The 47,293-nt window shown below is 69.1% G+C and carries 37 protein-coding genes, 2 tRNA genes and 1 pseudogene (1 of these 40 running past the window's edge); 23 read left to right on the top strand and 17 right to left on the bottom strand.

Annotated features, from left to right (window positions below; genetic code table 11):
* The 6 genes and pseudogenes from VFZ09_RS29785 to VFZ09_RS29760 all read right to left on the bottom strand — a co-directional run.
* Positions 1–396: pseudogene (locus tag VFZ09_RS29785) on the bottom strand (ATP-dependent RNA helicase HrpA); the annotation flags it as partial.
* Between the two features lie 776 nt (positions 397–1,172).
* Positions 1,173–2,072, bottom strand: coding sequence for a hypothetical protein (locus VFZ09_RS29780; RefSeq protein WP_329731081.1), 900 nt, complete (start codon positions 2,070–2,072; stop codon positions 1,173–1,175).
* Positions 2,069–3,646: a DUF262 domain-containing protein gene (locus VFZ09_RS29775; RefSeq protein ID WP_329731080.1), complete on the bottom strand. Its 1,578-nt coding sequence runs from the start codon at positions 3,644–3,646 to the stop codon at positions 2,069–2,071. Before VFZ09_RS29775 ends, VFZ09_RS29780 begins: the two co-directional genes overlap by 4 nt.
* A 737-nt stretch (positions 3,647–4,383) precedes the next feature.
* Positions 4,384–5,274 (bottom strand): NAD(P)-dependent alcohol dehydrogenase, encoded by an 891-nt coding sequence (locus VFZ09_RS29770; RefSeq protein WP_329731079.1) that lies wholly within the window; start codon positions 5,272–5,274, stop codon positions 4,384–4,386.
* Between the two features lie 78 nt (positions 5,275–5,352).
* Positions 5,353–5,425, bottom strand: a tRNA-Glu gene (locus tag VFZ09_RS29765).
* 5 nt (positions 5,426–5,430) lie between these two features.
* Positions 5,431–5,503: transfer RNA gene (locus tag VFZ09_RS29760), tRNA-Lys, on the bottom strand.
* A 182-nt stretch (positions 5,504–5,685) separates the two neighbouring features.
* On the opposite strand from VFZ09_RS29760, the gene greB reads away from it, so the two are divergent.
* The 4 genes from greB to VFZ09_RS29740 all read left to right on the top strand — a co-directional run bounded on the left by greB (position 5,686) and on the right by VFZ09_RS29740 (position 9,000).
* Positions 5,686–6,228 (top strand): transcription elongation factor GreB, encoded by a 543-nt coding sequence (gene greB / locus VFZ09_RS29755; RefSeq protein WP_329731078.1) that lies wholly within the window; start codon positions 5,686–5,688, stop codon positions 6,226–6,228.
* A gap of 270 nt (positions 6,229–6,498) precedes the next feature.
* A complete protein-coding gene (locus VFZ09_RS29750; protein WP_043398497.1) occupies positions 6,499–7,821 on the top strand; it encodes a PhoH family protein in 1,323 nt (440 codons plus the stop codon).
* Between the two features lie 27 nt (positions 7,822–7,848).
* Positions 7,849–8,172 carry an HP0495 family protein gene (locus VFZ09_RS29745; RefSeq protein WP_329731077.1) on the top strand — a complete coding sequence of 108 codons (324 nt, stop codon included), beginning with the start codon at positions 7,849–7,851 and terminating at the stop codon, positions 8,170–8,172.
* A gap of 69 nt (positions 8,173–8,241) precedes the next feature.
* Complete coding sequence (locus tag VFZ09_RS29740) at positions 8,242–9,000, top strand: SAM-dependent methyltransferase (protein ID WP_329731076.1); 759 nt, start codon at positions 8,242–8,244, stop codon at positions 8,998–9,000.
* A gap of 97 nt (positions 9,001–9,097) precedes the next feature.
* Here VFZ09_RS29740 and VFZ09_RS29735 read toward each other — a convergent pair whose 3' ends face one another.
* The gene (locus VFZ09_RS29735; RefSeq protein WP_329731075.1) at positions 9,098–10,192 is read right to left on the bottom strand and encodes a diacylglycerol/lipid kinase family protein; all 1,095 of its coding nucleotides are present in this window, start codon (positions 10,190–10,192) and stop codon (positions 9,098–9,100) included.
* Positions 10,193–10,518: 326 nt separating this feature from the next.
* On the opposite strand from VFZ09_RS29735, the gene dnaK reads away from it, so the two are divergent.
* The 7 genes from dnaK (at position 10,519) to VFZ09_RS29700 (ending at position 20,228) form a co-directional block, all read left to right on the top strand.
* Positions 10,519–12,438: a molecular chaperone DnaK gene (gene dnaK / locus VFZ09_RS29730; protein WP_329731074.1), complete on the top strand. Its 1,920-nt coding sequence runs from the start codon at positions 10,519–10,521 to the stop codon at positions 12,436–12,438.
* A 120-nt stretch (positions 12,439–12,558) separates the two neighbouring features.
* Positions 12,559–12,966, top strand: coding sequence for a DUF393 domain-containing protein (locus tag VFZ09_RS29725; RefSeq protein ID WP_329731073.1), 408 nt, complete (start codon positions 12,559–12,561; stop codon positions 12,964–12,966).
* A gap of 56 nt (positions 12,967–13,022) precedes the next feature.
* On the top strand, positions 13,023–15,548 hold the full coding sequence (locus VFZ09_RS29720) for an AAA family ATPase (protein ID WP_414640761.1): 2,526 nt from the start codon (positions 13,023–13,025) through the stop codon (positions 15,546–15,548).
* A gap of 14 nt (positions 15,549–15,562) precedes the next feature.
* Complete coding sequence (locus VFZ09_RS29715; protein WP_329731071.1) at positions 15,563–17,866, top strand: vWA domain-containing protein; 2,304 nt, start codon at positions 15,563–15,565, stop codon at positions 17,864–17,866.
* A gap of 13 nt (positions 17,867–17,879) precedes the next feature.
* On the top strand, positions 17,880–18,452 hold the full coding sequence (locus tag VFZ09_RS29710) for a hypothetical protein (protein ID WP_329731070.1): 573 nt from the start codon (positions 17,880–17,882) through the stop codon (positions 18,450–18,452).
* A 16-nt stretch (positions 18,453–18,468) separates the two neighbouring features.
* Entirely contained in the window at positions 18,469–19,776 is a 1,308-nt protein-coding gene (locus tag VFZ09_RS29705) for a hydroxyacid-oxoacid transhydrogenase (RefSeq protein WP_329731069.1), read from the top strand.
* A 20-nt stretch (positions 19,777–19,796) separates the two neighbouring features.
* Positions 19,797–20,228 (top strand): thioesterase family protein, encoded by a 432-nt coding sequence (locus VFZ09_RS29700; protein ID WP_329731068.1) that lies wholly within the window; start codon positions 19,797–19,799, stop codon positions 20,226–20,228.
* 150 nt (positions 20,229–20,378) lie between these two features.
* Here VFZ09_RS29700 and VFZ09_RS29695 read toward each other — a convergent pair whose 3' ends face one another.
* Positions 20,379–21,260 carry a DNA integrity scanning protein DisA nucleotide-binding domain protein gene (locus VFZ09_RS29695; protein WP_329731067.1) on the bottom strand — a complete coding sequence of 294 codons (882 nt, stop codon included), beginning with the start codon at positions 21,258–21,260 and terminating at the stop codon, positions 20,379–20,381.
* 135 nt (positions 21,261–21,395) lie between these two features.
* Between VFZ09_RS29695 and VFZ09_RS29690 the strand changes: the two genes are divergently transcribed.
* Entirely contained in the window at positions 21,396–21,758 is a 363-nt protein-coding gene (locus VFZ09_RS29690) for a TraR/DksA family transcriptional regulator (protein WP_047858457.1), read from the top strand.
* Positions 21,759–21,822: 64 nt separating this feature from the next.
* Here the strand turns inward: VFZ09_RS29690 and VFZ09_RS29685 are convergent, their stop codons facing one another.
* Positions 21,823–22,581, bottom strand: coding sequence for an FHA domain-containing protein (locus VFZ09_RS29685; protein WP_329731066.1), 759 nt, complete (start codon positions 22,579–22,581; stop codon positions 21,823–21,825).
* 140 nt (positions 22,582–22,721) lie between these two features.
* Here VFZ09_RS29685 and VFZ09_RS29680 point away from each other — a divergent pair, with 140 nt between their 5' ends.
* Positions 22,722–24,614, top strand: coding sequence for a serine/threonine-protein kinase (locus VFZ09_RS29680; protein WP_414640760.1), 1,893 nt, complete (start codon positions 22,722–22,724; stop codon positions 24,612–24,614).
* A gap of 66 nt (positions 24,615–24,680) precedes the next feature.
* Here the strand turns inward: VFZ09_RS29680 and VFZ09_RS29675 are convergent, their stop codons facing one another.
* Positions 24,681–25,766, bottom strand: coding sequence for an FHA domain-containing protein (locus VFZ09_RS29675; protein ID WP_329731065.1), 1,086 nt, complete (start codon positions 25,764–25,766; stop codon positions 24,681–24,683).
* Between the two features lie 119 nt (positions 25,767–25,885).
* Between VFZ09_RS29675 and VFZ09_RS29670 the strand changes: the two genes are divergently transcribed.
* On the top strand, positions 25,886–28,114 hold the full coding sequence (locus VFZ09_RS29670; protein ID WP_329731064.1) for a bifunctional (p)ppGpp synthetase/guanosine-3',5'-bis(diphosphate) 3'-pyrophosphohydrolase: 2,229 nt from the start codon (positions 25,886–25,888) through the stop codon (positions 28,112–28,114).
* 186 nt (positions 28,115–28,300) lie between these two features.
* Entirely contained in the window at positions 28,301–28,687 is a 387-nt protein-coding gene (locus VFZ09_RS29665; protein ID WP_329731063.1) for a RidA family protein, read from the top strand.
* An 80-nt stretch (positions 28,688–28,767) separates the two neighbouring features.
* Here VFZ09_RS29665 and VFZ09_RS29660 read toward each other — a convergent pair whose 3' ends face one another.
* Complete coding sequence (locus VFZ09_RS29660; RefSeq protein ID WP_329731062.1) at positions 28,768–30,747, bottom strand: DsbA family protein; 1,980 nt, start codon at positions 30,745–30,747, stop codon at positions 28,768–28,770.
* 219 nt (positions 30,748–30,966) lie between these two features.
* Here VFZ09_RS29660 and VFZ09_RS29655 point away from each other — a divergent pair, with 219 nt between their 5' ends.
* The gene (locus tag VFZ09_RS29655) at positions 30,967–31,206 is read left to right on the top strand and encodes a sulfurtransferase TusA family protein (RefSeq protein ID WP_329731061.1); all 240 of its coding nucleotides are present in this window, start codon (positions 30,967–30,969) and stop codon (positions 31,204–31,206) included.
* 101 nt (positions 31,207–31,307) lie between these two features.
* Here the strand turns inward: VFZ09_RS29655 and VFZ09_RS29650 are convergent, their stop codons facing one another.
* A complete protein-coding gene (locus VFZ09_RS29650) occupies positions 31,308–32,222 on the bottom strand; it encodes an ABC transporter ATP-binding protein (protein WP_329731060.1) in 915 nt (304 codons plus the stop codon).
* On the bottom strand, positions 32,219–33,082 hold the full coding sequence (locus tag VFZ09_RS29645; protein ID WP_329731059.1) for an ABC transporter permease: 864 nt from the start codon (positions 33,080–33,082) through the stop codon (positions 32,219–32,221). Before VFZ09_RS29645 ends, VFZ09_RS29650 begins: the two co-directional genes overlap by 4 nt.
* A 163-nt stretch (positions 33,083–33,245) precedes the next feature.
* Between VFZ09_RS29645 and VFZ09_RS29640 the strand changes: the two genes are divergently transcribed.
* From VFZ09_RS29640 to VFZ09_RS29630, 3 genes are all read left to right on the top strand, one after another.
* Complete coding sequence (locus tag VFZ09_RS29640) at positions 33,246–34,685, top strand: penicillin-binding transpeptidase domain-containing protein (RefSeq protein WP_329731058.1); 1,440 nt, start codon at positions 33,246–33,248, stop codon at positions 34,683–34,685.
* A 99-nt stretch (positions 34,686–34,784) separates the two neighbouring features.
* Positions 34,785–35,447 carry a hypothetical protein gene (locus VFZ09_RS29635; RefSeq protein WP_329731057.1) on the top strand — a complete coding sequence of 221 codons (663 nt, stop codon included), beginning with the start codon at positions 34,785–34,787 and terminating at the stop codon, positions 35,445–35,447.
* Positions 35,448–35,470: 23 nt separating this feature from the next.
* Positions 35,471–37,150 (top strand): RluA family pseudouridine synthase, encoded by a 1,680-nt coding sequence (locus tag VFZ09_RS29630; protein ID WP_329731056.1) that lies wholly within the window; start codon positions 35,471–35,473, stop codon positions 37,148–37,150.
* Positions 37,151–37,163: 13 nt separating this feature from the next.
* Here the strand turns inward: VFZ09_RS29630 and VFZ09_RS29625 are convergent, their stop codons facing one another.
* Positions 37,164–38,336: a DUF4388 domain-containing protein gene (locus tag VFZ09_RS29625; RefSeq protein ID WP_329731055.1), complete on the bottom strand. Its 1,173-nt coding sequence runs from the start codon at positions 38,334–38,336 to the stop codon at positions 37,164–37,166.
* A 21-nt stretch (positions 38,337–38,357) separates the two neighbouring features.
* Here VFZ09_RS29625 and VFZ09_RS29620 point away from each other — a divergent pair, with 21 nt between their 5' ends.
* The 3 genes from VFZ09_RS29620 (at position 38,358) to VFZ09_RS29610 (ending at position 41,423) form a co-directional block, all read left to right on the top strand.
* Positions 38,358–38,636 (top strand): glutaredoxin family protein, encoded by a 279-nt coding sequence (locus VFZ09_RS29620; RefSeq protein WP_329731054.1) that lies wholly within the window; start codon positions 38,358–38,360, stop codon positions 38,634–38,636.
* Between the two features lie 129 nt (positions 38,637–38,765).
* A complete protein-coding gene (locus VFZ09_RS29615) occupies positions 38,766–39,704 on the top strand; it encodes a diguanylate cyclase (RefSeq protein ID WP_329731053.1) in 939 nt (312 codons plus the stop codon).
* A 72-nt stretch (positions 39,705–39,776) separates the two neighbouring features.
* Positions 39,777–41,423, top strand: a complete 1,647-nt coding sequence (locus VFZ09_RS29610; protein WP_329731052.1) for a sigma-54 dependent transcriptional regulator — start codon at positions 39,777–39,779, stop codon at positions 41,421–41,423.
* Between the two features lie 108 nt (positions 41,424–41,531).
* Here the strand turns inward: VFZ09_RS29610 and VFZ09_RS29605 are convergent, their stop codons facing one another.
* Positions 41,532–43,268, bottom strand: a complete 1,737-nt coding sequence (locus VFZ09_RS29605; RefSeq protein WP_329731051.1) for a DEAD/DEAH box helicase — start codon at positions 43,266–43,268, stop codon at positions 41,532–41,534.
* Between the two features lie 174 nt (positions 43,269–43,442).
* Here VFZ09_RS29605 and VFZ09_RS29600 point away from each other — a divergent pair, with 174 nt between their 5' ends.
* Positions 43,443–43,928 (top strand): Imm26 family immunity protein, encoded by a 486-nt coding sequence (locus tag VFZ09_RS29600; protein ID WP_329731050.1) that lies wholly within the window; start codon positions 43,443–43,445, stop codon positions 43,926–43,928.
* Between the two features lie 15 nt (positions 43,929–43,943).
* Here the strand turns inward: VFZ09_RS29600 and VFZ09_RS29595 are convergent, their stop codons facing one another.
* Both VFZ09_RS29595 and VFZ09_RS29590 read right to left on the bottom strand, forming a co-directional pair.
* Positions 43,944–45,287, bottom strand: coding sequence for a sensor histidine kinase (locus VFZ09_RS29595; RefSeq protein WP_329731049.1), 1,344 nt, complete (start codon positions 45,285–45,287; stop codon positions 43,944–43,946).
* Between the two features lie 79 nt (positions 45,288–45,366).
* Positions 45,367–47,293 carry the 3' portion of an ATP-binding protein gene (locus tag VFZ09_RS29590; protein ID WP_329731048.1) on the bottom strand. 119 nt of this gene lie beyond the right edge of the window, so only the last 1,927 of its 2,046 coding nucleotides appear in the window; its start codon lies off the right edge, out of view; it ends in the stop codon at positions 45,367–45,369.

The following is a 47,293-nucleotide window of genomic DNA, read 5'->3' as shown; positions in this document are numbered from 1 at the left end:
GAGCGGGTCGCTGTGAATCTGCGCGAGCAGGACGCCGTCGGTCATGAACTTCACGGCCGTCTGCCGGGACGAGCGGTCCTCGAAGCGAATCTGGTAGCCGACGTCCGTGCCCAGCTCCGTGCCGAGCTCGCGAGCCACGCGAGCCGCCACGCTCGTCGCGGCGATACGCCGGGGCTGGGTGACACCAATCTGGCGCGGGCGGCCACGCCCCATGGCGAGCAGGACTTTGGGCAGCTGCGTCGTCTTCCCCGAGCCGGTGGCGCCCGCGACAATGACCACCTGATGGGCGGAGATGGCCGCGGTGATGTCCTCCACCCGGCTCGAGATGGGGAGCTCGGGGGGGAAGCGCAGGGTGGGCAAGCCGCCGGGGGCGGGGACGGGTGAGTCGCCGGACATGGCGGCATGGCCTATCACTGAAGCGCCCGCTCCGCCTCTGACGAATCGTGTGGGCGCCTGCACGCCCGGCGTTCCTGGAGGAATTCTCCCTGCGCGCAATACGCACCTGCCAGGGGGCCAGCGCAGCAGGCGCTGTGGGAGTGACGCACGGCCGAGGGATGCACTCTCTCGCACAGCCCAAGGCGACCGGTCGCCTGTGCAGGGGAGGGGTGTGCCTGCCCTCCTGCACCGTCCAATGCGTGTCGCGCGGCCCTCCTGGACGACCACCTACCCCGGCCCTCGCCCGCAACAGGGCTCCCATGCCGCCTATGCTCAAGGGCTTGGGGTTCTTCTTATCGCAGCCCATCCACCCACGGACTGATGAGGACGGGTTCGGCGAGCCCCTGCTTGCGGATTTCCACGGCCCAGCCGTCGTCCTCCTCGTTCTTTGATGACCCTGGCCGTCCAGCCGTTCTTCCTCCAGAACGTGAGCTCCATGACTTCGGGCTCAGCAGGCGTGCGCTCGTCGCTCATGGGCGTTCCTCATACCCTCCAATTGCCATTTGCCAGAGAAGTATCTGCCCCCTGCGCTACAGCCAACAGGCTCCCCCTGTCCCCTGTGTCAGGGTAGTTGGCGCACGATGTTTTCATGGTGGCGAACCAGCGCTCCACCTCACCTTGCGTGGGCGGCGACAACGTCTCGAAGCACACGCCGCCTTCCCATGGCACGAAGACGCCGTCCGGCACCAAGGCATGGTAGTGAAGTGTTACTTGCAACGCCGAGCGAAAGGAATAGGTCACGAGGCTTCGACCTCCCCGAAGCTCCAGGATCCCTGCACGGGGGTGAGCACAAGAGCAATCTTGGTCGTGCCTGTCCATGCTCCGGTCGCAGGCGATTCCGATTCAGGTTGGCTATCATCGATTGCAGCCTGCAGGAGAGTTCCATCTCTCTCTCTCGCGTGCTCGTCCAGGCTTAATCGATACTGGACCACTGTACGCCAGCGTACTGCTTCCAAGTTACCGTAGGTGACCTCGACTTCCAGGGTCAGGATAGCCCCGGTCCTGAGCTTCTCCACGAGCGTGTTCGCATCAGTACCAGCAATTTTCCCCGCCAATTTCAGGTTGGAAGTCCCCTTCGGGCCGATGGGCAACGGGAGTGCTTCTCCTTTCTTGAAGCTGGTCTCGGCAATTCCAGCTTGGACATGGACGTTTAGAGCCGCAGCAGGGCTTGAGTTGGTAAGCGAGAATCCGAATACGACTGGAAGTCCGATGACGGCGCTGGCTTTGCCGGGCTTCGAGATGACGACTCCTCCCGTCCCATCCTCCTGTTCGTCAAGTGACGGGATCAGAAAGGGCTTGTTGTCACGACGGCGTTCTCGTGCCTGCCAGTAGAGGGTCAGAACTACCCCGGCGAGGGCAAGGCCAGAGAACAGCGCGTTAACGGCCCCGAACATGTCGCCCATGGTCCCGTAGGCTGCCAATGCATCCACGGGCTTAAGGCATTCCTGTCCCGGAGTCGTTTCCCCATGAACTGCCGACGATATCACCTCCATCCGATTCTCACACCGCTCGATCCCCAGCAACGCAGCCGTCGTGGGAACCACCCACAACGTCGCAAGCCAGAATCCGAAGAAGCCCAGGGCCAGTAGGACGATCGGCCAGTACGGACTCCAGGCGCGGTTTCTTGGCTTGCTCACGGCGCGTCTCCTGTGCCAGTCGCAGCGTCTACGAGCCAGCGCGCCACGATCCCTGCCCGCCGATCGAGCTGGTCAGCGTCTGGAGACACTGTTTGTTGCGCGAACCCCTGCTGGGCAAGTGCGTTCTGGTCGAGGACTGAGCTGAAACTCCGCCCCTTCCGCATCGCAACCCTCACTCGCTTGGCCGAAGTGGCATCCATGAAGATCTGGTCGACGATGGGCGTATCGGCGTTGGCATTTGCGAGCTGGTTGTGGAGGGCCGTCCTGCTAATGAACTGAAGTTCTTTCACGCCTTTAAGGGGTTGCTTCGTTAATGGGTCAAGGGCGCCGCGCGATGCGAGGAGACATCCAACACCTCGGGTCAACAAGCGATTGCGGCGCACCGGCTCCATGAGCGCGAGCTTCAGAGTTTCCTCCTGCTCAGGAGCCCCGTGGTACCGAGACCAAGAGCCGGACGCTACACGATCCACGTCGCTCACAACTCGGGTATTGGCACCTTGAGCGTAGGACTGCGATGCGATCGACGACCAATACCAGTTGTCGACGGCCGAAATCGCGAACTTCCCGTCCAGCATGAATGCGAGTGTTAGGATCATTGCGCTGGACGGCACACTTTTGGCGTCCACCAGCCCGAATTTCCTGCGGCCGTACTCAAGCGCAGCGTCGTATGCATCGACTGCCCGTGGCCATAGAGCCCGGACGCGGCTGGCTTCGACCGCTAGCACGTCACCTTGCCTTACACCCTTGACGGTGAGCCGCTTGCCAGAATTCTGCTGTTCCCTGCGCTCCCAAAGCGCGATTAGCTTCAGGATCTCGATTCCGTCGACCTCGAAATTTCCGAGGAGTTCGTGCTCAGCGCGCGCGTTCTCCCATTCTTCCCAAAGGTTGAATTTCTGTGGATAGAGAACGGCAATCATGAGATCAAAGGCGTTAAGACGAACGCCGGTACGGTTGGTTGTCTCGAAGATTCGAGCGAGCGCTTCAAGCGCGATGTCCTGTTCGAGGGCGACGCCGATGAATTTGTACACATTGGCCCGTAGGCCCGGCAGGTTTCGATCGCGCAAGGAGACCATGAGCGAACCTACATCGTGGGGCAGGTGTCGCTGCCACTCGTGAAAAGATGGCTCATCGAAGACCACCGACACCTTTGCGATGCGACGCGCAGCTTGGTCGGTGACCGTCGGGTAAGCTGCTTCAAACGATGCTCTTTCCTGCCACTTCACGTATTCGTCGCCGTGCTCAAGCGCATTGAAGTCGATATAGTAGACGACGTCTGACACGTCGGCGACCGCGTGGAACAAAGCAGTCACCCTTTGTTGGCCATCTAGGACGAATACCTCAACGTTTCCCCGCAGAGGCGGAGCATTCTCGATCGGCCTGGGTTTAAAGGGCTGCGGTCCATCCAGCAGCAGAAGCGATCCGATCGGCCAACCGCGGGACACGCTGTCGATGAGGTCTGCCACTTTGCTCGGCGTCCAGACAAAACGCCGCTGGAAATCGGGTAGGGCGAGTCGCCCTGTGTTGATCCAGCTGACGATCTTATCGACCGTGTAGGTTTGAGGCTGGAAACTCATGAGTTATCCGTTCGCCCGCCGTCGATGTCGTGGGTGCGCAACACGAAAATCAGGCCGCATCGTACGTCTCCGCGAACACAAGGTCATCTAGGAGTTGATGGGGCACGCGACCACCGAGATGACCATGAGGTACTGCGCACCTGTCGCCCGAGGCACGGGAGAGCGCGGTCATGGGAGTTCCCCCAAGCAGGTGAGAAGGCGAGCGTGGCGCTTGAGGCAGCGACCAGGAAGGAACCGAGGAGGGAGAGGACACCGCGAGTGGACTAGGCCTCCTGCACCTGTCCGAGTTGCCCTCACCCCAGGCACCTGCCAGGATGGCCAGCGCAGCATGCGCTGTGGGAGTGACGCACGGCTGAGGGATGCACTCTCTCTCATAACCCAAGGCGACTGGTCGCCTGCGCAGGGGAGGGGGTGTGCCTGGAGCGCGTCGGGCGGTCCTCCTCAGGGCCCTCCTGCACCGTCCAATGCGTGTCGCGCTACCCCTGGACGACCACCTACCCCGGCCCTCGCCCGCAACAGGGCTCCCATTCCGCCTATGCTCCCCGGTCTTCTTCTTCTGGCGGCACCGCACGTCCGGGGAGAAGAGCGCGCCGTGGGTGAGCGTACAGGCCGGCGGCGAAGGCTGAGGCGCGCGAACTGGCGGCCCGGTACGTGAGCCTCACAGGTGCCTCGGACCCGTTCGTGGTACCGCACCTCCATCCCAGTGCACAGAAGGGGGGACGCCTGCTCGCCGTCGCCTACATGGCGCTGATCACGATCTGTCCGCGCGCGCGCCTGCTCACCATGTGCGCCACGGCCTGGCCGGCGTGCGCAAGCGGATAGGTCCTGTCTATCACGACCTTCACGGCGCCCGATTGAATCAGCGCGCCGATGTCCTCGAGATTCTTGCGTGACGGGACGAATTGAATCGTGCGCCACTGCCTGGACTTGAAGAGCGCCCCGAACGCCATGCCAGGCAGCGTTCCCAGCCACTTGTGGGTGCCGATGCTGTTGGGCAGCAACATCCCATTCGCGGTGAGGACGCGCGCCGAGACCGACGGAGGGTGGTTCATCACGTTGTCCATCACCACGTCGTAGCGCGCGTCCTGCTCCGGGTAGCTCGTCCGCGTGTAGTCGATGACGTGGGAGGCACCGAGTGAACGCACCAGCTCGACGTTGCTCGTGCTGCACACGCCCGTGACCCTGGCACCCAAGGCCCTGGCGATCTGCACGGCGAACGTCCCCAGGCCACCGGAGGCACCGTTGACGAGCACCTGCTGGCCTGCGCGGACGCGAGCGACATCGCGCATGGCCACCAGCGCCGTCACGCCTGACATCACCGCCCCGGCGGCTTCCTCGAAGCTGAGCTGCGCCGGCTTGTGCGCCAGTTGTGTCGCCGGGACCACGGTGTATTCGCAGAAGGTCCCGGGAGCGCCGCGCTTGTAACCTCCCGTCCACACCGAGCCGAACACGGTGTCGCCGGGTGCGAAGCCGGTAACGTGGGCGCCCACCGCTTCCACGACGCCGGCGACGTCCGAGCCGCGGACCGGCGACCTGGGCGCACGCAGGCCGGACACCAGGCGCAGCGCGTAGGGAACTCCGAGGGTGGCGATGCAGTCCGGCGGGATACGTCTCCAATCTGGAGACATTCTGGAGACGCGCCGGAGCCTGAAAACACCGAGGCCGGAAACCCCTGATTGCTCAGCGGCTTCCGGCCTCGGCTTGTGTGTCCCCGACGGGATTCGAACCCGTGTTACCGGCTTGAAAGGCCAGCGTCCTGGGCCTCTAGACGACGGGGACCTCTGTGAGTCGCGGGGGGCTCGAACCCCCGACCCTCGGCTTAAAAGGCCGGTGCTCTACCAGCTGAGCTAGCGACTCGCACTATTCTTTTTTGGTCAGACGCCGGATTCCTTGGTCTCCGGCGTCTGCGAGGCGCTCTCTACCAGCACTCGCCTCGGACTTCTACTGGCGATCGTTCCCCCCGTCACCTGACAGCCACCCTTCAACGGCCCGCCCCCGCGCTTCCTTCCGCCGCTCTCGGGAGGCGCTATACAGAGGCCATGTCCCGAGACGTCCGGAATTCCGAGGAAGCCCCCGAGGAGAACGACGCGCTGCAACTGGAGGGTGGGGTCCACCGGCGCTACCTCACCCGCTCTGGGGCCGAGCGCATGCACAAGGAGCTGCTGCGTCTGCTCAACGAGGAGCGGCCCAAGGTCACCGCCGAGGTGTCCGCCGCCGCCGCCCAGGGCGACCGCTCCGAGAACGCCGAGTACATCTACGGCAAGAAGCGCCTGCGGGAGATCGACCGGCGCATCCGCTTCCTCCAGAAGCGCCTGGACACCGCCACCATCGTCACCCCGTCCGAGCAGCCGGACACCCGCCGCGTCTACTTCGGCGCCACCGTGACGCTCGAGGACGAGGACGAGGCCCGGGTGACCTATCAGATCGTCGGCTCGGACGAGATCGACACCGCCGGGGGCCGCATCAGCGTGGAGTCCCCCATCGCCAGGGCCCTGCTGCGCAAGAAGGTCGGCGACACCGTCGAGGTGATCCGCCCGCGTGGGGAAATCGAATACACCATCGTGCAGATCCGCTACCTGTAGGGGTGTTGGCCCGAGGACATCTGGACCCGTGGAACAGCAGGAGGGGCGGGCGTCCAGTGATCCGGGGATCCATGAGCGTGGTGGGAACCACCTTGTTAGCGTGTGCGTTACACCCGAGGTAGGCCCCAAACGGTGCTGGGCCGCTTCCCGCGTGGGAGGCCCGGCCTAATATTCGGTTGGCAGTCAGGCGCAGAAGCGGTCCGTCAGTCGGAGTCCCGTCGCACGGTCGGTTCCAGCGGTCGCACCCACTACGAGGTCGCGCTCCACACGATGCGAAAGAACTTCATCCTCGACACCAACGTCCTTCTCCACGACCCCCGCTCCATCTACAGCTTCAAGGAACACAACGTCATCATCCCCATCTACGTGATCGAGGAGATCGATCAGTTCAAGCGCGATCTCTCCGAGCTGGGGCGCAATGCGCGTCTGGTGGCGCGCTACCTGGACTCCTTCCGGGAGGAGGGCTCGCTCAAGGACGGGGTGCGCCTGCCGCACGGGGGCGTGCTGCGCGTGTGCTTCACCGACAGGGATCTGCCGCTCTCCATGGCGGACAGCAACCTGATGGACAACCGCATCCTCTCGGTGGCCATCGACTTGATGGAGCGCGAGCCGCAGTCGCCGGCCGTCTTCATCACCAAGGACACCAACCTGCGCATCCGCGCGGACGCGCTGGGCCTCATCGCCGAGGACTACGACGCCGAGCGGGTGGAGATCACCGAGCTCTACACGGGCTTCACCGAGCGCCTGGTCCCCCGCGAGATGGTGGATCAGATGTACAAGCCCGGCGCCGAGGTGGAGATCTCCGGGCAGGAGTCGCTCTCGCCGCACCAGTTCATCCTGCTCAAGGACGAGACGAACCCGTCGCACACGGCCATGGGCCGCTTCAACGCGTCCCGGGGGCGGGTGGTGCCGCTGCTGCGCGGCATGAAGTCCGAGGGCGTCTGGGGCATCCGCCCGCGCAACATGGAGCAGAGCTTCGCGCTGGATCTCGTGATGAACGACGAGATCAAGCTCGTCACCATCGTGGGCAAGGCGGGCACGGGCAAGACGCTGCTGGCGATCGCCGCGGGGCTCCACAAGGTGACGGAGGAGGGCGTGTACCAGAAGCTGCTGGTCAGCCGGCCCGTGTTCCCGCTCGGCCGGGACATCGGCTACCTGCCGGGCAGCCTGGAAGAGAAGATGAACCCCTGGATGCAGCCCATCTTCGACAACGTGGAGTTCCTGATGAACCTGAGCCGCGCCGACAAGAAGGCGGGCCGGGGCTACCACGAGCTGATCGATCTGGGGCTGATGGAGATCGAGGCGCTCACCTACATCCGCGGGCGCTCCATCCCCAACCAGTACATCATCATCGACGAGGCGCAGAACCTCACCCCCCACGAGGTGAAGACGATCATCACCCGCGTGGGCGACAACACGAAAATCATTCTCACCGGGGACCCGTTCCAGATAGACAACCCCTACGTGGACGCGACCAACAACGGACTCGTTCACGTGGTCAACCGGTTCAAGAATGAGAAGATCGCGGGCCACATCACCATGGCCAAGGGCGAGCGCAGCGCCCTGGCCGAGCTCGCGGCCAACCTCCTCTAGCCCCCTGCGCCGCACGAGGAAGCAGTCATGAAGGCAGAAGGTACGGGAGATGGTGCCACCCAGGGCACGGCGGGTGACGGCGAGGAGAAGAAGCCGCTCATCGAGTACCCCACCGTCTATACCTTCAAGGTCATGGGGCGGCAGGAGCCGGGCGGGTTCGCCGGGTATGTGCGCGAGCTGTTCCGCACGCTCATGGGCACGGAGATCTCCCCGGACTCCATCCGGGAGCAGCCCAGCAGCAAGGGCACCTACGTGTCGGTGAGCGTGTCGGTGTACCTGCTGTCCGAGGAGCACCGCCGCTCCATCTATGCCCGGCTGCGGCAGGAGCAGCGGGTCGTCTACTACCTGTGAGGGCGGCCCCCGCCCGGGTGCGCGGGGGGAATTGGCGATTGCGGGCCACCGGTGTAGAAGAGGCTCCTCATGAGCCCGGCTGAGCCCTTCCCGCTCTACTTCCCTGGTGACGCTCGGCGCCCCTTCAGCTCCGAGATCGCGACCCGTCGCTTCGCGAAGGTGGCGCAATTGGAAGAGGGCGGCCGTGTGCTTGAGCTCGGCTGTGGCCCTTCCGGCTTGGCCAGCGTGGTGCTCGCCCAGGAGTTCGGCTGCTCGGTGGTGGCCGCGGACGCGGACGAGACGTCCCTCATCCACATGCGGGACCGTGTGCGCTCGCTCGGGCTGGACGGCCGGGTCGAGGTGCGGCGCGTGGATCCGCGCAAGCCCGCCTTCCGGGAGGGCGAGTTCGACGCCGTCCTCTGTCAGGGCCGGATCTTCCTGGCGCTGGCGGATGCGGTGGGCACCTTCCGGCCCCTGCTGGCCCACAATGGCCGGCTGGGCCTCACCTATCCGGTCCGCGTGGGCCGGGTGACGCCCCGCGCCGTGCTCGACTTCTGGGAGCGCCGCCTGGGAGCACCGCTCCTGCTGCCCCGCGAGCTGCTCCAGCACCTGGCCCTGTCCGGCTTCGAGCCCGAGTCCGTCGAGTCCCTCCAGGACGCCGAGCTGGACGCCCTCTACAAGGATCTGGAGCCCCACCTCGCCAAGGCCTCGGCCGAGCAGGCCACCTGGCTGCGGGAGGAGATCGCCCTGCACCGGGAGAGCGGCAAGGCGACCTCGAGCTACGCGTTCGCCGTGGGCCGCCGCCGCGAGCCGGGTGAGAAGCCTCCGGCCGCTCGCGATCGCGGGTAGACAGGGCGGCAGACCCTCACCCCGACCCTCTCCCAGAGGGAGAGGGAGGACGGCGGGAGGGCAGGGCGCTCAGTGCGCCGCCTTCAGTGCACCTCGCTCAGTGCACCGCGCCGTGGAAGTCCAGCAGCTCCACCGCCTCGGGCGCCACGCTCAGCTTCACGTCGTCGCGGTAACCCGCCGCGTCTCCACCCACGTGGAAGGGCATGGGCCGGGCGAAGCGGATGTGCACGTCCTGGGCGTAGAAGTCGTGGATGCCCTCGGGGAACCAGCGGCCCGCCCACAGCTTCGGCAGGTTCGCCAGCACGCTCGTGGCGTGCAACTGGCCCAGGCGCAGGTGCATCATCCCCCGGCGCTCGCCCGCGAACGGGAACATCCGGAAGCCGTACCCGTAGAAGGGCATCGTCGCCGCCGCCGCCATCATCAGCTTGCCCTGGAAGATGCGCTGCCCCGGGGCGATGGGCGCGCCCACCGGGTTGCCCTGCGGCCCCACCCGGTACGCCTCACCGGCCTGGCCGTTGATGATCTCGCACTCCACCCACGTCGGGTTGGACAGGTAGTGCGGCACCGTCTTCAGCGCCACCGCCGAGAAGTAGCCGCCCGGGCCCGTCAGCATCTTCTTGAGCAGCCCGCCGCGGCCCAGGTTGTCCTTCACCCACAGGTAGTCGTTGAGCAGCTTCCCATCCACGCCCATGCCCGCGAAGGCCGTGCGCATGCCATCCACCATCAGCAGATCCATCCGCCGGTGGCCGGGGATCTCGCCCGCGCGCGCACGCACCACGTCCTGCAGGATGCCGTCCGCGCCGTTGCCGGCGTTCACGTACGTGGCCAGGCCGTTGCCCGTGCCCAGCTTCAGCACGCCGAAGCGCGGCGCGCGCTTGCCGGCGAAACGGCCCCGCGGCTCCAACTGACGGAACACCTCGCTCACGAAGCCCTGGAACGTCCCGTCACCGCCACCCGTGAACACCAGGGGGTAGTTGCGCTCGAGCACCGTCTGCACGATCCGCCGGCAGTCGAGCTCCGAGCGCGACAGGAAGAGATCCTGCTCCGGCACCACGTGTGAGAGGGACTTCACCAGTTGTGCGTCCACCCGGCGGGCGTTGGCGTTGAGCAGCACCGCGACCTTGTGCTCGGGGGCTCCGGCGACGGACGGATTCTGGCGCGGATCCACGGACCGAAGTGGCTGTACCAGCATGAGGCTGCCTCCAGAGGGGGGGTTGGGGCGTCGGGCTGCCTCAGTGCACATTCTCAGCCAATGGCTGACGCGAGGTGTCAACCCCACCTGGACTCAATGGTTTCGGGGGGTTGGCGCGTTGGCTACTGATCGAATGCCTGGCCGGTTGCTACGCGCGGGTGGCGGAGGTGGAGAGCGCGTTACGCACCGTGGCGGGCCGGTGGCGAGCAGGTGACGCATCTTGACGCGGTTTGACACCCCCAGGTGGGTGGTTACGTTGGTCACACATCGGAAGCACTCGACGTTTTTGCGGTCTTTTCCGCAGTTATTTCGGGAGGTTACACACCGTGGGCAAGATTATCGGCATCGACCTGGGCACCACCAACAGCGTGGTGGCGATCATGGAGGGTCGCGAGCCCAAGGTTCTCACCAATGAGGAAGGCGCCCGCACCACGCCCTCGGTCGTCGCGTTCGCGAAGGATGGGGAGCGGCTGGTGGGACAGGTGGCCAAGCGGCAGGCCATCACCAACCCGGAGCGCACGATCTACTCCATCAAGCGCTTCATGGGCCGGCGGTACGAGGAGACCACCGAGGAGGCGAAGCTCGTCCCCTACAAGGTGGTGCGCGGCCCGCACGGCGACGCGCGCGTGGAGATCGACGGCAAGCAGTACAGCGCGCCGGAGATCTCCGCGCAGGTGCTGCTCAAGCTCAAGCGCGCGGCGGAGAACTACCTGGGCGAGAAGGTGACGGAGGCGGTCATCACCGTCCCGGCGTACTTCAACGACGCCCAGCGCCAGGCCACCAAGGACGCCGGTGAGATCGCCGGCCTCACCGTGCGGCGCATCGTGAACGAGCCGACGGCGGCGGCGCTCGCGTACGGCCTGGACAAGAAGAAGGACGAGAAGATCGCCGTCTACGACTTCGGCGGCGGCACGTTCGACATCTCCATCCTGGAGGTGGGCGAGAACGTGGTCGAGGTGCTCGCCACCAACGGTGACACGCACCTGGGCGGCGACAACATCGACCACACGCTGATGGACTGGCTGATCGCCGAGTTCAAGCGCGACAACGGCATCGACGTCTCCAAGGACAAGATGGTGCTGCAGCGCCTGAAGGAGGCGGCGGAGAAGGCGAAGATCGAGCTCTCCAGCACGATGGAGACGGAGATCAACCTGCCGTTCCTCACGGCGGACGCCACCGGTCCCAAGCACCTCAACGTGCGCCTGACGCGGGCCAAGTTCGAGGCGATGATCGACACCCTGGTGGAGCGCTCGCTGGAGCCGTGCCGCAAGTGCCTGAAGGACTCGGGCGTGGACCTCAAGGACCTCAACGAGGTCGTGCTGGTGGGTGGTTCCACGCGCATCCCGAAGGTGCAGGAGGCGGTGAAGCGGCTGTTCGGCAAGGAGCCGAACCGCTCGGTGAACCCGGACGAGGTGGTGGCGGTGGGCGCGGCGGTGCAGGCCGGCGTGCTCGCGGGCGAGGTGAAGGACATCCTGCTGCTGGACGTCACCCCGCTGTCGCTGGGCGTGGAGACGCTGGGCGGCGTGATGACCAAGCTCATCGAGCGCAACACCACCATCCCCACGCGCAAGTCGGAGACGTTCTCCACGGCGGCGGATGGCCAGACGCAGGTGGAGATCCACATCCTGCAGGGCGAGCGCGAGATGGCCGGTGACAACCGGAGCCTCGGCCGCTTCCACCTGACGGGGATTCCGGCGGCGCCGCGCGGCGTGCCGCAGATCGAGGTGACGCTGGACATCGACGCCAACGGCATCCTGAACGTCAGTGCCAAGGACAAGGCGACGGGCAAGGAGCAGAAGGTCACCATCAGCCACTCGTCCGGTCTGGCGAAGGACGAGGTGGAGAAGATGGTCAACGCGGCCAAGGAGAACGAGGCCGCGGACAAGGCCCGCCGCGAGCTGGTGGAGGTGAAGAACCAGGCCGAGGCCCAGGCGTACGCCGCGGAGAAGATGATCAAGGAGAACCGCGACAAGCTGTCTCCGGACGCGGTGTCGACGCTCGAGGCGGCGGTGAAGGCGGTCAACGAGGTGCGCGAGGGCCAGGACAAGGACGCCATCAAGTCCGCGTTGGATCGGCTGCAGCAGGCCAGCTACAAGGTGGCCGAGGAGATGTACAAGGCCACGGGTGGGGCGCCGGGTGCTGGCGCTCCGCCGCCGGGAGCCGACGCGGGTGCGACGGGCTCGGCGCCGGGCAGCTCGGCCAAGCCGAAGGACGACGTGGTGGACGCCGAGTTCCGCCAGTCGTAAGGCCGCCTCTGGCGAGCCCCTGGGGTTGAACCCCGAGGAAGGGCCGGTGCTCCCCACAGGGAGTATCCGGCCCTTCTGTTTCATTCGCGCCCACCCGACTCCAACGATATGAGGAGACCCATGAAGGCGCTGACGACGACGCCCCCGGGGCATGACGTCATCCTGTACGACGGGCACTGCCGCCTGTGCATCGCGGCCGCGAAGCAGTTCCAGCGGTTGTTGGGAGGCCACGGCACGCAGCTGCGCTCGTTCCGGGAGGAGGGCGTCCTGGCGGCGTATCCCGGCATCGCGCTGGAGCGGTGCGAGCAGGGCATTCAGCTCATCCAGGCGGACGGGCGGATCTTCGAGGGGGCCGAGGCCGTGGTGCAGGCGCTGGGGCGCAGGCCGGCTGGCAAGCTGCTCTTCGTGTACTACGTGCCGGGGCTGAGGCAGCTCGCGGACTGGGTGTACGGGCTCGTCGCGCGCTACCGCTTCCGCATCGCGGGGCGGGCCTGCCCGGACGGAGCGTGCGCGGTTCACTTCAAGTAGGGGTCGCCGAGCCCTTCAAATGAGCAGGTAGGGGGGACTACGATGCGCCTCCCGTGATCCACCCGCCCACGCCCGTCTCTCCCCAGGCCGCGCAGGCCTTCCGCCACTTCTTCCAGGAGCTGCGCGAGGCCTACCTCGAGCGTGAGACGCTCTTCACCCAGATCGAGTTGGCGCTGCTGTGCCGGGAGCACGTGCTCGTCGTCGGGCCGCCAGGAACGGCGAAGAGCGCCATCGCCTCGGCGGTGCTCGGCCGCATCCTCGACGAGAAGACGGGGCAGCCCTCGCTCTTCGCCAAGCAGATCGCCGAGTCCACGGTGCAGACGGACCTCATCGGTCCGGTGGACTTCAAGGTGCTCACCGAGACGGGCCGCACCGAGTTCATCACCGAGGACGGCATGCTGGGGGCCACCCACGCCTTCCTCGACGAGGTGTTCGACGGGCGCGACATGCTCCTGCGCTCCATCCTCAACGTCCTGCACGAGCGCGAGCTCAAGCACGGGCGCCGGGTGACGAGCGGGCGGATCGAATGCGCCATCATGACGAGCAACCGCTACCTCTCGGAGGTGCTGGCGCGCTCGCCGGAGCTGCTGCTGGCCTTCGCGGACCGGCTCAGCTTCATCTCGTTCGTGCCCAAGTCCTTCGCCCGGCGCCCCAGCCGCGCGGCCATGCTGCATCGCTTCGCCCATGGTATCCGGCCGGACCTGCGCGCCTCGCTCACCCTGCAGCAGTTGGATGTGCTCCAGGCCGCGGTGGAACAGGTGACGGTGGGCAGCCACCTGCTCGAGGCCATCGAGATGCTCGCCGATGAGCTGGAGCGCGCGCTCATGGCCCAGGTGTCCAAGCTGCCGGACTACGTGCCCACCAAGTACTTCTCCCAGCGCTCGGTGGTGAAGGCGCTGTGGGCCCTCAAGGCCGTGGTGGTGAGGGATCAGCTCTACCGCCGCCCGGACCGGCCGCTCGAGGCCACCGTGGAGGACCTGGACGCCCTGCGCTGGTTCTTCCTGCTCGGCGGGCCCCCGGCGGAGGAGGTCGAGGCGCTCCTGAAGGTGGCGGTGGATCCGCGCGAGCGCGCGCAGCTGGAGATCGTCCGCATCGAGCAGAAGGCCTTCGACGCCGCGCTGGCCAAGGTGAAGGCGGAGCTGGGCACGGGCGTGGAGCGCGAGGCGGCCTCGCTCGGGGCGGCCGACGAGCTCAAGGCGGTGGAGGCGGTCGCGCGCAACTTCCAGCCCGGCGTCGTCACCACCACGGCGCAGCGCCTGCGCGCCAAGCTCGTCCCGGGACCGCGGCACCCGGACAACCGGGTGGCCCTGCTGGGCGCCGCGCGGGGACTGCTCTCGGTGGTGGAGCAGCGCATGGCGCGCGGTCCCATCGAGGGCCCCGAGGCCCGGGCGGGCACGGCCGTGTTCACCGCGCTCTCGGAGACGGTGGAGCTGTGCCGCCAGGTGCCGGAGCTGCGCCAGCGGCTGCCCGCGCTGAGCGACGCGGTGTCCCGCTTCCTCCTGCAGGCGCTCGAGCTGGTGGCGCTCAACGCCGAGAGCCTCGCCTTCGACGAGGCGGTGCGGCTGGATACACTCGGTTCGTTCACGGACAACCTCTCCGACGAGCTGGGCCGGGTGGGCGAGCTCCTGGCGCTGCTCGCCGAGGGCAGCTCGAGCCTGGTGGCACGGCTGCGGACCGCGGAGGCCGAGGCACGCCGCCGGGCCGTGACCGCCCTGCGCCAGCGCGCGACGAGTGCCTACCCGGCGACGCGCGGCCGGAGGGATCCGCTCGATGCGCTCGCGGCGGACTCGCGCCAGCTGTCCCAGCTCGAACAGGCCCTGTGCAAGCTGGACCCCGCCCAGCGCGGCCTCAAGCAGGAGCTGCTGCAGCCGCTCGGCTCGGCCTACGCGAAGGACGTGCTGACCACCACGCCCTTCGAGCGCATCGACCAGTTCTCTCGCACGGTGCAGACGGTGGCGGAGAACCTCCGGCGCGAGGGCCTGGCCCCCGAGCCCGTGTTCGCCGAGTGCAAGGAGATCCTCGAGGCGCGTCTGCGCGAGTACGTGCGGAACATCGGCCGCGAGGTGGCGAGCCCTCCGCCGGCCCCCCATGCCGCCATCAGCGGCGAGGCCTACAACTTCTACCGGGGCGACTTCTCCACGCAGATCAAGGATGGGGAGCTCGCCGCGCTGCTCGGGTTGGACGGGCAGCTCGCCTTCGCGCGGCCTCCCTCCGCCACGTCCTTCCTCTCCAACGAGATCCACGCGGCGGTGGCCCGGGTGGAGCTGGCCTTCGTGCAGACGCGCCTCAAGTTCCTGCGCAGCTGGCTCACCCAGCTCCTCACCGAGCTGCCGCCCCCCAAGACCCTCCAGCGCCGTCCCCTGGCGGATTCGATCTTCGATCGCCTGGTGAAGAGCCGCTTCCCGCTGCTCGCGCTCAAGGAGGGCGAGCTGGTACGCATCAAGGGGGTGCTCGGCGTGCTGGTCTCCATCCCCGGCGAGCTGGGCGAGAGCGCGCGCAAGCTGGAGAACGTGCTGCGCGGCATCGACGAAGACTTCACCCGCTTCAGCAAGGAACTGCTGGAGACGCGGGCCTCGCTGTGAGGAGGTGCTGACGCGTGCTCGCCTCGCGGCTCTCACGCCTGCGGCTCCGGTTGGACGCGCTCCAGGGAGCGCCGTTCCAGGCCGAGGGCTTGCGGGGTTGGTGGCTCGGGCTCACCGCCCCGGCCGAGGTGGACCTGTCCCTGCCCACGCTGACGGCGCTCGACAGGGCGATGGAGCGGGTGGGGGTGCACACGCTCGCGGACGCGCGGCTGCTGCTCGAGCTGGGTGTGCGCAAGGGCAGGGTGGGGGACCTGGCCACGGGCCTGAAGACCCGCTCCCAGGAGGCCCTGGAGGAGTTCGAGCGGACGCTCGACGCGGTGGAGAAGATGCTCCGGGTGGGCCGGACGCCTCCGGGGGCGCGCACGGCGCTGGAGCGGGGCTTCGTCCGGCTCACGCGCGTGCTGCGCGTGGCGGATCTCTTCATGTCCCCCACGCCTCCGTCCCAGGAGGAGGCCCGCTTCGAGATCTTCGCGCGGCCCGGTCCCTCGTGGAACGACCGCGTGGCGCCGAGCACGGCCCGCATGGCCGTGGCCGAGTTCCTCGCGCAGCGGGCGCGCGCCAACGTGGACGATCTCGTCCAGAAGCGGCGCGATCTGGACATGGCGCATGAGATCCTCCTGCGCATCGGCATGGAGCACGATCGCGACCGGGGCGTGGCCCTGCGCAGCGAGGTGTCCCAGGCACGCGATCGGGTCCGTGAGCAGCCGGCGGCGCGCTCCCTGGATGAGCTGGTGCGGGAGGTGAGGCGCACCGCGAGCAGGGAGCCCCAGATGGCGTGGCGCTCGCTCCGGGGCCTCTACGAGCGCGCGCTGGAGGCGAATGACGCCCCACTGGCGGAGGCGGCTCGCGCGGCGCTCGAGCCGCTGATGCCCCGTGGGCAGCCCCTGCGGGCCATGTTGGAGTCCTCCGAGCGCGATGACCTGACGCGCTGGTTCGGCGAGAAGCCCCCCGCGCACGAGGGCCCCAACGGCCTGCGCGAGCCGCCCAAGGCCTCCACCGCGGATGATCTGCTCGCGGACCTGGCCTTCTCGCTGCAGCCCGAGCAGCTCTCCGCCTTCGAGCTGGCGGCGGGCTGTGGCCGCTACTTCGACGTGGAGGACGCGCTCACCGAGGAGATCGTCGAGATGAACACCCGCAAGGTGCGCCCCGTGCCCCGGCGGGTGCCGTACCCCACCCAGAACATGACGTTCGAGCGCACGGGTGGCCTGCACGAGGTGCACGACTTCGTCATCTCGGATCCGCGCATGGTGCTGTACGACCTGGCCGGCCACAGCCAGAGGGTGCGCGCCTACCTGGAGGACGAGCCGCCTCCCCGGCCCAAGAAGATGAAGCGCACCGCCGTGCGCGTGTACGTGTGTGACGCCTCGGGCTCCATGCACGGCGCCCGGGCCCGCTTCCGCGACGCCATCATCATCGCCGAACTCAACAACCTCCGCGTGAAGGCGCGCAAGGGCGAGCCCTTCGATCCGCTCTACTTCTCCTTCTTCAACGACATCCCCACCGAGCTGGCCCGCGTGGACACCGCCCGCGAGGCCACCCGGCAGATCGAGAAGCTCTTCCGCGACTCGCCCGCCGAGGGACAGACGGACATCTCCCTCGCGCTCATGTCCGCCTTCGAGTCCATCCGTTCCGCGCAGGGGAGGGATCCGTACCTCGCCCGCGCCACCGTGGTGCTCATCACCGACGGCGAGGACCGCGTGGACATGGAGCTCATCCGCCGCACCCGCGCGCCCATGGACGCGCTGGACATCTCGCTCAGCTTCATCTCGCTCGGCGAGGAGAACCCGGACCTCAAGTCGCTCGTGATGGAGCAGCGGGCCCGGGGCGGCCGCGCCTTCTACCACCACCTCTCCGACCAGGAGATCCAGTGGGCGCGCACCGAGTTCGACAGCCCCTGGCGCACCCTGCTGCCGCGCGACGTGCCCGTCACCCCGGAGGCCATCGAGGCGCTCGCGCCCCACCTCCAGGCACTGGAGGCGCTCGCCGCCGGCCGCACGCTCCCGGCCGCTCCCGTGGCCACCGAGGCCTCGTTCGACGCGCTCTTCCCGGAACTCGAGCGGCTCTCCGGGCAGAAGGGGGCGGAGAGCCCCGGCCCCGAGGTGCTCGCCCGCGTGGCTGATATTCTCGACGCCATCGTGGAGGCCGCCGCGCTCGCTCCCGCCGAGCGCCGTCCCACCGAGGGCCTCTTCCTCCTGCAGCACCTGCTCGGGGTGTACCAGATTCCTCCGGCCCGCTACCTCGCCGCGCTCGCCACGGGAGGTTCAGAGGTGCACGAGCGCCTCGCACGTGTCCGCCTCCTCTGCCGCCCGTTCGAGTAGGCTGCCGCCAGTCATGCTCTTCGACTGGTTGCGCAAGAAGAAGACGCCCAAGAAGCCCGAGCGGCCCACGGATCCGCTCGCGGCCTTCGATCAGCTGATCGAGGACCTGGAGCGTCAGGGCGCCGAGATCCGCAAGTCCGCCGCCACGCTGCTGGCGCTCCGGGGCGATCTCGCCCGCTCGGAGGCGCGCTACGTCAAGCGGCTGGAGGAGTTCGCGAAGCGGAAGGCCCAGGCCGACGAGCAGGGGGATGGGAAGATCTCCGCGACGCTCGAGCGCGACCGCGTGCAGGCCGAGTCCCTGCTGAGCACCACGCGCGAGTCGCTCGCGCGCGCCGAGTCGGATGGCAAGCTGCTGCTGGAGGCCGCCGCGGATCTCGGCAACCGGGTGGCCGAGCTGCGCATCGAGCGCGAGAGTGCTTCGGCCCGGCTCGCGGTGGGCGGGCTCGTCTCCACGGCCCTGCAGGCGCAGGTGGAGCGTTTCGAGAAGGTGCTCGCGGTGGATGCCGCGCGGGACGAGGTGGAGCGGGCCCATGCGCTCGCGGACATCTACCGCGAGGAGCGTGGCGAGGCCGTGAAGCCGGGTTGATCCCAGGAGGGACGTGATGGGTTGCTGCCACTACCACCCCGTCGGCGAGGGCTGTGACAGCGCCTTCACCGTGGACACCTCACGCATCACCTTCGGCCGTGGCTGCCTGGCCGAGGTGGGCGACCGGGCCCGGGCGCTCGGCATGAAGCGCGTGCTGCTGTTCTCGGACGAGCGGGTGGCCCGGCTGCCGCACTTCGAGAAGGTGCGCCAGTCCCTGCTCGCCGCCGGCCTGGATGTCGCCGTCTATACGGACGTGCACGTCGAGCCCACGGACCGCTCGTTCCTGGAGGCGGCGCGGTTCGCCTCGGAGTCCCGGCCGGATGGCTACATCTCCCTGGGCGGCGGCTCGGTCATCGACACGTGCAAGGCGGCCAACCTCTACGCCACGTATCCGGCCGACTTCCTGGCCTACGTCAACGCGCCCGTGGGGGATGGGCGCCCGGTTCCCGGCCCGCTCAAGCCGCACATCGCCTGTCCCACCACCTCGGGCACGGGCAGCGAGGTCACCGGCATCACCATCTTCGATCTGCTCTCCATGGGGGCGAAGACTGGCATCGCCTCGCCCGCGCTGCGGCCCACCGAGGCGCTCGTCGACCCGGACTGCACCGCGACCCTGCCGAGCGAGGTGGTCGCCGCCAGCGGGCTGGACGTGCTGTCGCATGCGCTCGAGTCCTATACCGCGCGGCCGTACGTGCGCCGTCCCGCGCCGCCCCGGCCGAGCCTGCGGCCCATGAGTCAGGGGGCGAATCCGTGGAGCGATCTCGGCTGCCGCGAGGCGCTGCGCCTGATGGGCCTGTACCTCGAGCGCGGGGTGAAGGATGCGCGGGACCACGAGGCCCGCGAGCAGTTGATGTGGGCCTCCACGCTGGCCGGTATCGCCTTCGGGAACGCCGGGGTGCACGCGCCGCACGGCATGGCCTACGCCGTGGCCGGACTGGTGCGCGACTTCCGGCCCTCGGGCTACCCGGACGGCGAGCCCCTGGTGCCGCATGGCATGGCCGTCATCGTCAATGCCCCGGCCGTGTTCCGCTACACCGCCGAGGTCAGCCCCGAGCGCCACCTGGAGGCCGCTCAGTTCCTGGGCGCGGACGTGCGCGGTGCAGCGCCCGGTGATGCCGGCGAGGTGCTCGCGGGCAAGCTCATCCAGATCATGCGCGCCGTGGGGATTCCCAATGGCCTCGGAGGGGTCGGCTACACCGACGCGGACCTGGCCGCCCTCACGGAAGGGGCCCATCCGCAGCAGCGCCTGCTGCAGAACGCTCCTCGCGAGATGACGAAGCCCGTCCTCTCCGAGCTGTTCCGCCAGGCGCTGCGTTACTGGTAACCGAAGCAGGGACCACTGCCATGTCCGACGTCGAGACCTCCGACCGCTACCGCTACTTCCTGCCCATCACCACCCGCTGGATGGACAACGACGCCTACGGGCACATCAACAACGTCACGTACTACAGCTACTTCGACACCGTCGCGAACCACTTCCTCATCCACGAAGGCGGCCTGGACATCGTCAGCAGCCCCATCATCGGACTCGTCGTGGAGTCCCGGTGCACCTACAAGGCTCCGCTCGCGTATCCCGACCGCCTGCGCGCGGGTCTGCGCGTGGACAAGCTCGGGAATCGCTCCGTGACCTACGGCATCGGCATCTTCAAGGAGGGCGAGGAGCAGGCCGCCGCCCACGGGTACTTCGTGCACGTGTTCGTGGACCGTCAGTCCCGAAAGGCCGTGCCCATGCCCGAGCGCATGCGCGAGGCACTCGCGCGGATCTCCGTGGGCTGAGCGCGGATCCGCGGGGACTCGGTGGGGCACAACCCGAGGGCCGGATACCCTCACCCCGTCCCTCTCCCGGGGGGAGAGGGGATGGCGCGTGGATGGCGCGCGGATGGCGCGTGGATGGCGCGTGGATGGTGCGCGGAGTGGGGCAGGGGGCTACGTGCGCCGTGCCGTCTGGTGCAGCTCCAGCACGATGTTGCCGCCCTTGAAGAGTCTCACCGCTCCCGACGTCTGGCTCACCACCAGCGCGATGCACTTCGTCGTCGACGTGATACTCGCCGCCGCCGCGTGTCTCGCTCCCAGGCCCAGGGGAATCTTCACCATCTCGTCCGACGCCGACAGGTAGCGCCCCGCCGCCAGCACCACCCCGTCCTCCCGGATCACGAACGACCCGTCCAGCACCGAGAAGTTCTTGATCGCCTCGCGGATCTTCGGATCCAACACGTTGCGCTCGGCCTCCGACAGACCCTGGAACGGGTTGATCGTCATCTGCCGGCTCTTCTCCATCACGCTCGTGTGGTCCCCGATCGTGATGATCGTCCCGATGGGATGGCCCTCGAAGCCCTCCTGGCCCACCTGCAACGCCAGCTGGATGAGCGCATCCACCACCTGCGAGTTGAACTCGTCCCCCAGCTTCACGCCCTCGATCGTCAGCCGGTCGTCCAGCGAGCCGCCAATGCGCATCTGCATCAGCGTGTCCGGGGCGCGCCCCAGCTTGCCCGTCATGCACAGCACCAGGTCCCCCTCCTTGAAGGCTCCCTGGGAGAGCGCCGACACGAGCGCTACCTTCACCCGCTCGGTGCGGGAGTAGTCATAGGCCGGAATCACCAGCGCCTTCTGTTTGCTTGCCAACAACTCCTCGGCGATCCGCGGAGACGTCACCGCGTAGACGAGCTTGCGCTTCGCGAGCTGCCGGCGCAGGTCCTCGGGCGCGATGGGCACGTCGCTGATGTAGAGGAAGTGGTCCACGTCCCCCTTCCCAGCGAGCGAGAGTGCGGCTCGCAAGAACTCCCGGTCGAATTTCGAGGCATCGCTCATTGGGTACGACCTCGCCGCCTGTTTTCATGAGGTGGTCCGGGTCTCCTTGACACCAGACCGCACGTGAATAAAGCTTTCCGGCCCTTTTTTACGGGGTGTCGGGCCCATTTCCCCGCCGCACGGGAGCCTAAGGCTGTGAACCAGAAAGATCTCAAGCGTTACAAGAAGATGCTCGAGGACAGCAAGACGAGCCTGCTGGAGAGCGCCAAGAAGACGCTGGTGGAGGAAGCCAGCTTCGATACCGATGATCTCCCCGACGAGATCGACCAGGCCTCTTCCGAGTATGCCCAGTCGATGGCTTTCCGCCTGCGCGACCGCGAGAAGTTCCTGATGCAGAAGATCGATCGGGCCCTGACTCGCATCGAGGAGGGCACCTTCGGCATCTGCGAGCGGTGCGAGGAGGAGATCTCCCCCAAGCGGCTGGAGGCGCGGCCCGTCACCACGCTCTGCATCCGCTGCAAGGAGGAGCAGGAGAAGAAGGAGAAGTCCTACGGCTGAGGCCGTGGCAGGGCAGGGGCGCTCCCCCACGCACGGGCCCGCGTGAAAGCGCTCCTGCCGCTCGTCAGGCCGCCAGTTGGATCTCCACCCGGAGCAGCTGGCGGCCGATGAGGAAGTGGTCCCCGTTGTCCACGAACACCGGACCCGTCAGCCGGATGAACGTGCCGTTGGACGAACCCACGTCCCGCACTCGCAGGCGGTCCTGCTTCACACTCAGCAGCGCGTGACGCCCCGAGACGAAGCCGTCCGTGGGAAAGGTGATCTCCCCCTGCTCGCGCCCCAGCTGGTTGTCGCCTTCCTTGAGCGGGAAGGCCGCCCCGCGCAGCCCCCCCTCCAGGATCTGCACCAGCCGCAGCCGGTAGCCTGGATCCGCCGAGCCCCAGATGTGCGCGCCGCCCGGGCCCACCGCCGCGGCCGGAATGGGCTCGAGCACCAGCCGCTGCCGCCCCAGGCGCAGCTCTCCGCCCACCGGTAGCTCGCGCTCCTGGCGCAGGCGCACGAACACGCCGTTGGCGCCTCCCACGTCCTCCACCGCCAGCCGCCCTCCCGAGAAGAAGAAGCGCGCCTGCTCGGGCATGATGAAGGGATCATCCGTCAGCGCCAGGTCCCCCTGGGGGCCGCAGGTGAGGGTGTCCCCCGTCATCCGCACCACCGACTCGGGGCCGCCGTCCGCCCGCACCACCCGGAGGGCCACCTGGGGCCTGGCCGCCAGCTTCGGCGCGGCCATCACCATGGTGCCGGAGCGCATGGGCGAGCCACAGGCATGGCAGGTGGAGGCGTTATCGGGGTTCTCGGCGTCGCAACGGGGGCAGAAGGAGGCCATGGCGGGCTGAGGTACATATCAAGCCCCGCCGGGGGTTGCTCGGGCGTTGAACATCGCCCGTCCACCTTGCGGGCGACCCGACGCTCGTGGGAAGTTCGGGGCCCCCACACCCGATTCCTCCGCATTCCGGGAAGCCCCACTTGCATTGCCCCAGCTGCGGCGCCGACGCCGGTGACGTCTCCAAGTATTGCCCCTCCTGCGACGCCCCCCTCTCCAGTGGGGAGCCGGACGAGTACACCGGCCGTACCATCGCCCAGAAGTACCAGGTGGAAGCCCTCATCGGTGAGGGCGGCATGGGCAAGGTGTACCGCGCCCGCCAGGTGGCCCTGGACAAGCTCGTGGTGCTCAAGGTGCTGCGCCACACGCTCCTGGGTGATGACCGCACCGTCGCCCGCTTCAAGCGCGAGGCCAAGGCCGCCAGCCGCCTCAACCACGCCAACTCCATCAGCATCCTCGACTTCGGCATCGCCGAGGACGGCGCGCTCTTCATCGCGATGGAGTTCGTCCCGGGGCAGGACCTGCACACCGTGCTCAGCAAGGACGGTCCGCTCCCCGAGCAGCGCATCGTCCGCATCGTCAGCCAGGTGCTCTCCGCCCTCTACGACGCGCACAACGCCGGCGTCATCCACCGGGACTTGAAGCCCGAGAACATCATGGTGGAGCAGCGCCGCAACGAGCCGGACTTCGTGAAGGTGCTCGACTTCGGCATCGCGAAGATCCAGGACGCCGAAGGGGAGGGGCCCGCCCTCACGCGCACCGGCTTCGTCTGCGGCACCCCCGAGTACATGTCCCCCGAGCAGGCCCGCGGCGCCACGTTGGATCACCGCTCGGACCTGTACGCCGTGGGCGTCATCCTCTACCAGCTCCTCACCGGCCGGCTCCCCTTCGAGTCCGACTCGGCCGTGGGCTACGCCACCAAGCACCTCACCGAGGAGCCCCTCCCGCCGTCGCGCAAGCGCTCGGACATCCGCGTGTCGCCGGCCATGGAGCGGCTCATCATGCGGGCCCTCTCCAAGAGCCCGGATGACCGGCCGCAGGACGCCGAGGCCTTCAAGGCCGAGCTGCTCGCCGTGGAGAAGGAGCGCGAGCGCCGCGCCACTGCCGCGCCGCCCGTCCGCCGCGGGGGTCCCGCCCAGGGCGTGCTCGCGCCGCTGCCGCGCAGGGCCACGCCGCCTCCCTCGGGTGTGAGCACGGATGTCACCGCTCCGGGTTGGGGCGGCGAGTCCGATGCCACCGTGCGCGCCATGCCCGAGCGCATGCAGCCCATGTCCGAGCGCATGCCGCCCGGTGCCGCCCTGGCCCGGGCCTCGGCGGAGCGTACGCAGCTCGCCCCTCCGAGCCGGCCCGCTCCAGAGCGCGAGCGGCCCCACCCCGCGCCCCTCGCCTCCGTGCGTTCCGCGACCGATCGCTTCCCCCCGGAGCGCTCTCCGCTCGAGCGCGCCACCACCGAGCGTTCGCTCGTGGAGCGCTCGCAGACGCCTGACACGGCGATCATGCACGACAAGACGGAGGCCATCGTCGCCACCATCCCCGACGCGGGTGGCAACTTCGGCTTCCTCAAGGCCTTCGTGCTCACCCTGGCGCTGGTGACGCTCGGCCTGGTGGGCTGGTGGCTGTACACGAACTGGCGCAACCAGGCCCAGGAGCAGCCCTTCGTTCCGCCGAAGAACGCCCCCATCCCGGGCCAGGAGTCCGGAGCCCTGGTGCCCGCCCCGGGCGCGCCGCTCCACGAGCAGGACATCCCGAGCGACAAGCGCAACCCCCGGGAGGCTCAGCGGCGGCAGCAGGCCGGGTACGCCGCCTTCAAGAATGGCGACCTCGAAGCCGCCGCCACCGAGTACTCGGCCGCCTTCGCCGCCGCTCCGTCGCCGGAGCTGTCGTTGATTCTGGGCGAGGTGTACTGGGCGCTCGACAAGCACGACGAGGCGCGCGCCTGGTGGAAGCGCCACCTGCGGGACCTGCCGGCCTCCCAGGCTCGTGCCACCCTGCTGAGCAAGGAGCCGCAGCTGGCTTCGGCCGCCGGGAGCCGCTAGCGGAACACGGGGGTGAAGACCCTCACCCCCGCCCTCTCCCAGAGGGAGCGGGAGCGCCACCGGTCCTCAGCCCATCAGCTCGACCTGGACGATGTGCTGGCCCAGGCGCACCCGATCCCCGGGACGCAGCGGCCGCTCCATCGAGGGCGCAATCCGCACATAGGTGCCGAGGCCTCCGGAGAGGTCTCGCAGCTGGGCCCCCGCGGGCGTGAAGCTCAGCTCGCAGTGCCGGCCCGCAAGACCCTCCTCCTGCGGATAGCTGAAGTCGCAGTTGGCCTGCCCGATGGTCAGCAGCGGCGCGGACGTCACCACCGTACGGCCGCTGCGCCCACCCACCAGGACCTCCTCGACGCCATAGACACCCTGCCCGGGAGGGACGGGGGCACCGTAGACGGTAGGGCGCCCGGCGAGGGGCGGTGGGGCCTCGAGCTTGCCGAGGAAGCGGAAGAGGCGCTGGCCCGCACTGAAGAAGGACATGGGCGGGATCGTCTCGGCACCGGGGATGGTGACATAGACGCCCGAGGCGCTGGACTCATCGCGCACATGCAGCACGTTGTCCTTGATGAGGAAGGTGGCGTGCTGGGCGGAGACGAAGACGTCGTCCGCGAAGAGGATGGCCCCGCGGGTCCGGCCCACGGTGCAGCCGGTGACGGGCAGCTTGAAGCGCTGGCCCCGGGTGGAACCGGCGACCACGGCCAGCCCGAAGCGCGAGGCGGCGGGAACGGGACGGGCTCCCGAGGCGGGCACGGCCGGCTTGGGCGCGGCCACGGGAGGTGCCGAGGGCGGCGCGGCCGGGCGCGTCAAGGGCAGGGGCGCCGCCGGGGAGCGGGGCGCGGCCACTCCAGGCGCGGCGCGGGAGGCCAGCGGAATCCCCCCGGCCGAGGCCACGGGGGGCGGGGTCCGGGAGGCGGCCGGCCGCAGACCGGGCGGGGACTCGGGCGGACGGCCGAGCCCTGGGGGCACGCGGGGGGTACTGGCGCCGGGCTTGCCCGGAGAGGAGGCGGGCGGGGTCCTCGAAGGTGGCGGCTTCGCCGTGGCCGGCGCCTCGCTCAGCGAGGTGCCGCAGCTCGCGCAGACCTCGGCGCGAGGGGGGTTGTAGCCGTCACAGTTCGGGCAGACCACGGCTAGGGCGGACAGCAGGAGCTGTGACATGGGCAGATCGACTCTAGGAGTGGCTGTAACGCCGGGTCAACGAAAGCGAGTCCCGCGCGAATCCCGAGGTTGTGACGTTGCCCCCCCTGGGGGCGGCAGTTAGCATTGCTGACGATTCGATGATTCGCCTCAACGACATCCTCCAGCGGGTTGCCTCCTATCATCCGGACCCCGATCTGGACATCATCAAGAAGGCGTACGTCTACTCGGCCAAGGTTCATCAGGGCCAACTACGCAAGTCGGGAGAGCCTTATCTCATCCACCCGCTCGAGGTCGCTGGCCTCCTGGCGGAGCTGAAGCTGGATGAGGCCTCCATTGTCACGGGCCTGCTCCACGACACCATCGAGGACACGCTCGCCACGTCCGAGGAGCTCACCGAGCTCTTCGGCCCAGAGGTCGCCCAGCTGGTGGACGGGGTGACCAAGCTGTCCAAGTTCTCGGCCTCGGCCACGCTCTCCCAGGAGGAGAAGCAGGCGGAGAACTTCCGCAAGATGATCATCGCGATGGCGCAGGACATCCGCGTCATCCTCGTGAAGCTGGCGGACCGCACCCACAACATGCGGACGCTGGATCACATGGCCGAGGAGAAGCAGCGCCGCATCGCCCAGGAGACCCTGGACATCTACGCGCCGCTGGCCAACCGCCTGGGCATCAGCTGGATCAAGACCGAGCTGGAGGACTTGTCCTTCCGCTACGTCAAACCCCAGGACTTCCTCGCGCTGCAGGACAAGCTCAACAAGCGCAAGAAGGAGCGGGAGAAGTACATCGAGGACGTGAGCGACCTCATCCGCAGCAAGCTGGAGGAGCGCGGCCTGAAGGGCGACGTGAGCGGCCGCTTCAAGCACGTCTACAGCATCTACAAGAAGATGAAGTCGCAGGGGATCGAGTTCGAGCAGATCCACGACATCATCGCCTTCCGCATCCTCATGCCCGCGGTGCCCAGCTGCTACGAGGCGCTGGGCCTGGTGCACCAGCTGTGGAAGCCGGTGCCGGGCCGCTTCAAGGACTTCATCGCCATCCCCAAGCCCAACATGTACCAGTCGTTGCACACGACGGTGGTGGGGCCGCTGGGCGAGCGCATCGAGGTGCAGATCCGCACCCCGGAGATGCACAAGGTGGCCGAGGAGGGCATCGCGGCGCACTGGGCGTACAAGGAGGGCAAGGCCCTCACCGTCAGCAAGGACGACGAGAAGTTCGCCTGGCTGCGCCAGCTCATGGAGTGGCAGCAGGACCTCAAGGATCCCAAGGAGTTCCTCGAGACGGTGAAGGTGGACCTCTTCACCGACGAGGTCTTCGTCTTCACCCCGAAGGGGGACGTGAAGAGCCTGCCGCGCGGGGCCACGCCGGTGGACTTCGCCTACGCCATCCACTCGGACGTGGGTGGCCGGTGCGTGGGCGCCAAGGTGAACGGGAAGATCGTCCCGCTGCGCTACAAGCTGAAGAACGGGGACACGGTGGAGGTGCTCACCAGCCCCCAGGCGCACCCGTCCAAGGACTGGCTCACCTTCGTCAAGACGAGCCGGGCCCAGCAGCGCATCCGTGCCTTCATCAAGCAGCAGCAGCGCGAGAAGAGCCTGCAGCTGGGGCGCGAGCTGCTGGAGCGGGAGCTCAAGCGCTACCAGCTCAACTTCAACAAGCTGCTGAAGACCGGCGCGTTGAAGAAGACGTGCGAGGAGCTCGGCTTCCGGGTGGAGGACGATCTGCTGGTGGCCCTGGGCTACGGCAAGGTGGTGCCCAACCAGGTGATTGTCCGCGTGGTGCCGCCGGAGAAGCTGGCGGCCAGCACCGGTGATGGCAAGCCCGGCTCGGCGGAGGCCCAGGGCTCGAGCAGCGGCGGCACGAGCAGCTCCAGCATGCTGCCGGGGCTGTCGAGGGTCACCGACTTCGCCAAGAAGCTGGTGGGGAAGCAGAGCAGCAGCGGGGTGCAGATTGGCGGCGTGGACGACGTGCTGGTGCGCTTCGGCCGGTGCTGCAACCCGGTGCCGGGAGACCCCATCGCGGGCTTCATCACCCGGGGCCGGGGCGTGACGGTGCACACGGTGGGCTGCGACAAGGCGCTGGCCACGGATCCCGAGCGTCGCGTGGACGTGTCGTGGGACGTGCGGGGCGACTTCAAGCGGCCCGTCACCCTGCGCGTGCTGACGGCGGACCGGACGGGCCTGCTGGCGGACATCTCCAACACCTTCTCGAAGAAGGGCGTGAACATCTCCCAGGCCAACTGCCGGGCCACGGGGGATGACCGGGCGGTGAACACCTTCGAGGTCACCATCTCCGACCTCAAGCAGCTCACCGACCTGATGCGCACCATCGAGCGTCTGCCGGGCGTTTACTCCGTCGAGCGCATCTGAGAATCGGAGGACGGGCGCTGTCACTCCTCTCCCTCTCCCCCCGGGAGAGGGCCGGGGTGAGGGTGCCCGTCACCGTTCTCCACTCCGCGCCCCAGTCGTCCGAGGGGTTGGCCGCCCGCCGTGCAGATGCTAGAGCCGCCGCGGACGCGCGGCCGCTCCCGGCCGCCTCGTCTCCGAGGTGAACTCATGGCTCGCAAGATTGTGCACTCCGACGACGCGCCCAAGGCGATTGGCCCCTATTCGCAGGCGGTGCAGGTGGACTCCGGGAAGATGACCTTCCTGTCCGGGCAGATCCCCCTGAACCCCAAGACGATGCAGATGGTGGAGGGGGACGTCGTCGACCAGTCCGAGCAGGTGATGAAGAACCTGGAGGCGGTGCTGAAGGCCGCGGGCCTGGACTTCTCGCACGTGGTGCGCTGCACCATCTTCCTCACGGACCTGGGTGACTTCGCCAAGGTGAACGAGGTCTACGGCCGCTACTTCACCGGGGCGCCCCCGGCCCGCGCCACCGTGCAGGTGGCCGCGCTGCCCCGCGGCTCCAAGGTGGAGATCGACGCCATCGCCGTGTCCTGAGGGAGCGCCCCGCCCCGCAAAGAGAAAGGCCGCCGGACCCGATTGGTCCGACGGCCTTTTTCATTCACGGGACGCGGGGATTACTTCTGGTCCGCCGCGACGGTGCCCTTCTTCTTCGACAGCTCCTCGTCGATGACGCGCTTGAAGGCCTCGAAGGGCTGCGCGCCGACGACCGAGCGGCCGTTGATGAAGAAGGTGGGGGTGCCGTTGACGCCCACGCGGGTGGCCTCGTTCATGTCCGCGGTGACCTGGGCGTCGAACTTGCCCGAGTCCAGCGCGGCCTTGAACTGGTTCATGTTCAGGCCCAGCTCCTGCGCGTACTTCTCGAGCGAGGCGCGATCCAGGGCGCGCTGATTCTGGAACAGCTTGTCGTGGTACTCCCAGAACTTGCCCTGCTCGTTGGCGGCCAGCGCGGCGGCGGCGGCCGGCTTGGCGTTGGCGTGGAAGGGCAGCGGCTGGTTCTTGAAGGCCACGCGGACCTTGCCCTTGTACTCGTCCTCGATCTGCTTGAGCGTGGGCAGCACGCGGCCGCAGAAGGGGCACTCGAAGTCGGAGAAGGCCACAATGGTGATCGGGGCGTTCTTGGCGCCACGCGACGGGGCGTTGCCGACCTCGATGTTCTGCACGGGCGGCTCGGCCGGGGCCTGCGCCTGGGGAGCGGAGCCGTTGGACTTCACGCCCTCCTCGATCAGCTTGGCGTACAGGTCCGCGGACCTGGTGCCAGCGGCCAGCAGCTTGTCGGCGCGGGCCTTCTCGTCCTCGATGATGCGCTTGAAGCTCTCGAAGGGCTGGGCGCCCACGAACTCACGGCCGTTGACGAAGAACGTCGGGGTGCCATTGGCGCCCACCGCGGCGCCGGCGGCGGCGTCCGCCTCCACCTTCGCGCGGAACTTGCCGGTGTCGAGCGCGCTCTTGAACTGGGCCATGTTCAGCCCCAGCTCCTGGGCGTACTTCTCGAGGTTGGCGCGATCCAGGGCCTTCTGATTGGAGAACAGCTTGTCGTGGTACTCCCAGAACTTGCCCTGCTCATGGGCGGCCATGGAGGCCTCGGCGGCGCCCTTGGCGTTCGGGTGGAAGGACAGCGGCTGGTGGCGGAACACCACGCGCACGTCCTTGGGGTACGTCTCCTTGATCTGCTTGAGCGTCGGGCCGACGCGGCTGCAGAAGGGGCACTCGAAGTCGGACCACTCGACGATGGTGACCTTGGCGTCCTTGGGGCCGAAGGAGGGGGCGTCGGCGGGGAACTCCACCTTGCGGTAGGCCTGGGCCGGAGCCTGCTGCTCCTGCGGGGCCTTGCTGGGCGCGGACTCCACACCCTTGGCGATGATGGCGGCGTACACCTGGCTGGCGGGGGTGCCCGAGCGCGTCAGGGCCTCGGCCTTGCCGAGTTCCTCGTCGATCAGCGCCTTGAAGTTGTCGATGGGCTGGGCGCCGGAGAGGAAGCGGCCGTTGATGAAGAAGGCCGGGGTGCCGTTGGCGCCGAGCTTGCCGGCGAGGGCCTGGTCCCGGTCGATGATGGCGGTGAACTCCGGCTTGGCCATGTCCGCCTTCCAGCGGGCGATGTTCAGGCCGAGCTCCTCGGCGTACTTCTCGAGGTTCACGTCCTCGAGCGCCTTCGCGTTGGCGAAGAGCTTCTCGTGGTACTCCCAGTACTTGCCCTGCTCACCGGCGGCCATGGCGGCCAGCGCGGCGGGCTTGGCGCGCGGGTGGAAGGAGAGGGGGTTCTGCTTCATGACCACGCGCAGCTTGCTGCCGTAGTCCTTCTGGAGCTGCTTCACCGTCGCGTCGGCGCGGGAGCAGAAGGGGCACTGGTAGTCGGAGAACTCGACGAGCGTGACGAGCGCGTCCGCGCTGCCCTTGGTGGGCGAGCCGTCGATGGGCACCTTGAAGACGGTGGGGTCCACCTGCCGGGCATTGTTCGGGCGAGGCGCGTTGGCGGCAGCGGCCGCCGTGGGCTTGTTGGCAGCGGGGGAAGACGTGGTGCCGCCATTGATGGCGCGGCCGCCAGCGAATCCCAGCACCAGGCCCACCAGCAGGGCCACGATCACATTGGGTTTCATGAGTCTGTTCTGCTCCTAAGTACGTCGTCAGGTCCGACTACGATCCCGGGCTTTATCAAGTCAGCAGGGCGCGGGTAGATAACAGAGCCCGTTCCGAGCACGCAAGGCGGGCAGGCGTGCGCGGACTGGGTGAAGACGCCACCCAGGGCCCCGGAAACACAAGGGTTTTCGGCGAAAATTCCTCCAGCCACTCCCACGCTCCAGGCCTACACTGGGCCCATGCAGCCAGACGTGCGCGTGGACGCCTCGGGGACCTTCTGCCCCGTTCCCATCCTGGAGATCGCCAAGGCCGTTCGCCGGCTCGCCCCGGGGACGCTGGTGGAGTTGGTGGCGACCGACCCCGGGGTGCAGTCCGATCTGCCCGCGTGGTGCGAGGCCACCGGCCACGCCCTGCTCGGCCTGGAGAGGCGCGGGGCGGCCTGGGTGGCCTGGGTCCGCAAGGCGGACGGAGGGGCGTGAGAGCGAGCGGGGCACCATCGGTACGCTGGTGACATGAACCGCCCCGGAGTTTCACCCCGGATTTTCCGGGGGATTTTTTCCGCCCCACGGGGGCCTGCCCGCTACGTGAGCTGCAGCACCCGCTCCTCCAGCCGGCGGCCCCTCGAGACGCCCAGGATGAGCACCCCGGTCTGCAGCAGGTGGCCCACCACGCGGCTGATGACCTCCTCGGGCTTGTGGCCCTGGCCGTCGAAGCGGACGTGCAGCAGCGTCTCGCCCTCCATGCGCGCAGAGGTGACGCCGGGCAGGGCCTCGAGCTCCGGGACGATGACGGTGCCGCGGGCCACCTGGACGCGGAACTCGGCGGACTGGCCGGTGAGCTCGGCCATGGTGCCGGCCTGCGCCAGCCTGCCCTTGTCGAGGATGGCCGCCGCGTCGCACAGCTGCTCCAGCTCCTGGAGGTTGTGGCTGGAGACCACCACCGTGGTGTGCTGGTCCTTCAGGTCGCGGATGACCTGACGCACCTGGTTGGCGATGCGCGGATCCAACCCGGCGGTGGGCTCGTCGAGCAGCACCAGCGGCGGACGGCCCATCAGCGCCTGTGCCAGGGCCGTGCGCTTGGCCATGCCATGCGACAGCGCGTGCGTCTCCACGCCCCACGCCTCGATGAGGCCCACCCGCTCGAGGCACGTGCGCGCCTCCTGCTCGGGGTTGGCCACGCCGCTCAACTGGGCCCAGTACGTGAGCAGGGGCCCCACCTTCCAGCCTCCGGGCAGGATGGCGTCCTGGGGCAGCACGCCGATCTTCCCCTTGAGGGCACCGTCCTCGCGGGGGTCCACCCCCATCACCCGCAGCGTGCCGCTGCTGGGGCGCAGGTAGCCGCACATCATGGAGAAGGTGGTCGTCTTCCCCGCGCCGTTGGGGCCGATCAGCCCGTACACCTCGCCCCGGTTGACGGACAGGCTCACCCCGTCCACCGCCACCTTGGCTCCGAAACGCCGGGTGACCTCGACGATCTCGATGGCGCGCTCGCTCACAGGTCCCTCTCCCGCAGGATGACGATGGCGCCGCCGAGGAACAGCAGCGTGAAGAAGACATAGGCCAGGCCGCTCACCGCGAACTCGGCGAGCCCCGGGTGCAGCAGGCCATTGGCGTAGTGCGACGGCGACAGGTAGCGCACGTACGCCACCGGGCTGTCCTTCTCGGCGAAGCCGCCGATCAGGTTCACCAGCCAGAAGCCGAAGAGCACGAAGATGTTGACCACGAGGCTCAGCGCCGGCGCGCGGAACAGGCTGGAGCACAGCGTGGTGAGCGCCAGGTACGAGAGCGAGAACACCATCGCCGCCAGCCAGAACTTCAGCAGGTTGAACGTGAAGGACCCGAAGGTGAAGTCCGGCGTGGTGAGCCAGGCGTAGACGAAGATGCCCGCGTCGATGATGAGCACCAGCCCCAACAGCACCGTGGCCTGCGACAGGAACCTGCCCAGCAGCAGCGACAGGCGCCGGGCTCGCACGGTGAGGTAGCGGATGGAGCGCGGGCCCACCTCGCCGCTCACCTGATCGAAGCCCATGATCGCCACGTAGAGCGGCAGGAAGAAGAGGGTGGCCTTGAAGACCACCACCACCACCAGCGGCACCTGCGACAGGGCCTCCATCACGGCCTGGTCGCCTCCCACCAGGAACCCGAGGAAGCCCTTGCGGAACTCCGCGGTCACCTGGTCGGCCGCCGCGGCGTTCGCACCGGCCTGGGCGATCTGCATGTCCAGTTGCTCACGCAGCGCCCGGGTGATGCCGCCCACCACCAGCAGCACCAGCATGGAGAACAGGCTGTAGAGCGCCAGCAGCGCCAGCACACGGGCGCTGCGGAGCGTGCGGCGGCACTCGGCGCTCCAGATCACTGCAGTCTCATTCAAGACGTTCAAGGCGGGTGAACCCTACCGGGCCCAGAAAGGGCTCGCCAGGATTCTCGCTCTCCAGGGGAACATCCGCGGCGGAATGGACGTCTCCGCAAGGGCGGGTACCATGCCCACCCCCCCACCTCCTCTCGCGCGACGGTTCTGCATGACGCTCCCCCGGGCCCTCCCCGCCACGCTGCTCCTCCCCCTGTTCCTCCTGCTCGTCGGTGCGGATGATGGCCGCCCCGTGGAGGAGGGCACCGCGCCGGTGGCCGAGACCGCCTCCCCGGAGGCCAGTCAGGCGGAGGCGAGCGCCGCCGGAGCCAAGGACGGCGACGGGAGCGGGGAGCCGCTGGGGCTCGTCCCGCCCGTGCCGGTGCCCTCGCGGGAGTCGGATCCGCCCATCACCCGCCTGCGCTCCCTGACGGCGAAGCAGGACGTGCTCGCCCGCGCCAAGAAGGACGCGCAGGGGCGTCTGGTGGTGCCGGGGCCCCAGGGCGACGTGCCGCTGACCATCGACCCGGTCCTCCAGTCGCAGCTCACCGGCATCCTCTCGCAGTACCGGGTGCCCTATGGGGCGGTGGTGGTGCTGGAGCCCTCCACGGGCCGCGTGCTCGCCATGGCCGAGCACTCGCGGGCCCAGCCGGGGCTGCGCGGCCTGGCCACGCGCGCGGTGTTCCCCGCGGCCAGCATCTTCAAGATCGTCACCGGCGCCGCGCTGCTGGAGGCCGGGGTGACGCCCGCGGACGAGACGTGCTTCCACGGCGGCAAGCGGCGGCTCTCCGAGAAGCTGCTGCAGGACAGCGCGCGGGATGGCCAGTGCCACTCGCTGGCCGACGCCATGGGCAAGAGCGCCAACGTCATCTTCGCCAAGCTGACGCAGCGCTACCTGTCGCCCAAGGCGCTCAAGCACGCGGCGGCCCGTTTCCACTTCAACCGGGAGCTGTCCTTCCCGGTGCCCACGGACGTGTCGCTCGCCGCCGTGCCGGACGAGGACGAGTTCCGCTTCGCCCAGACGGGCGCGGGCTTCGGGGACGTGTACCTCTCGCCGCTGCATGGCGCGCTGCTGGCGTCCGTGGCGGCCAACGGCGGTGTGTGGAAGGACCCCGTCCTCTTCGACACCGGCGCGGACGCCCAGGCCCACAAGCCCGCCGAGCAGGTGCTGTCTCCCGAGGTGGCGCATGCCCTGACGACGCTGATGGAGGCGACGGTGACGAAGGGCACGGCGCGCCGGACGTTCCGCGAGCGGGGCATGGGCGTGCCGGGCGCGGTGGGCAAGACGGGCACGCTGGCGGACCGCAATCCCTTCCGCGACTACTCGTGGTTCGTGGGCTTCGCGCCCAAGGACAACCCGAAGGTGGCGGTGGCGGCGGTCATCGTCAACGAGCCCATCTGGCACATCCGGGCCACGTGGCTCGGCCGCGAGGCCATGCGCCTGGGGCTGGCGCGCCTGCCTCCGGGTTCCCTCGTGGCTCCCGCGAAGGACGAGGAGCCGCAGGAGCAGGCTCCCGCGGACGAGGAGTCCGAGGAAGAGGAAGCCTCCTCCGAGCCGGTGGCCGGCGCTCACGCCGAGCCGGGCAGCAAGGCGGCGATGACGCGGCCCTGAGCTCCCTCTCCCCCTGGAGAGGGTAGGGGTGAGGGTCGTCCCCGAGCGCGGGAACCCGCGACCGGCTACGGTGTCTCCATCCGCAGAGGGGGGCACTCCATGGAGCCGGGTTCCGCGCGGTCACCTCACGTCCTGCAGTGGTTTTTGCTGTCCCTCGGGGTCCTGGCCTTCATCGGCGTCACGGGCGTCGTGGGGATGCGGCTCGTGGCGCGCTTGCTGCCCGGGCACCATTGCTGTGCCCCCGTGAACGAGGCGAAGGCGAACCTGAAGGCCCTGTACATCACCGAGCGGGCCTGGGTTCAGGAGTTCGAGGCCTTCTCGGAGGACATGAACCAGATGGGGTTCGAGCCGGAACTGGGGAACCGGTACACGTATTTCTCGGCCCCCCGAGGGCGTGTGCTGACGCACAGGGAGCGCCAGGCCGCCAGGTCCAAGGCGGGCTGGTCGAGGACGATGGCCTACCAGATCATCCCCGCCGACCCGGGGAGCCCGAGGTTCCGGGGCACCTTCGAGACCTTCGCCCAGACGGGCTGTCCGCTCACGCTCGCGACGCTGCCGGATGGGACGCCCGCGGGCCTGGGAGTCACGCTCCCGGCAGATGGGTCCGGCCCGGGTGTGTTCATCGGCGCCGCGGCGGCCAACATCGACGATGACGCCACGCCAGACTGCTGGTCCATCGCCACGGTGGAGCGAGTGGCCGCCGATGGCACCCGCATCGCCCCGGGAGAGCCCTACAACGAGCTCAACGACGTGGATCGCTGAGCGGTTCGTGCTACGGGAGATCCGTGGAGACGTGGGTCACACCCTTCGAGCCGCAGCCCGCCCCTGACGCCGTCGCCGGGTCCTTCCCGAGCCCCTTCGACGAGCTCGGGCCCCACGCCCTGGCGCGCCGGGCCGCGGAGTTGTTGCAGGCGGAGTTCCGGGCGGGCTTCGTCGCCCCGGGGATTCCGGCCTCGCTGCTCGACGGTCCCGAGGGCGGCAAGATGTTCGGCGTGCTGGTCGTGCGGGCACCCGATGGACGCATCGGATTCCTCCGCTCCTTCTCCGGCATGCTCGCCGGGCGATGGGAGGTTCCGGGCTTCGTCCCGCCGCTCTTCGACCGTGAGGCTCGCGAGCGGGTGGAGCCCGCGGGTGAGGCCGTGGTGAAGGCACTGCTCGCCCGCGCCGAGGAGATGAGGACCTCGCCGGAGCTCGTGGGGCTCCGGGCCACCCATGAAGCGCAGCAGGCGCGCCATGCCTCGGACCGCGCGGAGCTGCGCGCCCGGCACGAGGAGAAGAAGCGGCGGCGCCACACGCGCCGGGCCGAGCTGGAGTCCTCGGCATCACTCACGGCGGAGGAGAAGCGCGCGGCCCTCCACGCGCTCGATCAGGAGAGCCGGGGCGACAAGGCCGAGAAGCGCCGGATGGACGCGGCCCAGGAGGCCGAACGCCTGGCCATCGAGCCCAGGTTGTCGCGGCTGGAGCGTCGCCTGCGGGCCCTCGACCGTCTGCGGTGGATCGTCTGCCGCGCGATCATGAAGCGGCTCCACGACACCTATGGGGTGCCCAATGCCCGGGGCGAGCGCCGTCCACTCCGGGCCCTGTACGCCCCCGCGGAGCCGCCCTCGGGTGCCGCCGATTGCGCGGCCCCGAAGCTCCTCGCCCATGCCTTCGCGCACGGCCTGCGCCCGCTGGCCCTCGCCGAGTTCTGGTGGGGGACGCCACCGCCCTCGGGGGGCCGTGCCGCCGGGGCGTTCTACGCGGCCTGCCGCGACAAGTGCGCGCCCCTGCTTCCCTTCATGCTGGAGGGCCTGCGCGTCGACCCCCCGAGGATCTTCGCGCCACCGCCCGCCGTGACCGAAGGCCTGTCCGTCGTCTTCGAGGACGCCTGGATCGTCGTGGTCGACAAGCCCGAGGGCCTGCTCTCCGTGCCCGCGAGGGACACCTCGGTGACGGACTCGGTGCTCGCCCGGCTCCGGGCCCGCTACCCGCATGCGACGGGCCCGCTGCTCGTGCACCGGCTCGACCTGGACACCTCGGGTCTGCTCGTCGCGGCGCTCGACTCCCGGACGCACGCGGCCCTGCAACGGCAGTTCGCCCAGCGGGAGATCCACAAGCGCTACGTGGCCTGGGTCGAGGGGCTCGTCCGGGAAGAGGAGGGCACCATCGACTTCCCCATGCGCGTCGACCTCGATGACCGGCCCCGGCAGATCCACGACCCCGTGCACGGCAAGCCCGCGGTGACGCGGTGGCGGGTGCTCGAGCGGCGCGGACAGCGCACCCGGGTGGCCTTCTTCCCCCTCACCGGGAGGACCCACCAGCTGCGCGTCCACGCGGCGCATCCGCTCGGGCTCGGCGCCCCCATCGTCGGGGATCGCCTCTACGGCCACGAGGACGTCCGCCTGCATCTGCACGCGGAGTCGCTCTCGTTCCTGCACCCGGAGACGGGCCGGCCCGTCTCCTTCGAGCGGCCGGCACCGTTCTGACCGGTGCGACGGTTCAGCGCGGGGTGAGCTTCACCAGTCCGCCGTCCACGAAGGACTGGAAGTACTTCAGCGCCTCCAGTTCCTTGAGCGGGGACATGGAGATGATGGCGCCGAGGTCTCGCTTGCCGTCGATGCGCGACAGCAGGTAGCGCTCGGGGGTGCTCAGCTGAAGCGTCTTGAGCTGCGCCGCGGACATCAGCAGCGAGGGCACCTGGGGCTTGTCCAGCATCTCCCGGCGCAGCGCGCCCACCAGCGCGGCCTCCGCCGAGCGCAGCAGCGCCTCCGTCTCCGGCGTGGGCTCCATCTCGTGCGCCCGGCGCGCCAGCGCCTCGCCGTCCCGGAAGTTGCCGTTCTCCAGGTAGGACTGCGCCGCCTGGATGACCTCGCTCGTGGGGGACTCGGTGCCGATCACCTCCATGTCCACCACCTGCGCCTCGTCCTCCTCCTCCGAGGGCGCGGGCCGCTGGCGTCCCGGCGGCGGCGTGGCCGACACCTTCACCGCCTCCAGCCGGTGGAGCGCGTACAGCCGCTGGTACACCAGGAAGTCCGAGGCGTGCAGCACCTTGGCCATCTCGTCGATGGTCAGCCCCTCGCGGATGCGCTTCACCAGCTTCGCGTCCAGGGTGCCCGGCCGGGGCGGCTCCGGCAGCCGGCCCTCGTCCACCGTCAGGTACAGGTTGCCCGAGGGGAACGCCGCCCGGATGGACTGCCAGGCCGTCTCGCGGAAGTCGCCCTCGCGGCGCACCTCCGCCAGGTCCACCCGCGTGTCCACGCCCTCCACCTCCGCCACCGCCCCCGTGTCGAAGGAGAACTCGCCTTCCTCCCAGCGGAACATGTCCAGCAGCGTCTCGCGGAACTTCAGGGAGAGCGTGGCGCGCACCGTCGGCTCGGGTACCAGCCCCGTCATGACGATGATCTTCCCCAGCGGCACCTGCGTCTCGCGCTGGGTGGCGTAGGCCTTGCTGAACTGCTCCTCGCTCAGGTGCCCCATGTTGATGAGGAACTGGCCGAGGAACTCGCGCGGCTGGTTGGAGCTGGCGCTGATCACCTGTCCGGCCCGCACGAGGATGAGCTTGCGCACGCCCGCCCGCATGACCCGCAGCGTGCCCGTGAGCCGCCGGCCGCCGAGGTAGGCGACCAGATCCCTCAACGGCATCGTCGAGAAGTCACCTGACAGGCCGCGCATGACGTCACATCCTTCTGCCGAATGATTGTCCGACTCTACTCGAAACCGAACTGTTGCCTCTGCGACCAGGCGAAGGAAGTCCTGGAGCGGGTCCGCGAGCGCATCCCCTTCGACCTGGTGGAGGAGGACATTCGCGCCGATCCCGCCACCTTCGCGGCGTACCGCTACGACATCCCCGTGGTCATCATCGACGGCCGGGACACCTTCAAGCTCCGGCTGGAGGAATCCGAGGTCGAGGCGTGCCTCCGGAGGGCACTCCATGGCACGCCGGTTGCTCATTCCAGGGAGCATGGGGAGTAACTCCCTTCCCACCCTCAGGAAAAACAGGGGGATGCGAAGGGGCGGCGGCGGGTAGGGCTGTAAACCTGGGGAGAACGCCGGAGGAACGATGGGGAAAAAGGTTCTGGCCGGACGGGGGACACGGTGGCGTTGAGGAGCAAGCACAAAAGGGCGGATCAGCCACTGACGGTGTTGGTGGTGGAGCCGAGGGCGGGAGACCTGGAGCGCACGAGGGTGGTGCTGGGTGAGGCGGGCTTTCGGGTGGTGCCGGTGACGCGCTTCGACGCGGCGGGGCCGCTGTTCGAGGCCATCCGGCCGGACGCGGTGGTGCTGGCGGCGCAGGCCCCGGACTACGCGGCGGTGTCGGTGGCGCGGCGGCTGCGGCAGATGGGCCGGGGCGCGGTCCCCATGCTGTACCTGGTGGACGCGGGCGAGCCGGACACCTGGCGGCACTGCCTGGAGAAGGGGCTGTGCGTGGACATCGTGCCGCGCAGTGGCTCGGGCGAGGAGCTGGTGCTGCGCCTGCGCGCCCAGCTGCGCCTCAAGGCCTCCGTGCGCCGGGCGATGCTGCCGGAGGACGCGGGCTCGGCGGCCATTCATGATCCGCTCACCGGGCTCTACAACCGCACCTTCCTGCTGGAGCTCATGGCCCTGGAGACGCGGCGCATCGAGCGCTTCGGCGGCAGCTTCTCGGTGGTGGCGGGGGCGCTCGACGACTTCCGCGCCCTGCGCAAGGAGTCCGGCAGGGGCCTGGCCGAGCGCCTGCTCGTGTACTGCGCGGTGGTGTTCGGCCAGACGGTGCGCGAGGCGGACGTGGTGGCGCGCGTGGGCGAGGACGAGTTCGCGGTGCTGCTGCCGGGGACACCGGCGGAGGGCGTGCCGGACGTGATGGCGCGCGTGGGCGAGCGCTTCGCCCTGGCGCGGCTGCAGGTGGAGGGCAAGGTGCTGCGCCCCTCGTTGGCGTTGGGGGCGGTGAGCTACCCGGACGTGATGGGATCGCCGGTGCAACTGCTGACCCAGGCGCTGCAGTCGCTGCGCAGGGCGCGCGAGGAGCGCCGGAGCGGCACCGGAATGGGACTGACGGTCTGAGCGAGGGATGAGCCCGGCGGTGGGCGTCCCACGGAGTGAATCGAGATGGACAGGGTGAGGGGAGGCGAGGGGATGGATCGGATCGCGGTGCTGGTGGTGGACGACGAGGAGCAGGTGAGGACGTTCCTCGGCGAGCTGCTGGGCAGCTCGGGGTACCAGGTGCGCTGCGCGTCGAGTGGCTCCCAGGCGCTGGAGATGCTCTCCGGTGGCTCGTTCGACGTGGTGCTGCTGGACGTGATGATGCCGGAGATGAGTGGCCTGGAGGTGCTGCGGCGCTACCGGGCCTCCGGCGGCGGTGCACCCGTCATCGTGCTCTCGGCGCTCTCGGGCGCGGAGGACGCGATGCGCGCCATGAAGATGGGCGCCAGCGACTACCTGTCCAAACCCTTCAGCAGTGACGAGCTCGAGGACGCGATGAGCCGGGCGCTCGGCAGCCGCATGCCGGCGCGTCAGGCCGCGGCGGCCCAGGCGGCGGCGGCGGGGGCGTCGCGCGAGGAGGCGAGCGGTGAGCGGATCCTCATCTCGCACTCGCCGGCCATGCGCAAGGTGCGCGCGCTGGTGGAGCGCATCGCGGACACGGACGTGCCGGTGCTGCTGCTGGGCGAGTCCGGGACGGGCAAGGAGGTGATTGCCCGCGAGGTCCACGCGCGCAGCAACCGGCGCAACCGGCCGTTCATCAAGGTGAACTGCGCGGCGCTTCCGGGCGAGCTGCTGGAGAGCGAGCTCTTCGGCCACGAGCGCGGCGCCTTCACGGGCGCCACGGCGGAGAAGCCGGGCAAGTTCGAGCTGGCGGACCAGGGCACCATCTTCCTGGACGAGATCGGCGAGATGGCGATCCGCCTGCAGGCCAAGCTGCTGCAGGTGTTGCAGGACGAGGAGTTCTTCCGGGTGGGCGGCAAGAAGAGCGTCCGGGTGGACAGCCGCGTGGTGGTGGCGACGAACCGGGAGCTGGAGCGGGAGATCGAGCTGGGCAACTTCCGCGAGGATCTCTTCTACCGCCTGAACGTGGTGGCGATCCGGCTGCCGGCGCTGCGCGAGCGGCCGGAGGACGTGGTGCCGCTGACGGACCACTTCCTGAAGAAGTACGGGCGCCAGTACATGAGCGGGGTGGCGGAGCTGCCGCCCGAGGTGCTGAGGGCCTTCACGGAGTACGAGTGGCCGGGCAACGTGCGCGAGCTGGAGAACATGGTGCGCCGGCTGTGCGTGCTGAAGGATCCGACGCTGGTGCTGGACGAGCTGCGCTCGGGAGGCCGTACGCCGGCGAGTGCGCCGTCGCTGCCGACGTCGTACGCGGGAGACGGGGACGTGGAGCCGCCCGCGCCGACGATGCGGACGCCGGTGCCGGTGGCGGCGGTTCCGGTGCCGGTGGCGGGTCCGGGCGGAGCGGTGCAGGTGCTGGAGATGTCGGCGCGCGGGGCGGTGCCCGCGGCGGAGGTGCCGGTGAACCAGGTGGTGGCGCAGCCGAAGTACGCGAATCCGTTCGACGTGCCGCAGCCGCCGCCTCCGCCGCCGACGGTGCCGGAAGGGGAGATGTCGCTGAAGGACATCGGCAAGCGGGCGGCGATGCTGGCGGAGCGGGAGGCGATCCTGGCGATGCTGCAGCGCACGGCGTGGAACAAGCGCCGGGCGGCGAGCAAGCTGCGCATCAGCTACAAGGCGCTGCTCTACAAGATCAAGGAATGCGGCATCGTGGACCCGAGGGCCTCGGCCGAGTTCTGAGCCACCACCCCTCTCCCTCTGGGAGAGGGACGGGGTGAGGGTATACAGGCCCTTGAATTGAGCCCCATGTGCCACCACTCTGGCGCATGGGGCTTTTTCCGTCTCAGGTCAGCCCTTGTCCCGGCGGACCTGGACCTTCTTGCCGCGCAGGGTGGCCTGACGGAGCGCGGTGATGATCTGCTCGGCGAGGGGCTCGGGCACCTCGACGAGGGAGTAGTTGTCACCGATCTCGATGGCGCCGATGCGCCGGCCCTCGACGCCGGCCTCACCGGCGATGGCACCGACGAGGTCCGCGGGCCGGACCCCGGCCTGCCGTCCCACGCCGATGAACAGCCGGGCCATGTCGAAGTCCTGCGACGGAGGGCCCGCGCGCCGCTTGTCACCCTTGGGCCCCTTGGGACCCGGACCCGGCCGATCGCCGAACCCGGGGCGGGCCGCGGCCCGGGCGTTCTTGCCGGGCTTGGGGGGCTTCTCCGAGGGCGGGGGCAGCGCGGGGATGTCCTGCTCGGCCTCGTCGCGGCCCTCGGCCTGCGCGTCGTGGATGAGCTTCACGGCGGCGGCGGCCACATCCACCAGGTCGAACTCGGAGCCGAGGCTCTCCACCACGGAGCGGTAGGAGTCGAGCTCGCCGGCCACGAGGGCCTCGCGCAGGGAGGCGCGCACCAGCTCGAGGCGGCGGGCGCGCAGATCGGCCACGGTGGGCACGGTGGCGATTTCGATCTTCTGGCCGGTGAGCTTCTCGATGTTGCGCAGCAGCCGGTGCTCGCGAGGCTCGGCGAGGGTGATGGCGACGCCCTCGCGCCCGGCGCGGCCGGTGCGGCCGATGCGGTGCACATAGGCCTCGGGGGCATTGGGCACGTCGTAGTTGACGACGTGGGACAGCTTCTCGATGTCCAGTCCACGAGCGGCCACGTCGGTGGCGATCAGCAGATCCACGGCGTGCGTCTTGAACTGCTTGAGGACGCGGTCGCGCTGGGCCTGATCCATGCCGCCATGGAGGGCCTGGGCGCGCCAGCCGTGGCCGTTGAGGGAGACGGTGAGCTCATCCACCTCGGTGCGGGTGCGGCAGAAGACGATGGCGGCGGTGGGGGCCTCCACATCGAGCACGCGTCCGAGCGTGGCGGCCTTGAAGGCGCGCGGGACGATGTAGGCCGTCTGGCGCACGCGGGGGCCGGTCCCGGGGGCCAGCTTCTCCTTCGCGATGCGCACGTGCACGGGCTGGTGCAGGTGGCGCTCGGCGATGGAGGCGATGCGGGGGGGCAGGGTGGCGGAGAAGAGGGCGGTCTGGTGCCCCTCGGGGGTGGCCTCGAGGATGGCCTCGAGGTCCTCGGCGAAGCCCATGTCGAGCATCTCGTCGGCCTCGTCGAGCACGACGGTGCGCACGGAGTCGAGCAGGAGGGACTGGCGCTTGAGGTGATCCAGGGCGCGGCCGGGGGTGGCGACGATGACGTCCACGCCGCGCTTGAGCACGCGCAGCTGCTGGCCGATGGGCTGGCCGCCGTAGAGGGGGAGCACGGTGACGCCGAGCTTCTGGCCGTAGCGGTGGATGGCCTCGGCCACCTGCATGGCGAGCTCGCGGGTGGGGACGAGCACGAGCGCGGAGGTGGAGAAGGCCGCGAGCTTGCCGGGGGTAATCCTCTGGAGGAGCGGCAGGGAGAATGCGGCCGTCTTGCCGGTGCCGGTGGCGGCGATGCCGAGCAGATCCTTGCCCGCGAGGAGGGGCGGGAGGGCGGCGCGCTGGATGGGGGTGGGTTCCTCGTAACCAAGGCCGCTGAGTGCCTCCACGAGGGCGGACCCGAGGCCCAGTTGTTCGAAAGTCGGAATGTTCTCGGTAGAGGTGCTCACGATGGAGCGGGCTTGTACCACCCCTGCCGCCCGAGGTCTCCCGCTGTGTGCAGGGGGGGGCGGGATGAGGGCACTGCCCGCCGAGGCTGGACGGGCACCTGGCGCCAGGCGCTCGCCGCCAGCAGTCTCGACGGTGCCCTCGAGCTACCTGTAGCTTCGAGTCGAGGTCCCGCGATGGGGGCCAGAACCAGGAGGCCCCTCATGCCTCAGCCAGGACACAAGCCAGGGTCTTTCGTGAGAATGGCCCTCGCCGATGGCTCCTTCGGGTACGGAAGGCTGCTCGAATCCCCTTATGTGGCCTTCTATCAACACAGAACGATGAGTCCGGATTCTGATCTGGACGGGATCGGCACGAGACCCGTGCTCTTCAAGACGGCTGTCCGCCACCTGGCCCTGGATGCGTGGGAACTCATCGGGTGGAGAGCGCTCGAGGAGCACCTGTGTCGGCCGCTCGTCCGATTCATGCAGGACGTGGGAGACTTCCGCCGCTGCACGATCTTCGACACGGCTGGTCACAGCAGGGCCGCCGAACCCCAGGAATGTGTGGGCCTCGAGCGGGCCGCAGTCTGGGAACAGGACTCCATCGAGGAACGCCTGCTCGATAACCTCCTGGGGCGGACCAATGCGGCTGAGGAGCACCTGAAGGTACGGCTACGTTAGGTTGTCCCTGGGTGCTCACGCCGCCGAGGCGGTCTCGGCCACTTCCTTCAGTGTCAGCACGAAGCGAGCGCCTCCCTCGGGCCGGTTCTCCGCGGTGAGCGTCCCCCCGGTGCGGCTGACGTACTCGTGGCAGAGCGCCAGCCCCAGCCCGGTGCCCTTTCCGGGCGGTTTGGTGGTGAAGAAGGGCTCGAAGAGCCGCGGCAGCGCCTCGGGCGGAATTCCCGTGCCGTTGTCCTCCACCTCCAGCCGTACCCCGCCGTCCGTCGGTCTGGCCCGGACGACGATGCGGGCCCGGCGGGGAGGCACTGCTTCCTCCACCGCGTCCGCCGCGTTCAGCAGCAGGTTCACCAGCACCTGCACCAGGTGCCGCTGCCCCAGCCCCACCTCGGGCAGGCTCGGCGTGGCGTCCACCTCCACCGCGCCCAGGCTGCGCAGGCGCACCGACGCCAGCCGCCGGGCCTCCTCGATGGCCTCCAGCGGCGAGCCCGGCTCGCTGGACGTGTGGCCCTCCCGGGAGAAGCGCCGGAGATCCGTGACGATCTGCTGGATGCGCAGGACGCCCTGCCGCGTCTCGTCCAGCAGCTCGCGCAGCTCCGCCTTGTTCTCGTAGCCCTCCGCGTCCAGCAGCTCCCGCTCGAGGTAGTGCAGGTTGGACTTCACGAAGGCGAGGGGATTGTTCACCTCATGCGCCACCCCGGAGGCGAGCTGACCCACCAGCACCAGCCGCTCCACCTCGGAACGCTCGCGCTCGGCGCGGAGCCGGAGGCGCTCGCTCACGGCCAGCTGCTCCAATGCCTTCAGCCGCTGCTCCTGCGCCACCTTCTCCGCTTCCCGGAGCCGCCGGTAGGTGCGCCCGCCGTAGAGGCCGAAGGCCCCGACGCAGCCAAACACGACGACCTGGTGCAGCCAGGCGCGCGGAGGGACTCCCGCCAGGACGTTCAACACCGCCACCGCGCCCAGCATGCCCACGTAGGACACCAGCGTCGGCAGGCGGGAGTCCGGGGCGAACAGCGCGATGATGAGGGGCGCACAGACGATCGCCACGAAGAAGGGGCTCGCCGGTCCGCCGGTGAAATGGATGAGCGCCGAGACCGCGGGGACGCACACCATCGCGGCCACGGTGCCCGCGAGCCAGGGGGCCAGTAGTCCCCTGCCCACACCTGCTCCGAGCAGCAGGTAGCTCAGTCCCCAGAGCAGCTGCACGAGCGCCAGCTCGGGGAGCACGGTACCGGTGATCAGGAGGCGCACGAGGGGGATCGCCAGGATCATGCTCGCGGAGACGAAGAAGATCCTCCGCTTGACTCGGAGCGGGGCCTGGAGCGCGGTGTCATCTGCGAGCATCGAAGTGAACGCTGCCACGTCGCGGTGCTCCGGCGGCACGGCGGCGCCAGGGAGGTGCCCCCACAAACATCCGATTTAGAACACCCTGGAGCGCGTCTCAGGACGGCAACGGGAGGGCGAAGAGGAAGGTGCTGCCATGCCCTGGCTGGCTCTCGACCCACACCCTGCCGCCGTGTCCCTGGATGATGCCCTTGACGATGGCCAGCCCCAGCCCCAGCCCGGTGGTGCCCCGGGCCTCGGCGGCCCGCCAGTACCGGTCGAAGACATGGGGCAGCTGCTCGGGCTTGAGCCCGGGCCCGGTATCGCTCACCGAGAAGACGAACTGGCCGTCCCGGGGGAAGGTGCTGAGCACGACCCGGCCACCGGCCGGGGTGAACTTCAGCGCGTTGCACAGCAGGTTGGAGAGCACCTGGAGGATGCGCTGGCGGTCGCACCTCACCTGGGGGCTGCCCTCCAGGGGCCGCAGCTCCACCTCCACCCCGCGCTGCCTTCCCAGCGGCTCGGCCAGCTCCATCGCCTCGTTCAGCAGCTCGCCCACGGACTGGGGTTGAAGCTCGAGGGACAGCTTTCCCGTCTCGATGACGACCATGTCCACCATGTCCATGAGCAGGTGCTCCATGTGGCGCGCCATGTGCTGGAGGGCCTTGGCGTCCGCCTGCGTGGTGGTGTCCCCCGCCTTGGAGGCCTTGCGCTCCATGGAGATCGAGCGCAGCAGGAGGGCATTGAGCGGGTTGCGCAGATCATGCGTGACCATGGCCATCATCTCCTGCCGGAGCCGGAGCGCGTCGCGGGCCTGCTCGTGCAGGCGGGCGCTCTCGAGCGCCAGCGCCGTCAACCGTGCCAGCTCCAGGGCCGCCACCCGCTCCTCCTCCTCGTAGCGGAAGCCCGGGCGGGTGGAGACGAGCACGAGCACCCCCGACAGCCGCTGGCGCGCCATGATCGGGACCACGAGGTAGGCGTACGGCTCGAGGCCGAGCAACCACCTGGCCACCCGCGCGTCCTCCATGCGCGCGGCCGCCCGCAGCGGCGTCGTCTGTCCCTCCAGCACCTGGCCCGAGCGCAGGGCCTGCAAGGCCGGCTCCCACCAGGAGGCGGGCGGCTGGTAGTGCCGCAGCTCCGGCGGGAGGGCCTCGAGCTCCAGGGACTGCGGCGAGAGGGCCATGTGCCAGGGGCTCCCTTCCTCCAGCAGGCGCAGCAGGCACAAGGAGCCGAGCTGCTTCACCGCCACGGGCGGCACGGCCTCCAGCACCTGCGTCTGGCTCAGCGAGCCCACCAGCACCCCGCTCGCCTCCGTCAGCAGCTCCAGGAGGATCTCGGCCCGCTTGCGCCGCGTCACCTCCCGCAGGAGCGACAGGTGGCGTCCTGGGATGATGTGGGCCTTGGCGGCGTACTCCACGAAGAGCCGCCGTCCTCCCTGGCCGCGCAGCTCGAACTCACCCTTCTGGGCGCCCTGCTCGAGGAATTGGTGCCAGAGCCCGCTCGTGTGCTCCGGCGGTACCCCCGCGAGGTCGAAGACGGTGCGGCCGAGCAGCTGGGGGAGCGGCATGCCGAGCATGTCGCAAGCGGCCGGGTTGGCCTCCAGGTACCGGGCCTCATCATCCGCGATGAGGAGGGCATCCGGCACCTGGTCGAAGATGGCCCGCAGGTAGCGTTGCCCGGCCTGCAGCCGCTCCTGCTCAAGGGCCAGCCCCAGCCGCTCCGCCATCAGCCGCAGCAGCATCACCTCCTCGGGCCGGAAGCGCCGGGGGGCCCGGGTCCCCAGACAGAGGGCTCCGCGCAGGGTGCCCGGCGCCACGTGGAAGGGGATGGCCAGGAGCGCGCCCAGGCTCGTGCTCCGCAGGGCGCCCGGCAGGTGCGGGCGGGCCTCCTCCAGCTCGAGCGGGTGTCCGGACTCCATCGCCCGGGCCGCCATCCAGGTGCAGAGGTACGGCTCCGGGGCGCACCGCTCCCGGGGCTCCCCCCGGGTGGCGCGCAGCAGGGGCCCTCCTGGCTCCTTCAGCACCAGGGCTCCCAGGCAGCCCTCC

Source organism: Archangium sp., assembly GCF_036277355.1.
Classification (GTDB): Bacteria; Myxococcota; Myxococcia; order Myxococcales; family Myxococcaceae; genus Archangium.
The sequence above is the reverse complement of the archived record's forward strand: the minus strand, read 5'-3'. Positions and strand labels throughout refer to the sequence as shown.

Bases quoted from the DNA above. Each gene is read 5' to 3' on its own strand.
- VFZ09_RS29775 (WP_329731080.1), bottom strand. From the start codon at position 3,646: ATGAGTTTCCAGCCTCAAACCTACACGGTCGATAAGATCGTCAGCTGG.
- VFZ09_RS29770 (WP_329731079.1), bottom strand. From the start codon at position 5,274: ATGTCTCCAGATTGGAGACGTATCCCGCCGGACTGCATCGCCACCCTC.
- greB (WP_329731078.1), top strand. From the start codon at position 5,686: ATGTCCCGAGACGTCCGGAATTCCGAGGAAGCCCCCGAGGAGAACGAC.
- VFZ09_RS29750 (WP_043398497.1), top strand. From the start codon at position 6,499: ATGCGAAAGAACTTCATCCTCGACACCAACGTCCTTCTCCACGACCCC.
- VFZ09_RS29745 (WP_329731077.1), top strand. From the start codon at position 7,849: ATGAAGGCAGAAGGTACGGGAGATGGTGCCACCCAGGGCACGGCGGGT.
- VFZ09_RS29740 (WP_329731076.1), top strand. From the start codon at position 8,242: ATGAGCCCGGCTGAGCCCTTCCCGCTCTACTTCCCTGGTGACGCTCGG.
- VFZ09_RS29735 (WP_329731075.1), bottom strand. From the start codon at position 10,192: ATGCTGGTACAGCCACTTCGGTCCGTGGATCCGCGCCAGAATCCGTCC.
- VFZ09_RS29725 (WP_329731073.1), top strand. From the start codon at position 12,559: ATGAAGGCGCTGACGACGACGCCCCCGGGGCATGACGTCATCCTGTAC.
- VFZ09_RS29710 (WP_329731070.1), top strand. From the start codon at position 17,880: ATGCTCTTCGACTGGTTGCGCAAGAAGAAGACGCCCAAGAAGCCCGAG.
- VFZ09_RS29705 (WP_329731069.1), top strand. From the start codon at position 18,469: ATGGGTTGCTGCCACTACCACCCCGTCGGCGAGGGCTGTGACAGCGCC.
- VFZ09_RS29700 (WP_329731068.1), top strand. From the start codon at position 19,797: ATGTCCGACGTCGAGACCTCCGACCGCTACCGCTACTTCCTGCCCATC.
- VFZ09_RS29695 (WP_329731067.1), bottom strand. From the start codon at position 21,260: ATGAGCGATGCCTCGAAATTCGACCGGGAGTTCTTGCGAGCCGCACTC.
- VFZ09_RS29685 (WP_329731066.1), bottom strand. From the start codon at position 22,581: ATGGCCTCCTTCTGCCCCCGTTGCGACGCCGAGAACCCCGATAACGCC.
- VFZ09_RS29675 (WP_329731065.1), bottom strand. From the start codon at position 25,766: ATGTCACAGCTCCTGCTGTCCGCCCTAGCCGTGGTCTGCCCGAACTGT.
- VFZ09_RS29670 (WP_329731064.1), top strand. From the start codon at position 25,886: ATGATTCGCCTCAACGACATCCTCCAGCGGGTTGCCTCCTATCATCCG.
- VFZ09_RS29665 (WP_329731063.1), top strand. From the start codon at position 28,301: ATGGCTCGCAAGATTGTGCACTCCGACGACGCGCCCAAGGCGATTGGC.
- VFZ09_RS29660 (WP_329731062.1), bottom strand. From the start codon at position 30,747: ATGAAACCCAATGTGATCGTGGCCCTGCTGGTGGGCCTGGTGCTGGGA.
- VFZ09_RS29655 (WP_329731061.1), top strand. From the start codon at position 30,967: ATGCAGCCAGACGTGCGCGTGGACGCCTCGGGGACCTTCTGCCCCGTT.
- VFZ09_RS29640 (WP_329731058.1), top strand. From the start codon at position 33,246: ATGACGCTCCCCCGGGCCCTCCCCGCCACGCTGCTCCTCCCCCTGTTC.
- VFZ09_RS29635 (WP_329731057.1), top strand. From the start codon at position 34,785: ATGGAGCCGGGTTCCGCGCGGTCACCTCACGTCCTGCAGTGGTTTTTG.
- VFZ09_RS29625 (WP_329731055.1), bottom strand. From the start codon at position 38,336: ATGCGCGGCCTGTCAGGTGACTTCTCGACGATGCCGTTGAGGGATCTG.
- VFZ09_RS29620 (WP_329731054.1), top strand. From the start codon at position 38,358: ATGATTGTCCGACTCTACTCGAAACCGAACTGTTGCCTCTGCGACCAG.
- VFZ09_RS29610 (WP_329731052.1), top strand. From the start codon at position 39,777: ATGGATCGGATCGCGGTGCTGGTGGTGGACGACGAGGAGCAGGTGAGG.
- VFZ09_RS29600 (WP_329731050.1), top strand. From the start codon at position 43,443: ATGGGGGCCAGAACCAGGAGGCCCCTCATGCCTCAGCCAGGACACAAG.